The following is a 57,671-nucleotide window of genomic DNA, read 5'->3' as shown; positions in this document are numbered from 1 at the left end:
CTGTATTCAGACAGTGCTGATGCGGCTCCGGATACGGATGTGACGGCGATGACGCTTCAGTCGTTGGCGAAATATAAAGATCGGGAAGATGTTAAACCAGTCGTTGACCGGGCCGTGAACACCTTGGCTGAACTTCAGAATAGCAACGGCAGTTATGGCACCTTTGGTGCACCGGAAACCTCTGAGAGCACATCCCAGGTCATTCTAGCATTGACCTCGCTGGGCATTGATCCCGCCGCTGATCCCCGTTTTATCAAGGGTGATCATTGGATCTTATCCGATTTGATGAACTATTATGTCGACGGAGGCGGCTTTATGCATATAAAAGCCGGCGGTACCGGCAACGGTGGCGGCGAACCCGGCACGCTCAATGGGATGGCTTCTTATCAGGCCATGCAAGCGATGATTTCCTATAATCGCTTAAAAAGTGGGAAACCCTGGATTTTTGGGATTACCGATGGCTTTAACCCAGTCATTGACAAAGAAAAAAGCCTCGATGATATAAAAAAAGAATATGAACAGAGTTTTGGTACTACAAAATCAGGCGGAAGTGGTACGGTTGCAAAAGCGAGTGGTGGAACAACGGCCGCCGGATCTGCTACCGGCACGACGGCGACGGCTGCTTCAAAGGGTGGAACGTCTGCTGAGAATTTTACACCCTGGTCGTTTGATGGTACCTATACTCCAAACGCAAAAACTGCTGAGGCGGAAAATTCTGGGGCCATGATCATTGATCAAATCAATGGTCCGATGATTTTTGGCGGTGTTGTGATTCTACTGACCGGTATTGTGGGAGCAACCATGTATCTGGTTAAGAAAAAGAGAATGAAACGGGCATGAATACGGTTGATAACAAAATTAAAAATTCGCCATGGACACGGCTTTTTAAGAATCGCACCCTGATTTCATCACTATTAGTTTTTATCCTGATCCCCCTGACTATCTGGGTGGGGATTACCTATTTGGGGGATCGGAAATACTTATTTATTAGTTTGCTGATTATTTTTTACAGCTTTATTCCGTTTGGCTTGTCTTTTGAAAATAGAAAGCCGGAAGCTCGGGAACTGGTGTTGATTGCAGCAATGGCCGCCATTGCTGCCTGTGGGAATCTGGCCTTTTTTATGATTACCCCGTTCCAGGCTGGCGGTGCACTGATTATCATTGCTGGAATTTGTCTGGGTCCGGAACAGGGATTTCTAACCGGGGCCATGGCCCGGCTGGTGGTAAATATGTTTGCCGGTCAGGGACCCTGGACCCCCTGGCAGATGTTTTGCTGGGGCTTATTGGGATTTTTAGCGGGGCTCTGCTTTAATAAAGACCTGGAATTTGTTAAAAAGGAAAGCGATTTTAAAATCGTTTTGGGTCCGGTTATGGGTGTGCTTTTCGCAATTCTAATTGGCCTGCTGATGCACCTGTTTCTCAATGTAGGCGGGACCTTTATGGGGTGGCAGCTTTATGGATATGGCGCTATTGGTCTTTTAATTGGCATTCTGATTCAGCACAAGCGGCTACCTGTCGATCGGCTAACCATCGGGGTCTTTGGTTTTCTGACGACCTTCATCATTTATGGGGGAATCATGAACATCGCTGCATTGGTGATGTCAGTCGGTGTTTCTGGTTCCGGAATGGCCATGGATTGGAGCTCCATGAAGCTTTTATATATTTCCGGTGTACCCTATGATGCGGTTCACGCGCTGGGGACGGCGTTTTTTGGGGCGATGTTGGGTCCGGTGATGGTCGAGAAGCTGGAGCGGGTAAAAATAAAATTCGGTCTGTATCAATAACAATTGCCGGTACGACGTTGTTTGTTGATGGCATAGAAAATGACTAAAATGAGTCAGGAAGAATTGTTGAGGAGAAGAACATGAAGGAAGGTTTGCAAAAGAGGTGGCTGTTGCTACTGCTTATGTTTATTTTAATGGCAGTAACAACCTTGGGGTGCAGCAATATTAATGCAGCATTATCCAGTGATGCGGAGTCACAGGATGTCGTGGAATTAGCAGATGATACTGCGATCCCGGAGGATGGCGTAATTACTGCGGCCCAGTTTCGCTCCATCGCCGGTCAGGATCGAACGGTAACTTTTTCGGGCACCGGGGAAAATGGCATCAATTACGTTTGGTCGTTTAGTGGTAAGGATATCAAAAACCCGGTTGATCAGAACTTGAAAATTGAATTTAGCACCCAGGGTGACACCCTTAATCGAATTAAAGCAGGGGCCGGAAATGCGCCCTATGGCATTGGGATGAAAATAGCTGGGAGTAACGGGCTGATTACCGTTCCAACCTTAACCATCACCCTTGCGGAAAAATGGGACGCAGACAGTGCTGCGCTGTGTAAAGTCAATGCCGGAAGCGTTGCTAAGATGAGTAATGCCACCTTTGATCCCCAATCAGCTACGACTCGCTTATCCTTTAAGGTCATTGAGACTGGAGATGATTATTATGTTGTGGCTGGCAAAACCATTGCACCGATCCAGAATGCCAGTTCAGGTGAATCAGGAACAACAGGAGACGGTATGGCAGCAGCGGATGGTTCAAGCAGTAGCAGTTCGGCTGGCAATGTCTGTACCCTTTCAATTAATTGTTCGACCCTGCTCGATCATATGGACCGATTGCCTTCAGGAAAGGGTGCCTTTGTTCCGGCCAACGGCTGGATTCTTTACCCCTCGGAAGTGAGCTTTAACGCGGGAGAATCGGTTCACGATGTGCTTCAACGGGTCTGTCGGGACAATGGTATTCACATGGAATCCAGTTTTACACCGGCTTATAACTCCGCTTATGTTGAGGGTATCAACCAGCTTTATGAGTTTGACGGTGGGGAGCGTTCCGGATGGATGTATAATGTCAATGGTTGGTTCCCCAATTACGGGTGCAGTCAATACGCCGTCAAACAGGGTGATGTCATTAACTGGGTTTACACCTGCGATCTGGGCAGAGATGTTGGGGATAATAGCATGTGGTAGGATTTAAGAAGTGAATCTTGTCAGTTAAGTAGGAGCTATCAGCTTTGCGCCCGCTTTGGCGCAAAGCAATGGCCGCTCAATGTTTTTTGTTTCGTAATTGTTTATCAACAAATCATTAAGGAGGGTGTCAATGGAAGATGCTTTTTCGACCTATCATCCGATCATAAATTTTTTCTATTTTGTAGTCGTCCTGACCATCAGTGTGTTTTTTAATCACCCGGTGATTTTGGGCGTGTCGCTTATATCGGCAATCATCTATTCTATGGTGCTTCAAGGCTGGCAGAAGGTGCTGAAATTTAATTTCTTATTTATGCTGCCAATGTTAATTATTGTAGCGCTGATTAACCCGCTCTTTAATCATGCTGGGGTAACCATCTTGTTTTACTTGAAAAATGGCAATCCCATCACCTTGGAATCCATCATTTATGGCATTGTGATGTCGGTGATGCTGGTCCAGGTGATAATCTGGTTTTCCTGTTATAACATTATTATGACATCGGACAAGTTTATCTATCTGTTTGGGCGAATCATCCCGGCACTGTCGCTGATTTTTTCCATGGTTTTGCGGTTTGTACCAAAATTCAAGGCTCAGCTTAAGGTGATCAGTAATGGACAGAAATGCATTGGTCGGGATATTACCAACGGTAATATCTTAATGCGGGCCAGACATGGGGTAACCATTCTCTCGATTATGGTCACCTGGGCGCTGGAAAATGCCATTGAAACCGCGGACAGCATGAAGGCGAGAGGCTATGGGCTAAGCGGTAGAACGGCCTTTTCCCTCTATCGTTTTGATAAACGGGATAAGGGAATGCTGGCAATGATGCTGGGCTTGCTGCTGTTGTTTATTGTCGGGGTATCGATGGGTAACACCTTTGTTCAATATAATCCCGCTATTGTTATAAGTGGCATTAACCCGGTCACCTTTTTTAGTTTTTTTACTTATTTCATTTTTGGAGCCTTTTGTTTGATGCCAGTGGCAGTAGACGGTCTGTCTTACCTGAGATGGGAAAAAATGAAGGCGGTGATACCGGAAAAAGAGTTCCATATGGAAATGCAGGTGAGTGTGGAAGCACCATAAACACACAAAAATAAGAACGTGAATGACGTTGATCTTTACAGTAGATCTTTAAGAAGGAGGCATTGATGATTTTTATCAATCAATCAATTAAAGGATGACAGTATTAAGAATAAACAACCTGAGCTTTACCTACCCGGAGATGAATAAACCGGCCCTGAAAAATATGAATCTAGCCATTGAGGAGGGGGATTTTGTGGTGCTGTGCGGCAAAAGTGGCTGTGGTAAAAGCACCCTGCTCCGGCATTTTAAGTCGGTCCTGACCCCTTATGGGACACGCACCGGAGAAATCCTGTATCGGGAAAAACCCCTGGAAGAAGCCGATTTAAGAACCCAGAGTCAGGAAATTGGCTACGTGCTGCAAAGCCCGGAAAATCAGATTGTCACTGATAAGGTCTGGCATGAACTGGCCTTTGGTCTTGAAAGCCTGGGCTATGATACCCCGACCATTCGTCTGCGAGTCGCTGAAATGGCCTCCTACTTTGGCATCCAGGGCTGGTTTAAACGCAATGTCGTGGAATTGTCCGGGGGACAAAAGCAGCTACTGAATCTGGCCTCGATTATGGCCATGCATCCCGCGGTGCTGATTCTGGATGAACCAACCTCTCAGCTTGATCCTATTGCAGCTTCGGATTTTCTGGAAACGGTTAAAAAAATCAACCGCGAACTGGGAACCACCATTATTATGACCGAACATCGTCTGGAGGATGTTCTCCCGGTTGCCGATCAGGTGGTGGTCATGGATGAAGGCGAAATCATCGCCACGGGAACCCCCCGCCAAATCGGAAAAAAACTACGGACCCTTGGTCACGATATGTTTTTATCGATGCCGGCCCCGATGCAGATTTTTGCCGAGGTGGAATCGGATCTGGAATGCCCGATTACGGTGAGAGAAGGCCGCAAGTGGATGAGCGAACTGTTTTGCAATAATCCGGGTCTAAAAACAGTCATGCCGCTGGAAACCCCGGAGCCAGCATTAAGTGACCCGGTCGTGGAGCTTAAAGAGGTTTGGTTTCGCTATGATAAGAACTTGCCGGATGTGGTTAAAGACTTATCACTGCGGGTTCGAAAAGGCGAGTTTTACTGTCTGGTAGGCGGAAATGGCACCGGGAAAACAACCTCACTATCGCTGATTTCGGGGATCAACAAACCGTATCGGGGCAAGGTGCTACTTAATGGCCGAGATGTCAGAAAGCTAACCGATAAAGAATTGTTTCATGGCATGTTGGGGGTACTGCCACAAAGCCCCCAAAGTCTGTTTGTTAAAAAGACGGTGGAACGGGATTTATATGAAATGATTGGCGGAACCAGAGCGATAAAAGGTAGCACCTCTGACTGCGATCAGAACCAAAAAACAATGGTGGATAAGTTTGTTAAACTGATGCATCTTGAACATTTGTTGGATCAGCACCCTTACGACCTCAGCGGCGGCGAACAGCAACGGCTGGCCCTGGCCAAGATCATGCTACTGGAACCGCAGATTCTATTGCTCGATGAACCAACAAAAGGCCTGGATAACCACTTTAAGCGGGAACTGGGCGAGATTTTGAGAGCACTTCAAAAACAGGGGGTGACCATTATTATGGTTTCCCATGACATTGAATTTTGTGCCTTGTTCGGGGATGTTTGCGGCTTGTTTTTTGATGGCAGTATTGTCACCAGTAATTCACCGCGGGCTTTTTTTTCGGGCAACAGTTTTTATACCACCTCAGCAAACCGGATGTCCCGGCATATCTTTGAAAATGCAATTACAGTAAAGGATGTGATTACATGTTGTCAGATGAATTTCTAGATGACCGAGATGAGGTTGAAGAACAGGTCGAACCACCTGGCAAAAAAAATCTGAGCAAAAGAAGGCTGAGCAAACGGACATGGGCCGCCCTGATGATGATTCTGATGATGATTCCTCTGACGATCTGGTTTGGTATTTATTTTATGGAAGATCGTAAATATTATTTTATCAGCCTGTTTATTATTATCTATACCTGCATCCCTTTTTTGATGGTGTTTGAAGGACGTAAGCCCCAGGCTCGAGAGCTGATTATCATCGCCGTGCTGGCGGCTATCGGTGTCGCTGGACGGGCCGCCTTTTTCATGTTGCCACAGTTTAAACCGGTGGTGGCCATTGTCATCATTGCCGGGGTTTGTTTTGGTGCCGAATCCGGCTTTCTGGTGGGAGCCATGGTTTGTTTTGTGTCCAACTTCTTTTTTGGTCAAGGCCCCTGGACCCCCTGGCAGATGTTTGCCTTCGGTATTATTGGTTTTCTGGCGGGCATTCTGGTAAAGAAGGGTGCCATGAAAAAAAGCAAGGGTCAGCTCTGTCTGTATGGCTTTCTGGCAACCTTTTTTATCTATGGCGGAATTATGAATATGGCATCCTTGCTGATGTGGTCCAGCATTATTAACTGGAAAACGATTTTAGCCACTTATATCACTGGGGCACCCTTTGATTTGATTCATGCCAGTGCCACTGTGTTTTTCTTATTTGTTGCAGCTAACCCGATGATTGAAAAATTGGAACGGATCAAGAAAAAATATGGTCTGATTGATCCAAAATAGATTTTGTTTTAGTGAAAAAAGATCAAAAGTGACAGGGAGAGTTTCTTTTGATGATGACAGCGGATGCTGAGATGGAGAAATGACGAAATGGAAGAGTATAGTAAAGCAGTAGAAACGCGGCAAACCCAGGTATGGCATGTGAATCAGAGAGTAAAACAAGAGGGTCTCTTTGATTGCAGCGATGCGAAAAGTATAAAAAACAAACAGATGGAGGTCACGGAACCCTTTAGGGAGATTGGCACGGGTGCCTTTAAAGGAATCACAAAGGTGCGGCGGGTAGTTTTGTCAAACAGCGTCAAAATTATCGGCAATGAAGCCTTCCGGGGTTGCACCATGTTAAATCGGATTGAACTATCAAAACAAATCTGGCGCATTGGCAAGGGTGCCTTTTACGATTGTCTGCGACTAAGAACTATCGATATCCCCTGGCAGGTCAGGCGGATCGAAGAAAAGACCTTTAAGAAGTGCCGGTCTTTGAATGATCTTGTTTTGCATGACAATATTGAGTACATTGGGGAGAGTGCCTTTCTGGAATGTGAGGCATTAGCTGGAATTTCTATACCGGAAAAAGTGGAAGCGATCAATTTCAGAGCTTTTTGTGGATGCAAGAATTTGCAAGCGGTGAAGTTGCCGATGAATTTAAAAAGCATCGGTAGAGAAGCATTTTACAATTGTGGACTATTATCAATTGAGCTCAATGACCAGTTGGAGTCAATTGAAGAAAGTGCCTTTCTGAAATGTAAAGTTCTTGAGGAAATTGAAATCCCCAAAAGTGTAAAGCACATCGGGAAATGGGCCTTTCATGGCTGTCCAAAACTGGTAAAAGTAACTTTCCGTAGTGACCCGGAATATTTGGGTGAATGGCTTTTCAATCGAAAAAGTGTTAGAATATTCTGTAAAAAGGGATCTCGGGTCGATCAGTATTGTCAAAATTACGAGTATCAGACGGAGTATTTATAATAACGGTGTTTGTATAAATAATGATGAGGAGCAGGCGGGATGATCAGGACATTGGGAAAGAATCAGGTGAGAATTTATAAACAGGAAAAAATTGTCATCAACGAAAACTATGATGCGATTGGTTTTGGTGCATTTGAAAATAAGATGAGTTTAAAAAAATTGACCTTACCGGAAGGTTTGATTCGAATTGATAAAAATGCCTTTAAAGGTTGTACGGCCCTGAAAACCCTTCATGTTCCAGTAACGCTCAAAGAAATTGGGGAAGCAGCGTGGATGGGCTGCACCAATTTGTTGATGATCGAAATCCCGAATGGCATTCGGTCAATTCCGCCGAGAACGTTTAAAAATTGTCTGGCCCTGACTCAGATCACACTTTCGCCAAGTAGTTGCTTAACCGGTATTGGAGAAAGTGCCTTCGAATCCTGTCGGGAATTAAAAACCATTGCGATCCCCAATGGGGTCAGCCGGATTGAACGACGCACCTTTTATCGGACCAAGAATATGAAAAGCGTGGTATTCCCAGAAAATCTGACCTTTATTGGCAAAGAAGCATTCTATTTTTCCGGACTGGAAGGAAAACTGATGATCCCAGAGGGCGTGACAGAAATTGAAGAGAGTGCTTTTTTTAGGTGTAAAAACCTGACCGAGGTGTTCATTCCCGGTAGTGTCAAGCGGCTGGGAAAATGGACTTTTCATGGCTGCTCGCGGCTTAAATATCTGACTATTCTTCATAATATTGATGAAATCGGCGAATGGATTATTAATAAAAATGATACCATAATTCGCTGCATAAAGGGTTCCCGGGTGGATCACTATTGCCAATCCCAGGAGTTTCGAACAGAATACGTAAATAATGTTGCGAAAAAATAAAGGACTTCAATAACTAGAATTTAGACGATCAAATGCTTGGCTTGGGATGAAGCTCGCTAAAATATTCAATTGAAAAATTTCCCGTTCTATGATACACTTCCACTAATATAATAGGAAAGTGATGAGGAAAGGGGTGTAAGACCCCTACAGCCCCCGCTACTGTAATTGCTGACGACGTTTTTAATCCACTGTCTAACCGATGGGAAGGGAGAACTGAGGATGAAGCAAGAGTCAGGACACTCATAATCATAGAAATTCTTCGGTGGGAAGAAAAGAATTAAACCTTTTGTTTAGTATCCAGCCTCCACAGGAAGCTGGATTTATTTTTGCGAAAAAAGCAAAAAAATAAAGAAAAAGAAGGAAGAAAATGAAAAAGAAAAGTATGAGAAGGTTGTTGGTGATTTTTACCGTATTAGCGCTGATGGTATCCTTTACCGGCTGCCAGAGTGGCGAGTCATCCGCAGATGGTTCCGGCGTCTCACCCAAAAGCGGTGCTACCACCTATCCGGTGACAATAACCGATGATCTTGGAAACGCCGTCAAGATTGAAAAAGAACCCCAGAAAATTGTCTCACTGTCTCCCGCTGCAACCGAGATTTTATTCGCCATTGGTGTAGGGGATCAGGTGGTGGGTCGCACCGAGTATGATAATTATCCCGAACAGGCGCTAACCGTGCCGAGCATCGGTGACTACAATGCGCCCAATGTGGAAAAAATCATTGCTCTGTCACCCGATTTAGTACTGGCTTCAGATTTTGTTTCCGATGATGTCAGAAAACAACTGGAAGCCACGGGTGCAAAGGTCATCCTCTTTAGTCCGATCAGTATAGATGGGGTTATGAAAGATATTGTGATTGCGGGTGAAGTGGCAAACGCTAATGATGCGGCTGGGGATGTGGTTAAAAAAATGATGACGGATCGTCAGGTGATCGTTGATCGGGCCAAAACCGCTAAAACCCAGAAATCAGTCTTTATTGATGTGGGTGACTTCTTCAGTGCTGGTCCTAACTCGATGATGGATGCAATGCTTATTGATCTTAATGCCAAAAATATCGCTGCTGATGCAGCTACGCCATGGCCTCAGCTTAGTACTGAACAAATTATTGCGAGCAATCCGGATGTGTATATTTCCCTTTACAACACACCAGAACAGGTAAAGGCGACGCCCGGCTTTGACAAGGTTACCGCGATTAAAAATAACGAGATCGCATATTACGAATTTTTAACCCCGGAAAGCGATTTAATTCAACGACCGGGCCCCCGGATTGTACAGGGGCTGGCATTGTTGGCTAAGGATATTTATCCGGAAATATTTGCAAAATAAAGTGTCTGTTAAACCAAAATTGGTAGGGGTGAAATCTGTTCGCCCCTGAATTTTATCAGATGAAGAAGAGAGAATTCAGGAGTGAACAGATTAAATGGAGAAAATGGAGTCAGCATGAAAAAAAAACTGAAAAAATACGCGTTGCCATTGTCGATTGCAATCTGCATCGGCACGATTTATCTGTGCACCCTTACGGGGATTACGACCATTTCGTTTGGGGATACCAATAAAATTCTGTTAAATCAGATCTTTCATATTAATCTGGGGATGGAAAATATCAATGAGGGCGCAACGGCGATTATCTGGAATGTTCGCCTACCCCGGGTCATTCTCGCTTTTCTGACCGGTGGTGCTTTGGCACTGTGCGGGGCTGCCTATCAGGGAATCTTTAAAAATCCGATGGCCGACCCCTACATTTTAGGGGTATCCTCCGGGGCGGCATTGGGTGCCTCGATTGGTATTGTGATGAATTTCTCCAGTAATTTTTTAGGATCCAATGGGGTTGCTATCCTGGCTTTTGGCGGTTCTTTTTTAACCATCCTGTTGGTTTATAATATTTCCCGGGTCGGTCGTAAGGTGCCGGTGGCCACGCTTTTACTCAGTGGCATCGCCATTGGCCAATCACTGGGAGCCTTTATGTCATTACTGATGATCTTTAATAATGATAGCATGACGCAAATTATTTTTTGGGTGATGGGAAGTTTAAATGGTAAGGGTTGGGATCAGGTCCTGATTGTATTGCCCTATGTAGTGATTGGCTGCGTCATCATGTTAACCTCCGTCAGAGAGCTGGATATTATGCTGCTGGGCGAAGAAACGGCCACTCAATTGGGCGTTGATACCGAGGCGCTTAAGAAGAAAATCCTCTTTTCCTCATCCCTTATAACGGCAGCAGTGGTTGCGGCCACGGGGATTATCGGATTTGTTGGGCTGATTGTGCCCCATATTGTCCGCATGATCACCGGTCCCAAACACCGCACATTGGTACCCTTTTCAGTGCTCTTTGGCGGTGCTTTTCTCATTCTTTGCGACACCCTGGCCCGGTCGGTGACCTCTCAGGAAATTCCGGTGGGTGTAATCACCGCCGCCTTTGGCGGTCCTTTCTTTGTTTATCTGCTCCGCAAAAGAAAAAAAGGGGGGCTCTGAGATGGAACGGTTAATGCCAAGAATCATGCTCGATTTCAAGGATGTGGTATCCGGTTATGGCGAAAAAGATATCCTACAGGGATTTAGCGCGACCATCTGCCAGGGCGAGTTTGTCGGGCTGATTGGTCCTAACGGCACCGGCAAGTCAACCCTGTTAAAATGCTTGTCCGGACTGCTGCCGATTAAATCCGGGGTGATTACCCTGGAAGAAAAGAACAATACTAACTATACCCAACGGGAACGGGCCCAGATGATCGCCGTGGTGCCCCAGTCTTTTGATATCGACTACGATTTTACCGTGGAGGACATCGTTCTGATGGGGCGAAACCCCTATCTGAGTTATCGCACCAGAGAAACTCAGAATGATTATAATATTGTAACCGAGGCCATGCGGGCTACCAAGACCTTAAATTTTAGAAAACGGTTTTATAATAATCTTAGCGGTGGCGAAAAGCAACGAGTGATTATTGCCCGGGCCATCGCTCAGGAACCGGATATCATTCTTCTGGATGAACCCACCTCGGCTTTGGATATCCACCATCAGATTGAAGTGATGGAGCTGATCCGCAACCTGAATTTAAAAAAATCGATGACCGTGGTGGCAGTGCTTCACGACATCAATCTGGCGGCCCGATATTGCAACCGGCTTATTTTAATGAAAGACGGCCGGGTCATCATCGACGGAACACCGAAAGAAGTAATCACCGAAGCCAATCTCAAAAAAGTCTATGAAATGAAAATGTTTATTCAGGAGAATAAGCTTTTTTGTAAACCGGAGATTATCCCACTGCGGGTGATTAAGGAATCGGAAAACTATCGCAGTTTGAAAATTCACGTGATCTGTGGAGGCAATCAGGCTTCTCAGGTGTTAGAAGAACTGGAGGCCATGGGCCATCAGGTCACAGCCGGAGTGGTCAACCAGGGCAGTGATGACTGGACCATCTGTGATGTGCTGGGGATTCCGATGGTTGAAGAAAGTCCTTTTACCGCCATCAGCAGGGAAAAGCAGGAAGAAAACCTGGCGGTGATGGCAGAAAGTGACCTGATTTTGATTTCGGATCTGCCTTTTGGTCATGGTAATATTAATAACCTGATGGGTTTGGAAAACCTGCGGGGTGAGCTTTATTTCCATCGAAATTGTCTGAACAACGATTTTACCGAAGGCGAGCTGGTTAAACAGCTTGAGCTTATCAAAAAGAAGAAAACGGTCAACGAAATGAATAGTCATCAGGAGTTTATAAAAATGATCAAAGAACGGACCCTGATTAATGAAAAATAGCTTCGCAAATGGTTGGCTGGAAGCAGCCGCTGTGCGGTGAAGTTTTTAATATATGAGTCGGATTAAATATTTAATGTAGGGGCGATTATTAATCGCCCGCATACTGCACAATTACCGGTTCAATTTGCAAAATTCTTTAATTCAACGTATAGAGCAATTTTAATAACAATATAAGCGTGTGATACAAGTCATTAAAAAAAGGAGACAGAAATATGAATTATTTTATGCTGGCGGGAACCAGCAGCAATGTTGGCAAAACAACGGTTACCATGGGCATCATGGCGGCCTTTAAAAAGCGGGGTCTCCGGGTAAAGCCTTTTAAAACCGGTCCGGATTATATTGATCCGATGTTTCATCGCTTTGTTACTGGTGAACCTTCCATTAATCTGGACACCTGGATGCTGGACGAGGAAATCATCAGGGGGCTCTTTTTTAGACGGCTGGACGAAGAAAATGGTCTGGGGATTGCTGAAGGGGTCATGGGTCTCTATGACGGCCATAGTCTGGAGTCGGAGGTGGGCAGCAGTGCCTATCTGGCCAAAACCATTGGCGCACCGGTGATTTTGATCATTGATGGCCGGGGCATGGCTAAGAGCGCCGCAGCACTGGTAAAGGGTTATGTCGATTTTGACCCCGAAGCGAATATTGTGGGGGTCATCATCAATCGCATTTCATCAAAGTCTCATTACCTGTTGTTAAAAGAAATGATTGAAGCCTATAATGATGTGACCTGCCTGGGTTATTTTCCTAATAATCCGGACATTGTCATGGACAGTCGTCACCTCGGGCTGGTACCGGTGGAAGAGATTGCTGATTTCAGGGAAAAGGTGGACAAGGCCGGAGCGTTGGCCGAAGCCTATATTGATCTGGATAAATTATGGGAAATTAGCAAGCATGACCAACCGGTGAGTGCTTTTATCGATCCCTTTTTAGCTTATGCCGATAAATATCAGGGGTTGCGGATTGGCGTTCCCAAAGATCGGGCCTTTAATTTTTACTATGATGACAATTTTAAAGCCCTGGCAAACGCCGGAGTGGAAGTGGTTACTTTCAGTCCCTTAAATGATGCGCGTCTCCCAGAGCATCTCGATGGTTTATATATCGGTGGTGGCTTTCCGGAAATATTCGGCGCCGAGCTGGCCGCCAACACGTTGATGATTGCTGATATCAAGGATAAGCTGGAAGCCGGATTGCCCTGTTATGCGGAGTGCGGGGGGCTTATGTATCTGACCAATTCGATGACTCTAAACAGCGGTGAAACGAATCCGGCGGTGGGATTTTTCGATGCCGATTCCACAATGACCAAACGGTTGCAGCGGTTTGGATATGTTGATATTTCGGCCTATCTTGGTGGAAAAAGCATTGCGGTTCGCGGACATGAATTTCATCACAGCCTGGTTTCTAGTGATGAAGTCTTGCCGACGGCCTATGTAATCACCAAAAAAGGGAAAACCTGGACCTGTGGGTACCGCCAGAAAAATGTCCTGGCTGGTTATCCGCATATTCATTTTTACAGCAACCCGATGTTTTTAAGCAGTCTCCTAAATGTCGTTCTGGAGCACAAAGCGGGGCAGGCATGAGGCGGGTTAAGGTCGAAACCCCGGGCACCTGTGGCGAATATATTCAGGGCTGGTATGATGGCAGTCCCTGTCTGGTATCCAGCCCGATTGACCGCTATTCCCGGATTACGATTGCTGAAGGCCCGGGGAATCTTGAGGTGTTAAAGCCCAAAACCAGAAAACAGGTCGAAGCGGTTTTTCGGCGCTTTGCGATTCCAGAGCTGGAAAAAAAACATTTGCATTTTTCCATGGTTAGTGATATTCCCGTGGAAAAGGGAATGGCCAGCAGCACTGCCGATATTGCCGGAATGGCTGCCGGGCTTTGTGCTTATTTTGGTCTGGATCTGATCCCAAAGGAGATCGGTTCGCTTTGCACCGGTATTGAGCCATCAGACAATCTGATGTTTGAGCGCTTAAACCTTTTTAATCATCTCAGTGGCTCGGTACTAAAGGAATTTGATGGCACCGTGGAAGCAGATATCCTAATCATTGATTTTAACGGTGGCATTGATACGATGACCTTTAATGAAAGTCAGGATGATTATTCCTCAGACGACTTAGCCATCTTTGTCGAAATTGTCACTCAATTTGAAAAAGGGGTTCGCACCGAAAGCCTCAAGGAGATTGGCGCGGCCTGTACTAAAAGCGCTATTCTTAACCAGAAACGCTTAAAAAAGAATTATCTCGATGATTTGATTGGCCTATCTCGGGATTTTGGTGGTCTGGGAACCGTCATCGGTCATAGCGGCACAGTGATTGGCGTCATGTATGACAATGGTGATTTTCAAGAAGCTGAGTTTCTAAATGCATTCAAGCAGGTTGTTCCCGAATCGGCCTATGCCGAAATCTACCAAAACCGCCTGATCCCGGGCGGAATAAAAATAACCACCGAAGAGGTGTGATCATAGAGCTTTGAATAATAAAGAAATAAATCGACTTAAGAAAGTGAGAAAAAATGGAATACATTAACAACCCCCGAGAAATTGAAGAGCGTAGTTTTGAGATTATTACCGCTGAAATGGGCGATAAGGTTTTCCCGGAAGCCATTGCCCCGATGGTTAAACGGATCATCCATACCACCGCTGATTTTGAATATGCGGATTTACTGGAAATTTTAAACAACGGTTATGAAAGTGGCATCGAAGCACTGAAACAGGGCAAGAAAATTTATGCCGACACCCGGATGATTCAGGTCGGAGTTAATAAAAAAGCACTGGCTGACCACGGCATTGAAATTGTCAATTTTGTCCACGATGCCGATGTCGCCGCAGAAGCCAAAAAGCGCGGCGTCACCCGCTCCACGGTCAGCATGGAAAGAGCGTTGAAGGACGACAGTGTGGGCATCTTTGCCATCGGTAATGCGCCAACCGCCTTATATACCCTGATTGAACAGGTCAAGCTTGGCAATGCCAAACCAGCCCTGATTATCGGTGCGCCAATCGGTTTTGTCGGCGCGGCGGAATCCAAGGAAGCTTTGGATCAGATTGACAGTCCCATCATTCGGATCAACGGACGAAAAGGCGGCAGTCCGGTCGTGGCGGCGATTCTTAATGCCATGCTTTATCAACTGGGAAGAGAATGGTAAGAATGATGAGCGCTACAAAAAAAGGAAATTTTTATGGCATCGGAGTTGGCCCCGGCGATCCCGATCTGCTCACCGTTAAAGCGGCTAAGGTTTTAGATGCCTGTGATATGGTGATTACCCCGGTAAAAAAAGTGGGCAGCACCAGTGTTGCCTTTGAAATTGTCAAAAGTCATATCTCCGATTTGTCAAAAGTTCTGGAAATGAATTTTCCGATGATTTCCCTGTCTCAGGAACGGGAAGCCTTGCAAAAACAATGGAAAGAAAATGCCGATGAAATTGAAGTGCTGCTTAATCAGGGCAAGGACGTCGCCTTTATTACTCTGGGTGATCCGATGGTCTTTAGCACCTATTCTTATGTGATGGAATATCTACTAAAACGTAGTATTGAAGTGATCACCCTGTCAGGGGTGCCGTCATTTTGCAATCTCGGGGCGCAACTCAATATTCCCCTGACCCAGGGAGAAGAATCCTTGGGGATTGTGGCGATGACTCAGCCAGTAGAAGAAATCCGGGCGATTTTGGATGCCCACCAGAATATTGTGGTGATGAAAATTTCCGCCAATAATGCCTGGATGGCTGAGGAACTGGAAGCCCGCGGGCTGGAAAAAAGCTTTGTGCTGGTATCCAACATCGGTATGGACACCCAGCAAGTGGTCCGGGATATTGATGTCTTAAAAGGTAAGATCCCGTATTTATCGACCTTATTAATCAAAAAGAATTATCCCCTTCAGTAAGGGAGGTAAGCCATGTTAAATAAAACCATTGAAAAAAATGGCAAGACCCTGCGCTACGGCTATACCACCGGCTCTTGCGCCACCGCCGCCACCAAAGCGGCACTGTTAATGTTTTTAAATCAACAGAAATGGGAAACCATTGAAATCAGTACACCCAAGGGCTGGACCCTGGATCTGGTGCTGCACGATCAGACTTTTTCAGAAAACGAAGCCTCCTGCTCAGTGATCAAAGACTCTGGGGACGATCCGGATGTGACCAATGGCGTCAAGGTTTTTTCGAAAATCACCCCATCAGACCAGGCCGGAATTGAGTTTGCAGCCGGTATTGGTGTCGGTACGGTCACCTCAGTGGGACTCAGTATTCCTCCGGGTGAACCGGCCATTAATCCGACCCCAAGGGAGATGATTACCCGGGAGATTAAAACGGTTTTAGCTTCTGAAGCCGCACGTCAGATCACGGATTTACCGAAAGGTTGGCGGGTCGAGCTGTCCATTCCCCAGGGTGTGGAACTGGCCAAACGAACCTTTAATCCCAAGCTGGGGATTAAAGGCGGACTGTCGATTATCGGCACTTCCGGGATTGTTGAGCCGATGAGTGAAGATGCCCTTAAGGCGTCCCTGAAACTGGAACTCTCAGTGCTCCATGCCAAAGGCTTTAAAGAAATCATCTTTGTCCCCGGCAATTATGGGAAAGACTTTTCCGAGGAACTGGGACTTTCTGAGGAGGTACTGGTAAAAACCAGTAATTATATCGGTTTTATGCTGGATGAGGCTGAACGGATGGGTTTTGATAAGATTCTGCTGATTGGCCATCTGGGAAAACTGGTGAAGCTGGCTGGGGGGATTTTTAATACCCATAGCAGTGTTGCCGACGGACGGATGGAAATTCTAACCGCCCACGCCGGTTTGCTCGGCGCAACCCAGAAAACGATGGAAAAAATCATGACCTCTAAAACCACCGATGAAGCAACCGATTTAATTCTGAGCAAAAATTTGCCGGACTATTTTGATCATCTGGCCGAGGTCATAAAGAAAAAGGTCACCGATCGGGTTTATGGCACCATTGAAATGGAAGTGGTGTTGTTTTCCAAGATCCATGGCTTTTTAGGACAAAGCAAAGACGCAGAAGAGTTGAGGAAACGATTATGTACCCATTAAAAATTATTGGACTGGGACCGGGACATCCGGATTATATACTGCCGATCGCATTAAAAGAAATTGAAGCGGCAGAAGTGATTCTCTGTGGCACCCGCCATGCTGAAAGTTTTGATGCCAGTGGTAAAGAAATGCTTTTTATCGGCAAGGGAACCCCCCTAAGTGAGCTGATGGAAAAGGTTGCCCAGGTATACAAGACTAAGAAAACCGCGCTGGTTGTTTCCGGTGACTGCGGCTTTTATAGTCTGCTGACCTATGCCAAAAAAGTAGTACCGGAAAAGGACATTGTCTGCATCCCCGGGATTAGTTCGTTGCAGTATTTTTTTGCCAAACTGGCAATGTGTTGGGAAGATGCTAAGCTGATGAGCCTTCATGGCCGGGATCAGGATTTGGCGGCAGCTCTGGCAAAAAATAAAAAGCTGGGCATTCTTACTGACAAAAATAATAATACTGCGTTTATTGCCGGGATTCTTAAATCAGTCGGTTGTGAAAACAGCTTGCTTTATGTTGGTGAAGAGTTATCCTATCCTAATGAGAAAATAACCCGCTTAACCGTAACAGAAGCCCTGAGCTATCAGGAGGAAGGGCTGGCAGTCGTGGTGGTCATCAATGAGTAAGATAGCAGGATACAAGGACGAGGCCTATATTCGGGGTAAGGCACCGATGACTAAACGCGAAATCCGCATCCTCACCATTTCGTTGCTGGGGATAAACCCCGGCGATGTGGTCGTAGATATCGGCGCCGGCACCGGGGGTCTCACTATGGAAGCAGCTTATGCCGCCGACCATGGTAAGGTCTATGCTGTGGAAGCCAAAGAAACGGCGCTGGAACTGGTAAAAAAGAATAAAGAACATTTTAATGCCAACCATGTGGTCATTATCCCCGGTAAGGCGCCAGAAGTGCTGGCTGAAATTAAAGAGCCAGTGGATCGGGTCATCATCGGTGGTTCCGGCGGTAATATGGAAGGCCTGTTTCAGTGGTGTAAGGCCAATCTCCGGGCCAGTGGTCGGGTCATTGCCAATTTTGTCACCCTGGAGAACGCCGCCCAGGCCACCACCCTGATGAACCAGTATTTTGAAAATGTAGAACTGGTTCAAGTGGGCATCAGCCGGGGCGAAGGCATTGGTGGTTTAACGATGCTAAAGGCCGCCAACCCGATTTTTATTATCACTGGGGATGCTGAATTAAATTAACGACTCAAAGGTTCAAAATGCTATTGACAAGAAGTGCAACCTGGTGTAAAATAAACTTAATTAAATAGTGAACTTGTCCTATATTCAAGGGAAAAAGGTGTAAATCCTTTGCTGTAATCGCAGCTGTAAAACATGATGACCGTCTCATAACCACTGTTAAGAACTTAACGGGAAGGGAGATGGAAAGTTGATTGTTGAGCCAGAAGACCTGTTTGTAGTGATTTCTTAACAACCTCCGATTTAGAGGGCTGTAAGAGCATTATATTTAAATTTGTAAGTATGATTCTTTTATCCTTCTCCACTGGAGAAGGATTTTTTTTCGTCTTGTTGTCGACAACGATTGCAAGCGAACCCAGGAAGTGTGTGATTCTTGGGAGTTGGTTAATTTCTCCTAGCCAAAAGTAGAATCTCTTCGAATAGAAGGACATCTCCAAGTCAGTATTTAATTCCCTTCCTCGGGGATGGTGTGTGACATCCCCGAATTTACCTTGCTTTCATTAATTTACATTTTTGATAGAATATTATTCCTCATTTCTGCTTAGATTTTTCTGGCCAAAAATCTGAGTACCAATAAAAAAAGTGCATCCAGTTCTGGTTGTGCTTTTTTTATTTGCCTTTAAATAAAAAAATTTAAAAAATGCGTTTAAAATGGTATACTTGCATAAAAATAAGGATAATAATCAATAATCAGATAGGAAGGTCACAGATGAGAATTCACTATTTACAGCACGTACCCTTTGAAAATCCCGGCAGTATTCTAGTGTGGGCAAAAACCAATCAAAGTATTATTACCTCGACGCAATTGTATAACGATGAAGCACTGCCGGAGGTAAATGAATTTGACTGGCTGGTGGTGATGGGAGGTCCCATGAACATTTATGAAGAAGATCAATACCCCTGGCTGAGGGCCGAAAAAAATTTGATCAAAGCCGCCATAAAAGCTAACAAGGTGGTCCTTGGTATGTGTCTCGGCAGTCAGTTAATTGCTGATAGCATTGGCGGGAAGGTTGTTCAGAACAAACAAAAAGAAATCGGCTGGCTCCCGATCACGTTTTCTAAAGAAGCCAAAGTGTCACCGCTGTTTGCATTTTTTCCGGACAACCCGGTGGTTTTTCACTGGCATGGTGATACCTTTGTCGAGCTGCCTGAGGCGGCCACGGTCATTGCCGCAAGCACCGCCTGCAAAAATCAGGCCTTCATTTATAACAAAAGAGTTTTTGGCTTTCAGTTTCACCTGGAAAACACCCTGCCGATTATTAATGATCTGATTGCAAATTGCGGCGATGAAATGGTTCCGGATGATTATGTCCAGTTGCCAAAAGAGGTCTTAGCCCATCCGGAATACATCCGTCAGGATAATCAGTGGATGGCCGCCTTTCTGACCCAACTAAAACAGATGGTTGAGGTTGACGATCTTTAATAAAAATTTTTGGCAAAAACAAATGACTGGTGAAAGAATGGGTAAATACCAAGCAAATGGTTTGCAAACATTTAGTTTTGAAAGGAATGTATGATGAAAAAGATAACATTGATACTGACAGCCCTTGGCTTAGCGCTATTGCTGTCAGGCTGCTCGCTGATTCCGAGCATTTTTGGCAATAAATCGGAGTCGGTAAAAAACCAGGAAATTACCTTAGCCTTATCATTTGGCGAAAAAACCGGCACCTATAACGGCCAATTGGTAAAAGGTTTGCCTCAGGGAACTGGCGTGTTTACGGTTTCCAATGATGCTGAAGTTGCCTGGACCTATGACGGTACATGGGAACAAGGCCATTTTCAGGGAATGGGAGAAACCGTTTGGGAAGATGGGTTCACACAGGAAGGTAATTATCAGAATGATCTTTTAAATGGGCCGGGACAAGAGTATCTTGATAAGAAGCTCTTATATGATGGCAATTACACCGATAATCGTTATGATGGACAGGGCACGCTTTACAATTATTATGGCGATATAATTTACGAGGGTAATTTTGACATGGGCTATTACGACGAGACGACTGTCCAGAGAAAGGCCCGATTGGATCCGTTTAAAGCTCAGACCACAGAGTTATCTTATGCCGATGTAGTTGAAACGGCTAAAAATGAAACCGGAAATAAGGTCAAGATGACGGGACGGGTTTATCAGGTTTATGAAAACTTTGAAAATCAACACTACTTCTGTGATTTTATCATGGATTTAAACGATGATCCTAATCAAATGGTACAGGTCTATTATCGCTTAAACTCTGGAGAATCCCCCTTTGTTGAAGGCCAAATGGTAACCGTATGGGGAACTGTTGAATACCTTTATACCGACACCACTGATGATGGTCAGCAATACTCCATCCCCAATGTGGAAGCCTGGAGTGTGGAATAAATTTTAGCGATACAAAAAAACTCCCCGTCATGCAATGGGGAGTTTTAACGTTATCGATAAGAACAAATCTGACAGTCGAATTTCAGATCGATTTTGAAATTGGGCTACTTTGATTTATAATGGGAGTTAAGCGGCAACAAAGCGGCAACAAAGCATCAGTGTTTTACTTTGCCCACGGTCAGAAAAGGATAGGATGGTTCGGTATGTATAAAATACTAATTGTAGAAGACGATCAGATTATAGCAAAAGCACTAAAAAATCATTTGGATAAATGGGAACTTGAAACCCAAATCGTTGCGGATTTCCATCATATTATGGATGAGTTTGTGGCCTATGATCCGCAGCTTGTCCTTTTGGATATCTCCCTGCCATTTTTTAACGGCTACCATTGGTGCAGCGAAATCCGCAAGCTTTCTAAGGTGCCGATTATTTTTATTTCGTCGACCAGTGATAACATGAATATTGTTATGGCAATGAACATGGGCGGCGATGACTTTATTGCCAAGCCCTTTGATCTGGCGGTGGTGGTGGCAAAGATTCAAGCTCTGCTTAGGCGGACCTACTCCTTTCAGGGCCAAGTAAGCCTACTGGAACATAAGGGCGCGATTCTAAATCTTAATGATGCCAGCATTATCTATGTGGATCAAAAAGTGGAGCTAAGTAAAAATGAGTTTAAAACCCTTCAAATTTTACTGGAAAATAAGGGCAAGGTGGTCTCTCGGGATGTGATTATGAAACGGCTTTGGGACAGCGACTGCTTTGTGGACGATAACACCTTGACGGTAAATATTGCCAGGCTGCGCAAGAAATTGGAAACAGCCGGGCTGGCCGATTTTATTGCCACTAAAAAAGGCGTCGGCTATTTAATTGGGGATTAATCGAGGTGTAAAATGAAAATATTATTTGTATTGGGTGCTTACTTGAAAAGTCGGATTAAGGTAATGGTCGCCTTTGTCTTATTCATACTTGTCTTTGCCATGGTATATGCCCTGTATTATTTGCCGCTGGAGCCGATTGTTTATAGTACTGAACTGGTTATGGCTCTGGCCGTTGTTTTTGCCGGTCTGGATTTTGTGCAGTTTTATCAAAAGCATCAGCGCCTGACAGAGGCGATCAGTAGGGCCACCGCTGGGGTGGGGGAATTACCAAAGCCTCGGGATTTGCTGGAAGTAGACTATCAAACCCTGACCCGGGTATTGGCGGAGAATCGGGCTGAGCTGATCTCCCAGTTCGATAACCGGCAAACGGATATGATTGACTACTACACCTTATGGGCCCATCAGATTAAAACCCCTATCTCAGCAATGGGACTGTTACTTCAGACGGAGGAAGGTGATAGGGAACGCACCAGCACCTATGCCCAGGAACTTTTCAAAATTGAACAATACGTCGAGATGGTGCTCCAGTATTTAAGGCTTGAAAGTATGTCATCAGATTTGCTGTTGGTTGAGTATGATTTGGCAGACCTCATCAGACAGGCGGTGAAAAAATATAGCATTATTTTTATCAATAAAAAAATATCGTTGGAGTTGGAAGAAATGAATTGCCGTGTTCTAACCGACGAAAAATGGCTGATCTTTGTTCTGGAACAGATTATTTCAAACGCTCTGAAATACACCAATCAGGGGAAGATATCCATTTATTTGGATGAACATTCAGAAAAAAACCTAATTATTTCTGACACCGGTGTTGGAATCAGAGAAGAAGATATTAAACGGATTTTTGATCGGGGCTTTACCGGTTACAACGGCAGAATGGATAAAAAATCTACCGGCATCGGTCTTTACTTGAGTCAGCAAGTATTAAATAAGCTCTCCCACGTAATTACTGTAACCTCCCAGGTGGGAAAGGGCACCCGAGTCAGCATTGATCTGGCCACTAAGCGGTTTGAAGCCTTATAAGACAACCTTACAAAAGTGTAAGATTAGAAGTCGAAATGTAAGTCGAAGCGATGGCAGGGCAGCTGCGTTTCCTTTATACTTTAGTTGTCGATAAGAAAATTTCAAATCATAGAGGGAGAAAAATAATGCGATTACTCGAAGTAAAGAATTTAAAAAAGATCTATACCACCCGGTTTGGCGGGAATCAGGTACAGGCGCTGTCTAATGTTAGTTTCTCGGTTGAACAGGGCGAATACGTGGCCATCATGGGAGAATCCGGTTCAGGAAAAACAACCCTGCTCAATATTCTGGCATCGCTTGATAAACCCACCAGTGGGGAGGTGTTTCTGGACGGTAAAAATATTGTCACTATCAAAGACAGTGACATTTCGGCCTTTCGTCGGGATAATCTGGGTTTTGTCTTTCAGGACTTTAATCTTTTAGATACCTTTTCGATTCAGGATAATATCTTTTTGCCGCTGGTATTGGCTCAGAAAAAATTTGAAGAAATGAACAGCCGGATTAAGCCCCTTTCGCAGCGATTAGAAATCGAGGAACTGCTACAAAAATTCCCCTACGAGGTTTCCGGAGGGCAAAAACAGCGGGCCGCAGTGGCCCGGGCACTGATTACCGAGCCCAAACTGGTGCTCGCTGATGAACCCACCGGTGCCTTGGATTCCAAGGCGGCGATGAATCTGCTAAAGATCTTTTCAACCATCAATGACCTGGGTCAGACGATCCTGATGGTTACTCACTCAGTGGCAGCAGCCAGTCATGCCAACCGGGTGTTATTTATCAAAGATGGCGAAATATACAATCAGATCTATCGGGGTTCGATGAGTAACGACGACATGTATCAGAAAATATCCTTTACCTTGTCGATACTGGCAACCGGAGGTGAGAACCTTGAATAAGTTTTTTTATCCCAAGTTGGCGCTGGTCAATTTAAAGAAAAACGGGAACACCTACATCCCTTATATACTGACTTGTATCGGATCGATTATGGCTTTTTATACCATCGTTTCAATCCAAAGCAATAAGGGATTAGACGCAATGCAAGGTTCGGAAAGCTTGAAAATATTATTATTCCTCGGGATTATTGTTATTGGCATTTTTGCGGTGATCTTTCTCTTCTATACCAACAGTTTTTTGATTAAACGACGAAAAAAAGAACTGGGATTATACAGTATTCTGGGAATGGAAAAGAAGCATATTGCCAGAGTGTTATTCTATGAAACGCTATTTGTGACGGTAATCAGTTTGAGTTTAGGGCTCCTTGGTGGGGTCCTGATTGGGAAACTGATGTTTCTAATCCTTCTTAACCTTGCTCATATTAAAAGTCCACTTGCTTTTAAGATTGATCAGATGGGTTTGTTATATACGACGGTTGTATTTCTGGCTATTTTTGGCTTGACCCTATTAACTAATTTTTTGCAGGTAAAGCTTACCAACCCCATTGATTTATTAAGAGGTGGGGAGCATGGTGAAAAAGAACCAAAATCTTCATGGCTGATGACGCTCATCGGCGTGATTTCGCTGGGAATTGGCTATGCGATTGCTTTATCAGTGCAAGATCCCATTGAAGCGATACTGCTTTTCTTTGTGGCCGTTATTTTTGTCATCATCGGAACCTATGCTTTGTTTACAGCGGGGAGCGTCACACTGCTAAAATGCTTGAAGAAGAATAAAAAGTTCTATTACCAGTCCCGAAATTTTATTTCAGTTTCCGGGATGATTTATCGAATGAAACAAAATGCTGTCGGTCTGGCTAATATTTGTATTCTCAGCACCATGGTATTGGTCACGATCTCCACGACGGTATCCTTATACATCGGTCAGGAAAGTATGCGGCGGGATTACTATCCCATGGATGTGAGCTTTATTGGTGCGGCTGAAACCACCGATTTTTCGGAGATTGAAAAAATTGTTGTAGCCGAAAAGACCAGTGCCAAGGTGGAAACAACAAATGAACTGTCTTTTGATATGAGTACCTTTACGGCCTTTAAGGAGGGCAGCCATTTTCTGCCGGATATGGTAACGGATGAGAACTTGGATCTAACGTATTATAATACGATCAGTAAGATTACCACGGTACCGCTAGAAGATTACAACCGGATGACGAATCAAAACAAAACCCTGGCAGAAAATGAAGTAATGATTTTTTCAGCCGGTGAGAATTACCAGGAACAAACCGTGGTTTTTGGCGAAAATCTGTTTTTGGTGGTTGAACAGCTCGAATCAGTGCCGATGGACTTCAAAAAGAAATTGATTACCGGAAATAGCTATTATATCATTGTCAATGACGAACAGATGATGTCGACTATTTACACGGCCATGAATGCCAATAAAGACAATGCTGACAGTGAGTCACCAGCGATTCATCACGCCATGATGTTTAATCTCAGTGGCAGTGAAGATAATATTAACCATTTTTCAAAACAGGTGAGGGCTTCGGTTAGTCAGCTCAATCCGGATATTGAGATAAGAAATATTTATGAATCACTGGCAGAACTTTATGGAATATTTGGTGGTTTTTTATTCCTGGGTGTATTTCTGGGCTCCCTCTTTATGATGGCCACGGTGTTAATTATCTATTTTAAACAGATTTCTGAAGGTTATGAAGACAGCGAACGGTTTGTCATTATGCAGAAGGTGGGGATGGATAAAACCGAGGTTAAAAAAACTATTGGCAAGCAGATCTTAATGGTATTTTTTCTGCCCCTGGCCGGAGCCATCATCCACGTGGCTTTTGCCTTTCCGGTTATTACTAAAATGTTAGCCGCCTTCCGGCTGACCAATATACCCCTAATTCTTTTATGCACGCTTGTGGGGGTTGTTGTTTATGCTTTAGTGTATACTGGGGTTTATCTACTCACGGCCAGATCCTATTATAAGATGATTCATTAATAGTTACAACGATTGGTTAATAAGAATCCCTCCCAGTTCATTTAATTAAAAGATCAGTGTTGCCTATCGTAATAGGGGCAGTTAATGGGCCTTATTGAAGGTTTGTAAAAAAATAGAGGGAGGCATCAAAGCTACATGTAAAACTGCTTTTAGCCTTAATTCACTTAAAAAAAACTGTACATTTATCGTATCCATGTTATAATATAACCACAATTAAATAAAAATGTAAAAAATCATTTAGGATGAAAAATTTCATTGAGGGAATCTGGTTAGAATCCAGAACGATCCGGTCACTGTAATTAGTTATGTCTCCTTAAATTGGCCACTGGGCACGTTTTGTCTGGGAAGGCGAGGAGAATAAAAGCTATAAGTCAGGAAACCTACTAATATGATGTACTAAAGTGTCCTTCCAGGGAAAAGGGAAGTTAGTAACATTAACAAAAGTTGGTTCTTGGTGTGAATCATAGAATTGATGGATATGTGTAATGATAAAACCTTTTTTCCCATAGTATTGTGGGGAAAAGGTTTTTTTTCGGTAAATTATCATAAAATGGAGGTTAGCATGGAGAAAATGAAAAAAACCATGACCGTTGTGGGAATCGCGTTTTTAATGGTTGTTTTGGCTGCCCAGCCTGTAAACGCTATGCATATTATGGAAGGCTTTTTACCCATTGGTTGGGCTGTTTTCTGGTGGGTGCTAGCCCTGCCGTTTATCGCCTTCGGACTCTATCAGGTTGGGAAGATATTCAAAGACAAACCTGAGCAAAAAGTTCTTTTAGCCATAGCAACGGCTTTTACCTTTGCCTTATCAGCGTTTAAACTGCCTTCGGTAACGGGGAGTTCTTCTCATATGACAGGGATCGGCTTGGGCGCGATCCTCTTGGGACCCTTTGCCACTGTAGTAGTTGGTACCATTGCGCTTTTGTTTCAGGCGCTGCTGCTGGCTCATGGCGGGCTGACAACTTTGGGTGCCAACGCCTTTTCGATGGCAATTGTCGGATCTTTTGTGGCTTACGGGATTTACAAAGGGCTGTCAAAAATCAATGTTCCCAAAGCCTTAACCGTTTTTTTAGCCGCCTTTATTGCCGATCTGGCAACCTATGTAACCACCTCCATCCAGTTGGGACTAGCCTTTCCGGACCCGGTCGGGGGGATTGTAGCTTCCGTTGTTAAGTTCTTAAGTATTTTTGCGATTACCCAGATACCACTGGCAATTATCGAAGGCATTTTAACCGTACTGGTGGTTAACGCCATTTACCAATATAAAGAAAAGGGGATTATTTCAAATGAAACTCTCACCGATAACTAAGGTTGTTCTGATTTTATTAATTGGCGCACTGATTATTATCCCTCAGATTGCTTTGCCGGACGCTGAGTTTTCAGGCGCAGATGATGCTGCTGGAACAGCCATCACCGCAATCGATGAAAATTATGTGCCCTGGTTTGAAAGCTTGTTTGATCCCGGCGAGATGGAAGAAAACCTATTCCTCTTCCAACAGATTTTAGGTGTCGGCGGTCTGGGAATCTGCTTTTTCTACCTTTATAAAAAGTCGAAAAAAAATGAAAAAGCCGATAAATCAGTGTAAATAGTAAGATAAAGCAGTACCGACACTTGTTACATCATGTTGTGACCTAGGGGTCAGACCCTGTGCATCAAGGCGGACACGGCGGGAGCCTGTCCGAGCTTGCAGTATACATCAGATTAACAATTGGTCGGTACGGGAGTTTGTCACCAACCTGAAGTCCGGCGACTTATATAAATATTAACTGCATCTTAGAAGGAGACAACCATGATTGATCGTTTTGCCCATACCAATAAACTAAACAATGCCAATCCTACTGTGAAGGTAGTGGTTTCGTTAGTCATGCTCCTTTCGGTTTTCTTCATCAATGAACCCCTGTATATGGCAGGGGTTTTTGGTGTTATGGTGGGGTGTACCCTATTGTGGGCAAAAATTCCGGTGCGGATTTATCTGCATACCCTGATTTTTGACTCCCTCTTTATTATCCCCGGAGCCCTGGCGTTATTGTTTACCATCGCCAGCGGAAGTCGTGGTAGTGGTGATTATTTATTTGCATTTAACTTTTTTCAGTTTACCATCGGTATCACTGCCACCAATCTGGTGCTGGCCAGCCTGGTTTTCTGTCGAGCGATGGCAGGAGTTTCCTGTATGCTTTTTTTAATTTACACAACCCCGGTGATGCAGATCGCCGGAGTCATGAAAAAAGCCCATATCAGCAATACTTTTTTAGAAATATTTGTTTTAACCTACCGCTTCATCTTTGATTACTGGGATAAACTTAAAGTCATGGCAACTGCCCAGGAATTGCGGTTTGGCTATCGCAATTTTAAAGTTGCCATCCAATCCATTGCAATGATGTTAAGCAATTTGTTTCTCATGGCCATTCAGAGCTACGAGGAGATGACACAAACCCTGGAATTAAAGCAATATCAGGGAGATTTTCATGTAAGCTATCGGAAAGGTCTGAAAAATGATTAAAACTAATAATTTGACATATCAATATCCGGACGGCACTAAGGCCTTAAAAAGTGTCTCTATTGACGGAAGTAAAGGGAATTGCATCGCCCTGATCGGTGAAAACGGAGCTGGAAAATCGACCTTGATGTCGGCGCTGATTGGGTTGATCAAACCAACGGAAGGAACCGTTTTTTTTAAAGAAGAACCCTTATCCTATAAGAAAAAAAATCTCTATGAATTTCGCAAATCGATTGGGCTGGTGATTCAGGAATCGGATAAGCAGGTCTTTTATTCCGGCATATATGATGATGTGGCCTTTGCTCTGAGGAATATGGGCATGGCTAGTGCGGTCATCGATGAGCGGGTGAAGGCGGCGATGGAAGCCACCGGCATCACACTTTTGGCCGATCGGCCAGTGCATTATCTCAGTTATGGGCAAAAAAAACGGGTGGCGATGGCCGGGGTTTTAGCCGTCGAACCGGAGATCATCCTGATGGATGAACCCACCTTAGGGCTCGATCCTAAAAGCAAGGCTGGGGTCAAAGCGATCATCAAAGGGGCACTGGCTAAGGGCATCAAGATTATTTTATCCAGCCATGATATGGATTTTATTTATGAATTTTGTGATTACACCTATGTGCTCCATCATGGCGGCGTGCTGGTAGAAGGTGAAACCACTGCGGTTTTTAAAAATACTGAAGCCCTGGAAACCGCCAGTTTGGAACAGGCAACCATGACCCGGCTGGAACAGTGTCTGGGGATTAAAGGGTTTCGCAGCATTGCTGCCCTGGAAGAAGCAATCAGAAATCAGAAAAAGGAGGTTCAAGTGGATGAAACTGGTAGTAGCGGGAATTAATCATAAGGATACACCTTTGGAAATTCGGGAAAAAGGGGCTTTTCTTCATCGCACCTTGAATGAGGCCATCCAGACCCTTTTGAATGAAGCGGATATAGCCGAGGTGATAATTCTTTCAACTTGTAACCGCAGTGAGATCTACGTCTCGACCCGAGACCAGGATGCGGCTGGGGAAATTTTAACCGATTTTTATCTTCATGAAAAATCAGCGGAACTGGCACCCTATCTTTTTGTTAAAAAAGAGCGGGAAGCGATGGTCCATCTCTATGAGGTGGTTACCGGTTTGGACTCGATGATTTTGGGCGAAGATCAGATTTTGGGTCAGGTCAAGGATGCGTTGGAAAAATCCCAGGCCATCAAGGGCTGTGGTAAATACCTGACGAAAATGTTTCGGGAAGCGATAACCTTTACTAAAAAAGTGAAAACCGATTATAAAATATCCGAAACCCCCTTATCCTTAAGCTCAACCGCGGTAAAGCATATCAAACGGGCGTATCCCGAGGATTATGGCGATAAAAAAATACTCATCATCGGGTCCGGGAAAATGGGTGTGCTGGCACTGCGCTATATGAAGGCCGAAGGCTTTTGTAACCCCTACATGACTAACCGTACCTTTCATAATATGGATCAGTGCGAGGCCATTCATGAAAACGTCCAGATGATCCATTATGAAGACCGCTATCAAGTCATTCCCGACATGGATGTGATTATTACTGCCACCGCATCGCCTCATGTTGTTTTGAAGGCCGCGGAAATGAAATCGCTGCGTAAACCGCTAACCGTGATCGATTTAGCACTGCCCCGGGATGTCGAAGAAGCCGTTGGCAGCTTACCTCAGGTAAAACTGCTGACCATTGATGATTTTAAAAATATGATGGATGAAAAAATGGCTTATCGGGTCAAGATTGCAAAAAAAATAGCGGCCGAAATTCAGGATGAAATCGATGGTCTGTTGTCCTGGGTGACCCACGCCAAGGTCGATAATATGGTTCGTGATTTAAACGAAACCTCCCGGCAACTGGCTGAGGAAACCATTGAAACCCTCTGCGGCCGATTAACCTTAAGTGAAAAAGAAGCGGTTTATTTGGCTAAGGTGATCCGCTCCAAATTTCGGGAAATGGTGATGCCGCCGATTAAACAACTAAAGTCACTGGAGTGTGAAGAACAAATTATTGGCATTGAAAAAACCGTGACCTATCTGTTCCCGGGAATTCAAGACAAAAAAACACAGGAAGATCAACAAAATGATGACACCGCTATTATTTAACTTGGAAAGCAAAAAGGTTCTGGTTGTCGGCGGTGGCAAGGTTGCTGCCAGACGGATTGTCACCTTGTTGGAAAACGGCATGCAGGTTATCGCGGTGAGTCCTGTTTTTTTGGAGTCGATCATTAAAACTGAGAATGGTCAGCTAACCCGGATTGATTCCGGCTATCACAAAGAGCAGCTCATTGGTGTCGATTTGGTAGTAGCGGCAACTGACAATCATGAGCTCAATGGACAAATTAAAAGAGACTGTGCGTCCCAAAAAATATGGTGCAATCGGGTCGATGATCCGAAGGATTCGGATTTTATTTTTCCTTGCGTTATTCGCCGGGGTGATTTAACCCTGTCGGTCTGTACCGAAGGGGCCAGTCCTTCTTTAACGAAGCACATTATCGACGATCTGGCCGACCGCTACGATGAAAGCTATACCGAAAAAACAGCCTTACTGCGATTACTGCGACAGGCTGTTTTAGCGGGTGATGGTGCGCCGAATGAAAAAACTGAAAAACTTAAAGAATTGTCCCGATGTTCCAATGCAGAACTCAGGTCAAAACTAGGAAATAACTGACAATTGGAGATAAGAGAAATGAATATAAAAGTTGGAACAAGAGGCAGTACTCTGGCCCGAACCCAAAGCCAGTGGCTGATTGATGTCCTGGCCAAAGCCCATCCGCAAATAAACTTCGAGATGGTGATCATTAAAACAAAAGGCGATCTGGTTCAGGATAAACCGCTTGATAAAATCGGTGATAAGGGATTGTTTACCAAGGAGTTAGAAGATGCGCTGCTATCCGGCGACATCCATATGGCCATTCACAGCATGAAGGATATGCCCTCAAAACTGCCCGATGGCTTAGCTTTGACGGTTCCAACCGTTCGGGAAGATCCCCGGGATGTCCTGCTGACGCCCCATCAGATTTCTTCACTGGATGAGTTGCCAAAGGGTGCGGTCGTAGCAACCGGAAGCAAACGCCGGATCAGTCAACTACAAAAACTGCGGCCGGATGTAGAAATCGTTGGCATTCGCGGAAATATCGATACCCGGATTCGCAAAATGCAGGAACAGCAGTTAGATGGTATTATTCTGGCCGCGGCTGGTCTCAAGCGGATTGGTCGGCTTAATGATAGCACCTATCAGACGGTAGCCTTGCCGGAGAACACCTTTATTCCGGCACCGGCTCAGGGAATTCTGGCAGTCGAAGTCCGGGAAGATAATGAGACGGTCAAAGAATTGATGGCTGCCATTAGTGATCACAACACGATCATTCAGATGAGTGCCGAACGCAGTTTTTTAAAGGCCTTAAACGGCAGCTGTCATATTCCGGTTGGTGCATTTTGTGAAATAAAAGCAGACACCATTGTGCTTTATGGACTTTATGGTTTGGAAGATGGTAGCCATGTGGTCACAAAGTCGATTGAAGGCACACCCGAGGAGGCAGAAAAGTTGGGAAAACAATTAGCAGCAGCATGTTATACCGCAGTGCATAAAAAAGTTGGGAAGGTTTATCTGGCTGGTGGCGGATGCGGAGATCCTGGTCTCTTAACCGTTAAAGCCAAGGCTATTTTAACCAAAGCCGATGTGGTGGTTTATGATGCCCTGGTCAATGAAAGCTTTTTAAATGATGCCCGAGCAGATGCCGAAATTGTTTATGTCGGCAAACGAGCTGGCAATCATGCCATGCGCCAGGAAGATATCAATGCCTTACTTGTCCAAAAAGGCTTAGAAGGCAAACTGGTATTGCGCTTAAAAGGCGGAGATCCTTATGTCTTTGGCCGTGGCGGCGAAGAAGGGGAAGACCTCTATGATGCTGGCGTCCCGTTTGAAGTGATTCCCGGGATTACCTCGGTTATCGGTGGACTGGCTTATGCCGGGATTCCGATTACCCACCGGGACTGCGTGTCTTCGTTTCATGTCATCACCGGACATTTAAAATCCAACGCCTATGATGGCTCATCGGATCTGGATTGGCCGGTGCTCGGTAAGTTAAAAGGCACCATCGTCTTTTTGATGGGCGTCAAGAATCTGGAAAAGATTTGTGACGAACTGGTTAAAAATGGCATGAATCCCGAAATGCCGGTGGCTGTGGTTCATCGGGCATCGACCCCCTATCAGCGGGTCGTAACCGGAAACCTGACCACCATCTACGACATTGCAACGGCAGCAAAAATCACCGCCCCCAGCCTGATTGTGGTCGGGGAAGTCGTCAATAAAAGGCAAAAACTGCGGTTCTTTGATCAAAAACCATTGTTTGGAAAAAACATTATCGTCACAAGGTCCCGGGAACAAAGTTCCCAGATGGTTGAAAAAATCACTGAGTTGGGTGGTAATGCGATTGAATTTCCAACCATCAAAATTGTCCCCATCAACGAAGCGGCCTGTGATGAAAAGGTAAAGTGCCTTAAGGACTACAGTCACATTATTTTTACCAGCATCAACGGCGTGGAAATCTTTTTTGACTCCCTGGCCCGCTGTGGCAAAGACGCCCGCGCCTTTGCCAATCTGCATATCACCGCCATTGGTGAAGGAACTAAAAAGGCCCTCTTAGCCCGGGGCCTCCAGGCCGATTTTGTGCCGGATAAATATGTCGGCGAAGAATTAGTTAGCGGGTTGGCGCCGTTGCTTAATAAAGACAGCCGGGTGCTGATTCCCCGTTCCCAAAATGCTCGGATCTATGTGGTTGAAGAACTAGCTAAAATCTGTCCGGTCGACGAGGTGAAAAGCTACGAAACCATCCGCGAAGATCACGCCACTGTTGATCCACTGGAAATGTTAAAGAACAAAGAAATTGATTATATTACCTTTACCAGTTCCACTACCGCCGAGTTTTTTGTCGAAAAAATCGGCGCCGCGCACATCAACGCGATCAACTCGGCAAAAGCGGTGTCAATCGGCCCCCAAACCTCAAAGAAATGCCTGGAACTGGGCATCGCTGTGGACATCGAAGCCGAAACATATACCATCCAGGGAATGCTGGATGCGATTTTGAAGGATGCTCAGAAATAAGATTTGAGTAAAAAAGCCGAGGTAGTACCGACAATTGTTATATCATGTTGTCTGCATCAAGGCGGACACGGCAGAGCCTGTCCGAGCTTGCAGCAGACAACAGATTAACAATTGGTCGGTACGGGACATGCAAATAACTAGAAGTAAATAGGAGGTCAGCAAGATGTTGCCAACACGATTACGAAAAAATACAGCGGTCAGGAATTTAATCAGAGAAACCCAGCTGTCCATGAATGATGTGGTTTATCCACTGTTTATCGTCGACGGAACTGGCGTGCGCAAAGAAATCGGCTCCATGAAAGATCAGTACCATCTGTCTTTGGATATGCTGGAGGCCGAAACCCTGGCGCTAAAAGAACTGGGCATCCGTTATGTCATTTTGTTTGGGGTTCCCGATGAAAAGGATAACGAAGCCACTCCCGCCTTTGTGGATGATGGTTTGGTTCAGGAAGCCATTCGGGTGATCAAAAAGGTTGATCCAAAAATGTATGTGATCACCGATGTCTGTTTGTGTGAATATAAAAGTGATGGCCATTGCTGTTTCTTTGAAGAAAACGGTGAGATCCGACGAGCCCAGACCTTAGAGACCTTAAGCAGAACGGCGCTCAGTCATGTCCGCGCTGGAGCCGATATGGTCGCTCCTTCGGATATGATGGATGGTCGCATTGACCATATGCGAGAAACCCTGAATCTAGCCGGTTATGAGTCGATTCCGATTATGGCCTACTCGGCTAAATTTGCTTCCAGTTTTTACGGCCCCTTCCGGGATGCCGCAAACTCAGCACCAGCCTTTGGCGACCGTCGCAGCTATCAGATGGACCCGGCCAATTCCCGGGAAGCCTTAAAGGAAATGGTTCTGGATATCGCTGAAGGTGCCGATATTGTGATGGTTAAACCAGCCATGCCTTATCTGGATGTTATCGTCCAGAGCAAGGAACTTTCCTATTTACCGATGGCCGCCTATCAGGTCAGCGGCGAATATGCGATGATTAAAAATGCTGTCGATGCCGATCTGATGGATCGTCGGGCGATCTTTGAAAGCCTGCTTAGTATCAAACGGGCCGGAGCCGATATCATCATCACTTATTTTGCCAAAGAACTGCAGGCCATGCTGAAGGATTATCAATAACAGCAAATCATTTATAAGTCATGAATCTATTGTTTAAGACAAACGCAGTACCGACAATTGTTACATCATGTTGTATGCCTCAAGGCGAACAGTTGCGAGCCAGCGACTGATTACTCGACGATTAGTGAATTAGCAACTGTACGAATTGCGCGCATACAACAGATTAACAATTGGTCGGTACGGTAGGGAGCGAACACCTGAGTTTTACATGATAGTGAAATAATTATTATTGGAGATATTATGAATCGAGAAAAATCAGAACAATTATTTATTGAAGCAGAAAAATATATTCCCGGCGGCGTCAATAGTCCGGTGCGGGCGTTTAAATCGGTGGACATGCCACCGGTTTTTATTGACCATGGCAAAGGTGCCAAGATTTATGATGTCGACGGTAACGCGTACACCGACTATATCTGTTCCTGGGGGCCACTGATTTTAGGTCACGCCTCACCGGTTTACTTTGAAGGGATTCAGGAAGCACTGGAGAAAGGCACCAGTTTTGGGGCCCCAACCGCCATCGAGGTTGAAGTGGCTAAGTTGATCACCGAAGCCTATCCGTCTATGGAAATGGTGCGGATGGTCAGTTCCGGAACCGAAGCCACGATGAGTGCCCTGCGGGTCGCCAGAGGCTATACCGGACGAGATAAGATCATTAAATTTGAAGGCTGTTACCACGGTCATGCTGATGGACTGCTGGTTAAATCCGGGTCCGGCACGCTGACCTTTGGAGTCCCGACCAGCTCAGGGGTGACCCCGGGAACGGCCAAGGACACCTTAGTAGCAACCTATAACGACATTAACAGTGTCAAAGCGCTCTTTGCCGAAAACCCTGGCGAAATTGCCGCTGTCATCGTCGAACCGGTGGCTGGGAACATGGGCGTTGTACCACCCGATCTGGATTTTATGAAAGGTCTGCGAGAAATTACCACAGCCGAAGAAACGGTGCTGATTTTTGATGAAGTCATCACCGGATTCCGTTTGGCTTACGGTGGGGCCCAGGAAGTCCTGGAGATTAAACCGGATATGACCACCTTAGGGAAGATCATCGGCGGCGGAATGCCCGTCGGCGCTTATGGCGGACGTCGGGATATCATGGCAACCGTGGCCCCTCTAGGCGGCGTTTATCAGGCCGGAACCCTGTCCGGGAATCCGATTGCCATGAAAATGGGACTCAACACCCTGACTTATCTGCGGGATCATCCCGAAGTTTATACCGAAATGGAAGAAAACGCCAAGCTGTTAGAAGCCGGCTTTAAGGCCAACATTAAAAAAACCGGGGTCAAAGCCCAGATGGTCCGTTTCAAAGGCATGACCTGCTGCTTCTTTACCGATGTGCCCATCGATGGCTACGCTGCCGTGATGACCTCGGATACCAAAGCCTATACCAAATATTTCAAAGCGATGCTTAATGCCGGTAACCTGATGCCGCCAGCCCAATTCGAAGGCATTTTCCTCTCCTCCGCCCACACCAAAGCGGACCTCGAAAAAACCATCGCTGACCATTATCAGGCATTAAAAAAAATATAAGTAAAAAAATGCAAGCATTAATAAGCTTTGCTGTTAGACCAAATACTTTGTTTTTTTAGGCGCCTAGAAATAGACATAATTGATCCAGCCTAAAGCTGTTGATAAAAATGATGTAGTACCGACAATTGTTACATCATGTTGTACGCATCGGAGCGGACACGGCATTGCTGTCCGATTCCGCGGCGAACAACAGATTAACAATTGGTCGGCACGGTAACATTTGACAAACCTTGCCGGTACGAAAACAGTTTAGTATTTAGGATCGTCAGCAAAGCTACCCCAAGTTCTATAATAACAAATAACATAAAATAGGAGAATCACTTAATGGAAAAGAAAGCATTACTGGTCATCAGTTTTGGTACATCTTACCCTGAAACCCGAAAAAAAACCATTGCAGCAACCGAAAAGCATCTACAAAAGGCTTTCCCGGACCATGATTTTTATCGCGCCTTTACCTCCCGGATGATCATTAATAAACTTAAGAAACGCGATGGTGAAGCAGTTGATGTTCCCCAGGAAGTTTTAAAAAAACTCAAGGCAGCCGGTTATACCCATGTGCAGTGTCAAACCACCCACATCATCAACGGCCATGAGTATGATATCACTCTAAAAGAACTGAAGGCCTTTGAAAAAGATTTTAAGTCTCTGACCCTGGGTCGGCCACTGTTAACCACAGTGGAAGATTATGAAGAGACAGTGGACATCGTGATGAAACAAATGCCCAAACTCAAAAAAGGCGAAGCCCTGGTCTATATGGGCCATGGCAGCGACCACCATGCCAATTCAACCTATCCGTGCCTGGATTATATGTTTAAAATGAAGGGCTATGAGGATGTTTATGTGGGAACCGTAGAAGGTTTCCCGGAGCTGGAAAACATTGTGCCATTACTTCAGGAGAAGAAATACAAAAAGATTTATTTGGCGCCCTTTATGCTGGTGGCTGGTGATCACGCCATTAATGACATGGCCAGTGATGATGAAGACTCCTGGAAGGCGGTTCTTGAAGAAGAGCGGTTTAAAGTGGAGTGTATCCTCGAAGGTTTGGGTGAATACACCGGCATTCAGAACATGTTTTTAGATCATTTAAAAAAAGCACAGCCCGTTACAGAAATGTAGGGACATTATAAAGTTTAGGAGAAATATTTGATGAATACAGTGTATATGGTGGGTGCAGGCCCAGGAGATCCAGAGCTGATTACCGTTAAGGGTCAACGAATTGTTAATGAAGCAGATATTATTATTTATGCCGGTTCTTTAGTCAATAAAGCCATTATTGCCGGTCACAAAGCCGATGCCGAAATTTTTAATTCCGCATCGATGACCTTAGATGATGTCATCGCCGTGATTAAACGGGGAACCGAAGAAGGCAAGAAAATTGCCCGGGTTCATACCGGTGACCCCTCCATTTATGGCGCTATCCGTGAACAGATGGACCGACTTGACGAACTCGGAATTCCCTTTGATGTGATCCCTGGAGTCAGCTCCTTTGTCGCATCAGCAGCAGCTCTTAAAAAAGAGTTTACCCTGCCGGATGTATCCCAAACGGTTATTTTAACCCGCCTGGAAGGTCGAACCCCCGTTCCGGAAAAAGAAAAGCTGGAAGATCTGGCATCGCATCAGGCTTCCATGTGTATTTTTCTGTCGGTCCAAATGATTGATGATGTAGTGGCACGACTCATGAAACATTACGCCCCAACCACCCCAATTGCCATTATCCAACGGGCAACCTGGGAAGATCAGAAAATTGTCATGGGCACCCTGGAAACCATTGCTCAGAAAGTCAAAGATGAAAATATTACCAAAACTGCCCAAATTTTAGTAGGTGATTTCCTGGGCGATCAGTACAGCTTATCCAAGCTTTATGATCCCAGCTTTACCCATGAATACCGTCAAGGAGTTTTGTAAAACCGTGAAAACAGAAAAATGGGCCATAGTCACCCTGTCACAAGATGGCGTGGCCCTGGCAAAGCGGCTGGCAGAACATCTGGATGACCGCGAATGCCACATCTACACCAAGGAAAAATATGCCAACGAAACCACCAAAATCATCACCACGGATATTTCTACCTTTATGGGCAGCATTAGCGGGGCGTATCAGATCATCTGTTGCATTATGGCAACCGGCATTGTCGTCCGGGCGATAGCCCCCCATCTAAAGCATAAATCCTCTGATCCGGGAATTCTGGTGATGGATACCAAGGGGGCGTTTGTAATTAGTCTGCTGTCCGGTCATTTGGGTGGTGCCAATGATGCCGCTCGGCTGGTGGCTAAACGCCTTTCGGCCCAGGCGGTTATTACCACTGGCACCGATGTGAAAGGAACCATGGCTGTGGATGTGTTGGCCCAGAAAATTAAGTGTGCGATTGATGATTTTACGGCTGCCAAAGACGTAACAGCCTTGATCCTAAATGGTGACCCGATTGCTTTAGTTAATCGGGAAAACTGTGATTTGGATGCGGTTATCCTGCCTAAGAACATCGAAACGGTGGCAGATTTAACCGAGCTAACGAAATATCTGGGCGTTATTATTACGACTTTGGATACAAAAAAAGCAGAATTGCCAATTCCCAGTGTTAAGCTGGTTCCCCGAAAACTGGTGCTGGGCGTAGGCTGTCGTCGGGATACCCCGGGAGAACGGATCATCGCGGCGATCCAGGAGACCTTAGCGTCTCTGAATCTTAATGTCAAAGGGATTAAATCTCTGGCCACCATCGGCTTAAAAGCCGAAGAAGCGGGAATTATCGAAGCCTGTGCCTTTTTCGCGGCTAAAAAAGTCATTATCCCCAATGAAATGGTGCAAATGGTCCAAAGCCGTTTTGAAGGATCGGATTTCGTTTTCAAAACAACCGGTTTATATGCCGTTTCCGAACCCTGTGGTTTTGTCGCCTCCGGATTTGGAAAATGCCTGCGGGAAAAACAGAAACTGGGCGGAATCACTCTATCGGTGTGGCTGGATGAAAATTAGAAATAAGAAAATTTACAAACAATAATTGCTTTGCTGTCTGTTTCGCACAAACGGATAAGAAAGCAGCACTGCACTATTGTAATAAAAACCTTGCTAAAAAAAGGAGAAAAGATGAGCAAAATTTATGTCACAGGGATTGGTCCCGGACTGTATGAACATATGACCGAGGCGGCAAAAGCCAGCCTGGCTGATGCTGATATTATTGTCGGCTACAAAACCTACATCGATATTATTGCCGATTTAATTGGCGACAAGGAAGTCCTTTCTTCCGGAATGCGGCGCGAAATTGACCGTTGTGAAAAAGCCTTGGAACTGGCTGAACAGGGCAAAAAAATCTGCCTGGTTAGCAGCGGCGATGCCGGTGTTTTCGGGATGGCCGGCATTATGTTAGAAATCGTTGAGTCAAAAAATAGTGATGTGGAAGTTGAAATTATTCCCGGTATTTCAGCCGCCAATGCGGCCGCTTCAACCCTCGGTGCGCCGCTGATGCATGACTACGCCGTCATTAGTCTTAGCGACCTGCTCACTGATTGGGCAGTCATTGAAAAACGTTTGCACTGCGCCGGTGAAGGAGATTTTATTATTAGTCTCTATAATCCCAAAAGCAAAGGCCGTCCCCACAATATTGAAAGTGCCCAGAAAATTTTACTAGAATATAAAGCTCCGGAAACCCCAGTGGGAATTGTTCGTAATGCCAAACGTAAGGACGAGTCTTATGTGATTACAACCCTCAAAAAAATGCACGAAGCAGATATTGATATGTTTTCGATGGTTATCATCGGTAATTCCAAAACCTATGTGACTAGGGATCAACTAAAAATGATTACCCCGAGAGGTTATCAGCTTTGATACTGGTATTGGGAGGAACCCTCGACAGCCGCTTATTAACCAATCTTCTGCTTGAAGAAGGGAAGGAAGTCTGTTATTCGTCACTGACCAATATTGCCACCGATCAGATCTCTGAAAACCCCCTTCTGACCAAGATTTCAGGACAATTGGACGCCAGCACCCTGCGGGAAACGATTACCATTTACAATATTAATCTCTGTATTGACGCCACCCACCCCTATGCTCAGGAAATTTCTGAAAACGCCATTTGGGCTTGTGATGCCATGAATGTGGACTATATTCGGCTGGAAAGGCCGTCGAACATCGACGAAGGAAATGATAGTGTGGCCTACAATACCTATGAGGAAGCACGCGACTATTTAATCGGTGCGATGGGGAAAAGTGATAAGAATATTCTTTTAACCACGGGGAGTCGACAACTGGAAGCCTTTGAAGGCCTGCCCAAAAACCGAACCTATATCCGGGTATTGCCGACAGCCGGGGTTTTAGTAAAGTGCGAAAACCTGGGCTACAAGCCCCGACATATTCTGGCTCTACAGGGCCCATTCTCGGTTGAAATGAATGTCGCCACCATGAAAGAATACAAGATCGGCTTTGTCGTCACCAAAGATAGCGGCGATATTGGCGGCATCCGTGAAAAGGTTGAAGCGGCCCGACAAGTCAATGCCAAAATCCTATTTATCCGTCGCCCCGCCGTCGCCTATCCTCGGTCTGTCACCACCGTTGAAGACGCCGTTGTTTGTGCATTGAAAAATCATTAGAAAAAAAGCTCACGTCAGTATCTTAATCACCACAGAAAGTTAAGAAAAAAAGGAGAAAACATGGCAAAAAATATTATGTTTATGGGCACCGGGTCATCAGTAGGAAAAAGTTTGATCACTGCTGCCATGTGCCGGATACTCGATAACCACGGTTATCAGGTGGCACCCTATAAATCCCAGAATATGGCGCTTAATTCATTTATCACCAAAGACGGCAAGGAAATGGGTCGAGCCCAGGTAGTCCAGGCGGAGTGCGCCCGGATGGAACCTCAGGTTGAAATGAACCCGGTATTGCTTAAACCAAACTCCGATGTGGGTTGTCAGGTTATTCTGATGGGAAAAGCTGAGTTTAATATGGATGCCATGGATTATCATGCCCATAAACCCAAATTGGTCGAAATTGTCATTTCGGCTTATGACGCGTTGGCTGAGGGCAAAGATGTGATTGTGATCGAAGGCGCCGGCAGTCCCGCCGAAATCAATTTGCGGGATAACGATATTGTCAACATGGGACTGGCAGAATTGGTTGATACCCCGGTGGTACTGATTGGTGATATCGACAAGGGTGGTGTTTTTGCATCGATTTATGGTACAATTATGTTGTTGCAACCCGAAGAACGGGCCCGAATTAAAGGCTTTATCATCAATAAATTCCGCGGTGATGTGGAGTTGCTAAAGCCCGGCATCAAAATGATTGAAGAATTGGTTAATGTCCCCTGTTTGGGTGTTATCCCTTACAAGCGCTTTGTCATTGATGATGAAGATAGTGTCAGCGAACGGTTTGATAATAATTCCGAAGGCCTGATCACGATTGGGGTGGTCTATCTGCCGCATCTGTCAAATTTTACCGATTGCACCGCTTTTGAAATGCATCCTGATGTGAAGGTGGAATACTATCGTAACCAGCGCGATCTGCAGCTGGCTAACCCGGACCTATTAGTGATTCCCGGTAGCAAAAATACCATTGATGACACCTGTCATGTGATCAACAGTAAAATGGGTGATGAAATCCATCGGCTCCACGATTGCGGGGTACCGATTGTGGGAATCTGCGGCGGTTATCAGCTACTGGGTAAAGAAATCCGTGATCCTTTCTCGGTAGAGTCAACCAAAGGTAGTATTGATGGACTGGGACTTTTAAATATTGTCACCACCATTGAAGAAGAGAAACGAACGGTGCGAACAACCGGCAAGGTTTTAGGTAACTTCATGGGAATGGCGTTGGCTGACATGGATGTGGAAGGCTACGAAATCCACATGGGCACCAGCGAAGCACTGGATCAGGCTAAGCCTTTTGCAATACTTGCTGATGGCACCGTCGATGGGGTGATTGCCGAAGATGGCACGGTGATGGGAACCTACCTTCATGGGATCTTTGATAACGATGGATTAAGGGAAAAAATCATTGAAGCCCTGCGCGTGAAAAAGAATTTAGAAGCCGGTCCCACTGCCTTTGATTTTAAGGCCTTTAAAGAAGAACAATATGATCTTCTGGCAGAGACGGTAGAAGCGAGTTTAGATATGAAAAAAATAATGGAAATCATTGGAGAAATTAAAAAGTGAATCTAATTGAAGGACTTCCCCTGGGTTTAGGGGGAGGCTTTTGGTTTTTACTGATACTCTTTGGCGTGTTGCTGGATTGGCTAATCGGGGATCCCCCCTGGTTGCCGCATCCGATTATCGCCATGGGGAAAACCATTGGCTTTTTAAATAAAAAACTGAATCATGGCAAGCACAAAAGAGCAAAAGGATTTTTACTGCTATTTTTCGTTCTGGGTCTGACGGGCGCGATTGTCTTTGGCCTGCAGTGGGTGCTTTACAGCATTAATATTTATCTGTATATCATCTTTAACCTGTACTTGATTGTTACGTCTCTGGCGGCAAAAACACTGGCCATTGAAGTGCGTAAAGTGATGAGCGCCTTAATGGGTGGTGATATTGAAGTTTCCCGAACTCAAGTGGGTTATCTTGTCGGACGGGATACCTCACAACTCAAAGAAACGGAAATCATCCGGGCAACGGTTGAGACCACTGCCGAAAATACCATTGATGGGGTTTTAGCACCGATTTTCTATCTGTTGCTGGGAGCCCTGATTCCAGTGCCCTGGCTTAATCCGGTGATGCTGGTAATGCTCTACAAGGCGACCAATACGCTGGATTCGATGGTTGGATATATCCAGGAGCCATATAAGGATTTTGGCTATGCTTCAGCAAAATTTGACGATCTCATCAATTTTATTCCAGCCAGAGTCGGCAGCATCTTTATGCTCGTTGCCGGGATGTTTTTAGGATATACTTTTAATGACGGCTGTCGCATTTTCAAGCGGGATCGTCACAACCACAAGAGCCCTAACTCGGCCCATCCGGAATCGGTGGTGGCAGGGCTTTTAGGTATACAACTCGGCGGAACCAACCAGTATTTTGGTGAAACGCTGGAAAAGCCCACCATTGGGGATGCTAAATCGCCGCTGGAAATATTGGATATTCGGGAAACCATCACCATTATGTATGGCAGCGAGGTGGTCCTGATGGTTTTGGCCACCTTAATGGCGGTGATTATTTATTCGTTTTAGCAAACTGAAAAATCATTGAATTTGCACTAAGTGAATTTGCAATCACTGCATTTAAATAGAAAAATTTAAATAAGAGAATGTTAATAATTGGAGAGTCGACATGAATAAACACGGCGGATATCAGGGCGAAAACAAAGAAATGCTGGATTTTAGTGTTAATATTAATCCCTTGGGAATTCCCGCGGGAATCCGAGAAAAGTTGATTGCCGGGATTGACGAGTTAGTGAAATACCCGGAGATCTCTGGCGTTTCGGCGATCGAGAAGATTGCCAATGATCTGGCGGTGCTACCGGAAAATATCATTCTCGGTAACGGTGCGATTGAGCTGATCTACCTTTTTGCCAGAAGCATGGGGCCGGGAAAGGCGCTGATTGTTCAGCCAACCTTTAATGAATATGAACGGGCCTTAAAGCTTTATGGCTGGGAGGTGGTTCATCATGTCGTAACAGAGCAAGATGGTTTTATCATCAACCCGGAAGCATTAACGGCGGTCATTAAAAACGAAAAGCCCCAGGCGGTTTTTTTATGCAATCCCAATAACCCCACCGGTCGGGTTCATAGCAATGGTTTTATCAGAGAAATGTTAGAGCATTCGGCTCCGGAAATTAATTGGTTTCTGGATGAATCCTTCATGGATTTTTCTGAAGAAAGTGGCAGCCTGTTATTGGTTAAAGAAGCGAAACCGTCGGTCTTTATTTTAAAATCGTTGACGAAGTTCTATGCTCTGCCGGGACTTCGGATTGGTTATGGGGTCGGTGTTGCCCCAATGATTAAAAAAATGGAGCACTTTAAAGAACCCTGGACCATTAATGCCCTGGGGCTGATTGCAGCCACGGCTGTTTATGATGAAAAAGACTATGCCGCAAAGACTAAAACTTATATAAAGGGAGAAGCTCAGCGGGTATTTGAAGCTTTAAGTCAAATCAAAACACTGAAGGTTTATAAAAGCGATACCGATTTTCATCTCTGTCGACTGTTTACGGGAACTGCGGCGGAGCTGCAGATGGCCCTGGAAAAAGAGGGTATGTCGCTTAGAACCTGCGAAGATTTTATCGGTTTAGACAAATCATATTTTCGGATTGCGATAAAAAAAGAAGCAGATAATACAAAGCTTTTGACTTTTCTTAAAAACTGGAGGAATTAATTATGGGTCAGTTAATATTTATAACCGGCGGTGCCCGTAGCGGTAAAAGTACTTATGCCGAAAATTTAGCCCGGGAATCGGGCAAACCGGTCGCTTATATTGCCACTGCGATCGCCTTTGATGATGGCATGAAGGACCGCATTGCCAAACATCAGGCGCAGCGGCCAGATCATTGGGGAACCATCGAACAATATAAGGATTTTCAGACAATGACCGACAATCCCGTTTTTTTGCAAGCCGAGATTGTTCTTTTTGACTGTCTGACCGTGATGACTACCAATAATATGTTAGATTTTCCGGTTGATTATGACACTTGCGCGATGGAAAAGGTGGGCGAAATCGAAGGTGCTATTAAGATTGAAGTGGAAAAACTACTGGATGTTTGTCAGGATAAAACCCTGATTGTAGTCTCGAATGAGGTGGGTTTGGGTCTGGTGCCGGCCTACAAGCTGGGTAGTTATTTCCGTGATATTGCCGGCCGGATGAATCAACTGGTGGCCGGACGGGCTGATGAAGCCTATCTACTGGTTGCTGGCTTACCGTTGAAATTAAAATAAAAAACAGCAAAAGCCCATTTTTGGCGGCAATTACGGTTGCAGCTAAAAAGGGCTTTTGTTTTATCTGAAATAACAGGGGGTTAATAAAGATGGATCAAAAATTTTTACGAGCGGAGCTGTTAGGCTTGGTCGATGAGAAATACCGTAAATTTTCCAGCGGCTTGACGCCGGGAACCAATAATATTCTGGGGGTGCGCTTGCCAGCACTTAGGAAGATCGGCAAAAGAATTGCCAAAGCAGACTGGCGAAGCTATTTGGAAACAGCTCAGGTTGACAGCTTTGAGGAAACCCTGCTACAGGGAATGGTGATCGGGTATGCGGATGTGGAATTGCCAGAACGGCTGATGCTAATAAAAGACTTCATCCCAAAGATTGACAACTGGTCAATCTGCGACAGCTTCTGCACGGGTCTGAAATTCACAAAAAAGCATAAAGAGGAGGTATGGCTTTTCTTACAACCATACCTCAAGTCAAAAGAAGTTTACGAGATCCGTTTCGGGGTGGTGATGTTTATTACCTATTTTGTCGAAGACCGCTATCTGGAGCCGATGTTTCTAAACTTTAATGCCATTGACTGCGACAACTACTATGTAAAGATGGCCGTTGCCTGGGCGATTACCAGCTGTTTTACGGTTCTTCCGGAAATGACCATGATTTATCTCAAAGCTAATGATCTGGATGACTTTACCTACAATAAAGCCTTGCAGAAAATCACTGAATCGCGGCAGGTAAATCCTGACATAAAGGTACGGATTCGCTGTATGAAACGGAATAAGAAATAATTTTCGATCAATACTCAGATATCTAAACCGGCATTATATCCGGCGGTTGTGGCAGTGTAGAGGGTTCCCTGGCTGGTGGTGCAATCACCGATGCAGAAAACGGTATCAACAAGATTGGCAAATTTGGATACTTCCAGCAGGTTTGGTTTAACACCCAGGGAAAGAATCAGGGTATCAAAATCCACTTCTTTTTGACCATCGCTCCCTTCAACTAGAACGGCATGATCCACAGCCTTAATCAGTTGATGGCTCGCAAGGATGGTCACATTTTCTTTTTTAAGCAGCTGCAGCATAGCAGTCATCGGAATTGGTGAAGGGTCAAGCATTTTCTTTTCGCTGACCATTTCGACAATCGTGACATTTTTACCTTTCCGGGCCAGGTCCAAAGCGGTTTCACATCCAGTTAAGCCACCGCCAGCGATGACCACATTATGACCGACTTCAACCGATCCGGATTCGACATCACCGACCCAAACAACATCGCTGCCATCTAAACCGGGAATGGCGGGGATATTGCTTTCGGCACCGACGGCAATAATCAGGGCATCCGGGGACTCGGCCATGATGTTTTCAGGGGTTGCCGCGGTGGATAGTCGCAGCGAAACATTGGGGTGTTGGCTGGTCATGCGGATCGTCCAGGCCAGATAATTTTTAAGATCAGCCTTGAAATTCGGAGCAACCGCCAGCCGCAGGGTACCCCCGAGACAATCGCTTTTTTCAAAAAGAATGACCTCATGGCCACGGTCGCCGGCGGTTCTGGCCGCTTCCATGCCAGCTGGACCACCTCCGATGATGACCACCTTTTTCTTTTGATCCGCCAGTTTATTGATATCTTTTAATTCACATTCCCGGCCAGCCTGGGGGTTAACGGCACAGGCAACTCGGAGTGGTTCCATACCATGGGTACGATTCAGACACAGTACACAGCGGATGCAGGGACGGATTTTCGCTTCATTTCCGGTGCGGGCTTTGTTGACGCTGCTGGGATCGGCAATAACGGTACGGATCATCGCACACATGTCGGCTTCGTTGTTTTCAATGATTTCGGCAGCCAGATCCAGATCAATGGAACCAACGGTGGTGATCGGAATATGAATTCCCGCCGCTTTTTTAATACTGGCGGCATAGTGGGCATTATAACCACGTTTTAGATAGGTAGGCTGGGTGGTGATCGGAACCATTTCGTCATCCAGTAGCATCCCGGCGGAAACGTGAACCAGATCGATTTTGTCCTGAATAATTTTTATAAAAGCGATGGTTTCGTCCAATTCGACGCCGCCGGGAACCAGTTCAGCGGCACTCAGGCGAAATTCAATGGCCAGCTTATGGCCAACCTTACTGCGAATGGCATCGAATAACTCACAGGCAAAGCGGGCCCGGTTTTCGATACTGCCACCATATTGATCGGTGCGGTGGTTAAACAGGGGCGAGAAAAAATTGCTGACGAGAATACCATGGCCACCGTGGATCAGGACCATATCCATACCCGCTTTCATGGCCCGCTCAGCGGCATTTGCAAATAAGGTTATCCAGTTTTTTATTTCTTCCTGGGACATTATGTCGATGGGCGATTTGCCTTCCTCGGGCAGATCATGACCCATGGCAAATCCCGCCAGTTCAATGGAGGCTTTGGCGCCATAACGATGGACCGTGTCGGCCAGAACCGCTAAACCGGGAACCACATTGTTGTCGCCGATGTTCACGCAGAAACCGTTCATGTGTCCAAAGGGCGGAGTGACCATCGAAATACCAACAGTGACAATTCCGGCACCACCTTTGGCCAGAGCCCGGGTCCATTCGATCAGCTCCGGGGTTACCAGTCCTTCCGGGGAAGCCAACCGCGGCGCCGCTGGAGCGGTTTCAATTCGATTTTTAACAAGCATATTACCAATTTTAATCGGGGTGAACATCTTTGCGTATTTAGAATTCATTTCAAACCTGCTTTCTTTTGTAAATCGTTTACTTAGATTAATTCTATCAGGAATATGAGCTAAAACAATGTCAATTCAGCAAAAAATAGTGAGTATTTTATTTGCAAAATGACAACAGATTGATTTGCATTTTAAGTATTGAATACATATAATATAAACGAAAAGAAGCGATTTATAATTTTAAAAAGCAGGTTAGCGATGAAAGAAAAGAAAAACGCGAAAGACTCAAATCGAATTCGGGTGAAAAGTCATCCAGATGAACAGAAAACGACTCACATGATCAGAACCTTATGCATGCAAAAACGGCGTTTCGAACGAAAAAAAGCAAAATTGATGACGGCTCTTTTATCATGCGGAGGCCTGCAGCATATCATTGATATCGCTTATGAGGTATTGGGAAATCCGATGTTTGTCAGCGATATGGGCTACAATGTGGTGGCTTTTAATAAAAATGCCGAGGTTGGTGATCCATCCTGGCCTTCCACCGCGCCGGAAGAAGAATTTGATGCTTATGAACGGATCAAAAAACTCAATGACAGTGGTGTGTTTGAACGGCTTTATTCCAGCGAGAGCCCCTGCATTGAAGAATTTGATTATTCGCCAACCCGCTGGATGGCACATAAAATTGCAATCAATGATAAGAATATTGGACATATCGCCGTGGTTGAGGCCAAAAAAGCGTTTGAACCGATGGATTTTGGGCTACTTGAATTGCTGTGCAGTGTGGTAGCCAGTGAGCTGCAAAAGGAACCCATTCAGAGCAGTCAATTATATAGTGAGGTTGAGCATTTTCTGATCGGCATCCTTGAAGAAAGAATTTTTAGCGCAGAAATAATTCAAAAGCAGGGGAAAAAGCTGGGACTGTATGCAAAAGAGCATTTATGCCTGGTTACAGTCAGTTCGGAATTAAAAACAGAAAAGGGAATGTCGTTAAGCTATGTTAAAAGCATTATCAATCGTATCTTAGGAACTGAAAAATCAATTCTTTATCAGAATAAAATCACTGTATTGTTGACAAGTGATAAAAAAGAAGCGGTTTCTGACGGTGCCAAAAGTAAGCTGATTGAATTTTTAAACAGTAATCAGATGAAAGCTGGTGTCAGCCCTTATTTTCAGGATTTGGCAGGGCTTAAAAGCCACTACAACCAGTCCGTCAAAGCATTGGAATTAGGAATAGCGATGAATCCGGAGGAATCCCTTTATTATTATGAGGCATATGCCTGCTATCATTTATTTGAAATAGTGGCTGGTCAAACCGGCTTAAAAGACTTCTGCAATACGGCATTAACTGATTTGATGGGTTATGATCAGCAATACAAAACAAATTATTGTCATAATCTGTGTATTCATCTTCAGCATGACGGCAATGTGACAAAGACTGCCCGATATTTTAAAATTCACCGAAACTCAATGAAATATCGCATCAAAAAAATCGAAGAAATTATGGCAGTGTCACTGACAGATAGTGAAATAAAATTCTCATTGATGATGTCGTTTAAATTGCTGGCTTATTTAGGCGATGAAAAATTACTGAAGGCTTAAGCAATATATGAACATTTAAAGCGATCAGACTAAGTCCGAATAATCTAAAGCGATGGTGCCTACCAATTTATTAAATCATACAATGCGAAAGTCAAAGGGATCGATGTGGATCAAAGAGACCTATCTAAAACAGCCGATCGGCTCCAGTTGGCGACCGCGGTTACCGATACTAAGTGAATCCGATGGTCTAGCCTGTTTAACTGGCAAGACGCTTTTAGGGACTAAAAAAAGTCCGCAGTGTCATATGGCTGCGGACTTTTTTTATGTGAGAGAAGACTTATAAATTTGCTTTTAGACAGCCTTACTCATACCGCAGTGCATCAATCGGATCCAGCTTGGCGGCCTTATTGGCCGGATAAAAACCAAAGAAGACGCCGATGGCCATCGAGAAACACAGGGCAATAATCATCGGACCAAAGGGTGGTGTTGACGGGAATTTCATTAGTGTGCTACCCAGTATCCCTAAGCCGGAGCCGAGCCCGACGCCGATCAGTCCGCCAATTAGGCAGATGATAATCGCTTCAATAATAAACTGACTGCGAATGGCTGAATTACGCGCCCCCAAAGCCTTACGGATGCCAATTTCCTTGGTTCGTTCGGTGACCGACACCAACATAATGTTCATGACGCCAATCCCGCCGACTAACAGCGAAATACCCGCAATAACCGAGATCCCCAGAGATAAGGTTCCAAGCATTCCCGTCGCTTCACTGGCCATGGCTTCCAGACTTTCAGCCTGAATGGTGAAATCAGATGACTTTGCCAGGGTTTTGATAAAATAGTCTTTGCTGATTTGAGAAAAGGCTGCGGAGTCGGTCCCGGAGGTTGCCATAATGGTAAAATTGGTGTATCCGGAAACATTGGCCGTTTCGCTGTTTAAAGCCATAGCGGTTGAAATAGGAATAAAACACTCAATGCGAGTTTCGTCACCCATATTAAACAGCGGGTTATCAATCACCAGTTTTTCATAAACGCCAATGACGGTATAGGTCTCATTGGTATTTTGGGTATCAACCTGAATTTCCATCCCTAGGGCATCACCATGAATACCAACCAGACTATTGCGAACGGTTGTATCAATAATGATGACATGGCGGTCGCCTTGCACATCGCGGGGGCTGATAAAGCGCCCCTGAACCAGTTTGACATTATTAACCATGCTATAGTCAGGGCTGACCCCAGTGAGGGTGACATTTCGGTGAATATAGCCTTTGCTAAGCTCACCAGCGCCCAGCGAACTGGAGGTACTGATGGCTTTAACCTCATCAGAATAGGCCGCTTTGAAGTTTTCCAATTCGTCCATGGTCACATAGTCGTCTTCTTGAAAGGTGGAGGCCACCTCATAGTTTTTGGCGGTTACATAAACCATAATATTTTTTCCGCCGATTTTATCCATCGTTTTGGTGACGGAGCCAGTCATCGCCGAACCCAGCGTGGAGATTGCCATAACTGAGGAAATCCCGATGATAATTCCCAGCATTGTTAAAAGAGCTCGCATCTTGTTGGCCCGCAGTCCCTCCAGGGCCAGCCGGATATTTTCAAACAGATTCATAGTAACCCTCCAATTGATATTGATCATTCTTGCGGTTATCGACAATGGAACCATCTCGAAGTCGGATGGTTCGTTCTGTTTCTTCGGCCAATTCGACGTTATGGGTAATTAAAATAATCGTTTTTCCCTGTTCCTGATGGAGCCGGTGAAAAATATCCATAACCAGGCGACCGGTATGAGTGTCCAGGGCTCCGGTCGGTTCATCGGCGAGGATGATGGCCGGATCGTTGGCCATCGCCCGGGCAATGGCCACGCGCTGTTTTTGTCCGCCGGATAATTCATTGGGCCGATGATGGGCTCGACCACTCATTTCCACCAGCTGAAGGAGTTCAGAGGCCCGTCGTGATCGTTCGCTCCGCGGCACTCCACCGTAAAGCATCGGCAGAGCCACGTTTTTTAAAGCCGTCGAACGGGGAATGAGATTAAAGGTCTGGAAAACAAAGCCGATTTTCTTGTTGCGGATTTTTGAAAGCCCATCGTCGCGAACATTTTCCATTGGCAGATGATCCAGATAATAGTGCCCTTTAGTGGGGCGGTCCAAGGCTCCAAGAATATTCATCAAGGTGGATTTACCGGAACCGGAAGCGCCGACAATCGATAAAAACTCACCTTCATAAACATCCAAATCAATACCGTGGAGAATTTCCAGTTCATTGGGGGTACCCAGATAATAAGATTTGACAATCCCCTGCATTTCAATAATTTTATTTCGCATCATTACACCGTCAATTCTTCAGTCACTGTCGTACCGGGCTGCACCGTAGTAACGGCCATACCGGGCTGGACCGTTTGGGGCTGGCTAATAATGGCGAGTCCATCGCTAAGTAGATCACCGGCGATTTCAATTAAAGAATCAGTTTCCAGACCCGTGGTGATGGGAATCGATTCGACTGTGAAAGAGCCTTGTTCGACAGGATTTTCTTTGGCAACATAGACGCAGGATTGACCGGAATCATTCATCACCAGAGCTTCAAAGGGAACACAGAAAACATCGGGACGTTCTTCGCTGATTATGCTTAAGCGGGTAGTCATTCCGATTTTTAATCCGGTGGTATCGGATGGAAGGTCAATTTCAACTTCAAATTCAGCCTTTGTTGCTGTTGAACTGGTGGCGGTTTCGGTTTTAATTGCTGTTGGCGCAATTTTAGTCAGGTTGCCGGGGAAAACGGTATCCCCAGTAGCATCCGATTTTACCAGCACCGGCATATTTTTGTGGATGTGATTTAAATCAGCTTCTTTAATCTTGCCTCGCACTTTAAGGTCGTTGGTGTCCTCAATGGTAAAAAGCTCACCATTGGCGGGGTTCCCTTTAACGGCGTTCATGGCGGTGATGGTTCCACTGGCTGTGGCCTTGACATAGCTGTAACTGTCACCTTCTTTGTTGTAGAGCTGACATAACCAATCATCTTTATCGACCCATTGACCAACCGAAACATAGAGTTTTTCGATTTTATCATTGCTGGTATCGCTGACTTTGACCTTGGTATAGCTTTCAATGACACCAGTGGCGGAAATGGTGTTTTGCAGGGTTGCTTTTGAAAGTGGGGTGGTTTTGACAGCAACCGCCGGGGTGGGTTGGGAATTGCCATAAACATAGGCACCTCCGCCGACCAATAGGGCTACCCCGATCACAACACATAAAATAATTCCTTTTTTCTTCATAACGTCTCCTCTTAACTCATTTTGGTACGAGATTAAAAAATAAATACTTGCGACTTTATTTAATTTTGTTGATTGTTTCTCCTAATTTTTGATGGCAGCGTATTTACTGATAGGATAGTTTAAGTATAAGCGTTAATTATGAAGATCAGGTTACTCAAATTCTTAAGAATTTTTGACAATAAAAAAGACCCCGAATTGGGGTCATCAATTGTTTTATCGTTACTGATGAATCGGCAGAATCAGTTCAACCTTGAACAGCTGGTTGAGTTGATAGTAGTCGATCCGTCCCTGATGGCGGGTGATTATTTTTCGGCAGGAGTCCAGGCTGGAACCTTCGTTCTCAATGACATTTTTGCCAGCAGCATCGGGATTATTTATGGTTTTATTGCGCAAAATAATGCAGAGTTCGTTTTTATTAAGGATCAGGCCAAAATCGACCGGTTTGTCGGGGTCGGCATACTTAATAATATTGGAAGTCAGATAGTCAAAAATGCGTTGGAGCTGTTCCAGATCAACCCACAGGGAGAAATCCCGTTCGATGCAATTTTCCTCGACAACATCGTATCCGGCTTCTTTTAAAGCCTGGCTGGAAGTGTTCAGAAGTTGATGAATCAGGGGTTTTCCGTTATAGACCTTGAACTGGTAGTAGCCCTTGCCATTATCGGTAAAGGCATGCTCAAAAAGATCGTCAATAAAACGGATGACCTGATACGCCTTTTTAAGAGCAATCTTAAGATAGGCTTCTTTTTTGGAAAAGTCACGTTCATCAGGGTTTTGAATCCGCTCAAGATAGCCGATGATACCAGTTAAGGGGGCATGTATTTCGTTTGAAACAGAGGTGATAATATGATGATTTTCCATCTTAGCAAGCGATTCAGCCTTGTTTTTAGCCTCATATAAATCATGAATCAGATTCACGTTATTGGCAATATCAGTGAGTTCGTTATGGTCCTGAAGTGGAATATAGGATTCAAAATTCTCAGCGGCGATCCGTTCGGATCCTTTTTGCAACGTTTTAAGGTAGCTTAATTTTTTGCGAATTAAATGGGACATGATAATAAAAACCAATAAATTGGGGACAAGTGTAAACAGAATGATAAAAAGCGGATGATAGCCCAAACGGGGTAACAATGCGAGGTTAAAATAAAAGCCCCAAACAAGTGCAACAACTAAAGTCAAACTCAAATATTTTATTAAGACCGAGACCAATTCCTCATCGGGTCGATTCTTACTGTTTTTTATTTTGATCGGGTCGGGTTTATCGTTTTTCAATTGACTATTCCTTTCAGCATGTTTTATTATACAATCATTGTAAACTGGAATGCGATTATAATCAACAAGAGCTTTAAATTAAAGCTGCCTTAAGTAAAATCAGCCTGGCGCTGTTCCGATTGAAGTAATTTGTAGGGGTTTGTCAGAAAATGGTTTAATTCCCGGTGGTTTTGGGATATAATAAAATGATATTATTATGAGGAGAAATTCAAATGAGTTTATACGATGCGTGGAAAAATTACATCGAAGAGAATTGTAGCACCCAGGAAGAACAAAATACCTTTTGGGAAAAATATTGTGCTGAGGAAAAGGTTCTGTATCAGAAGATTCTGGGCGAGAAAATTACAACCATTTCCGGTAAGGTAGAAGACCTGATTAAAGAAAGCAAGATGGTTCCGCCCCAATACATGGGTTTTCTCGATGGCATTAGCGACAGTCTAACGGCCCCTATTGATCTTGAGACCATTGACTTGGATTCAGAAGTCAAGCTGGAGATCGATTTTGCCAAACTTTATAAAAATATGCTGGCAGTTCCGGCAGAATGGCTTTATACTTTGGCGGAATGGGATAACTTTTTCACGGTGGAGCAGCGAGTTGAGCTGGAAAAAGAATACAAGCGATCAAAAACCGTGGTCAATGAGGTAAAGGTTGGTCGAAACGATCCCTGCCCTTGTGGCTCCGGGAAAAAATATAAAAAGTGTTGTGGACTATAAAAAAAAGAGCGAAAGCTCTTTTTTTAGTGGTTGATAACTTCATGAATATAGAAAACAGTAATCATTGAGAGGGCAATGTCCGGCGAAAATTTACTTAAAAAGGTTGACATTCGTTCCGGACTGAGATCACCCCGAATACTCAAAAAGACAAGATAAAAAGTAATGAAATTGTAACGTAGCAAACTGCTGTTGGCAGGGGTAAAAAAGGTTCCGATGATTTTAGGATTATCCAACAGATTGAGGTTTTCATCCAAAAGCCGGTTTAGTTCTTTAAGAATGGCCTGAATGAAAAAATCAATGGAATAGTTTTCCAGTCGTGGGACACCCACGCTTTTGCCGGTGATTTCCAGCATCGCAAGGCTGAGGGGCTGGTTTCTAAACGAGGTTTTCTGCAACAAGTTTTCCAGGGTTCTTAAAACATCGTTTTTCCCGGCGTCAGGTGATAGGCAAAGCAGCGCCAGCATTTTTTGCAACTGTTTCTGGTTTGATAGCGGTTGACCCAAGGTATTGATGAACTTCCTGAAAAAGGTGTTGCTTTTTTTTGTGTTCAGGTAAAAGTATCGGCCGTCGACTAGGCCAAAAACCTTTAAGGCATCCAGATAACCTAATTGGATATTCAGCTCGATTTGCCTGGAATCGAAGTCGAGGACGCCGCCAAGATATTCGGAGTTATTAACAGTAATGATTTTTGCTTGTTTATCCCGTACCCATTTACGCATTCCCGGAGCAGGGAATTCCACCGAAATAATCTGGTTGAAATGCTGTTCCAGCATAAAATTTATCGGGACATTATCAAAAAACCCCCCATCAAGATAGGTTTTACCATCAATTTCCAGCTTCTGAAAAATGGGTAGGGCAGCACTCGCCAGCAAATAGTCAATCAACTGACCGTTGGGAATGTCCTCTATCATTAGCTGACGTGGCTTCAGGCTGGTAATATCAACTGTTACCAGTCCGAACCGGATCGTTGAGCGGCGGATGGTGTCTTCACAGATCATTCGGGTAAGATTGTGTCGGAGCGGCGAAATATCCAAACCGTCTGAAAAAAGAGCGGCTAAAAAACCGGTTCTGAACACATCAAAACTTTCCTTTGACCACTTATCCACATAGGTATTGGTCATTTCTTTATTTAAATCAAGAACCTGGTTAATGGTCAGATTGGACCAGAATTCCATGGCAATTTCATAGTCATCCTGGGCAATCATAGCGGCGTTTAGCGCCCCGACCGAGGTTCCGATCACAGCCCCCAGGGAGTAATCAGATTCTCTGAGCGCCTTCCAGACGCCCATTTCAAAGGCGCCCTTGGCACCGCCACCACTAAGAACCAGGCCATACGGTTGTTGCGACATTTGATGTTCACCTCTTTGTTAATAAGAAATGTGTTGCTAAAGAATCGTTTGATTAGTAGTACATGCCGTCCATCAGACCACCCAGCATTCCCATGCCGCCGACTCCAATGCAGGTAATGCAGGCAAAAACCATCAGTACGGTAAAGGCCATCCCAATGATTGAACAAATCAGACCGGCCATTGCCATACCAGTGGGCAGACCCTGGAGCTTTCGTTCCTTCATGGCAATCATCCCAAAAATAAGACCGACGGCGCCGGTAAACAAACCACTACCGATAAAAGTGATAACACTGACAATTGAGATGATCCCCAGCGTCAGAGCAAGGATTGATTTAGAATCATAGGTTTCTGCAACCACTTCCGGATGACGTTCATCGTAGGGAGTCCGATTACGAACGATAAAGATGAAAATCGGTCCCAGGAAAGGGAAAATAATACTGAGGACCAGATAAAGGACCCGGTGATCCTTGTCATAAATACTGTAAAGCCAGAATTGAGCGGCATAATAGTAGAAGCTCAGTGCCAGTGATAACAAGATGCTCACAAAGGCGCCCAGATAAGGGATGAATCCAAGAACCATCATGACAATACTTAAGGCCAGACCCATTAGCGGAAGAAAGAGTTTGGCATAGGGAATGTGCCAGGTGCCGATAGAAACATCATCATTGATCAATTCACCCATCAGATAACTGCTGGCGAAAGGAATCCAGGCCAACCAGGGGTTATCCAAATTTCGGTTTTTAGCCATGGTATAAAGACCAAGTGAATTAAAAACGTAGCAAATTATGCCAACAACGAGACTGATCGCTAAAATAATACCGAGAACTGACATAATAACGGGCATGATCGCCCAAAAACTGTCAGGATGGGAAGAAATACCGCCCATATAACCATCATAAATATCCATAATAATACCTCCTAATAAGTTCGGATATACTGATTATACCCTAAAGTACGGTAAATATCTAATTTTTCAAGTGTTTTTGATAAAGGGTCTGGGGAATTTTAATGATAAAAAGTAATCCAAATGCAATAACAATCAGGCTGATAAACTGTGAGGTTGAGAGAAAACCGATGATGCCTCTGGGATCGGAGCGGAAAAACTCATTGATGAAACGAAAGATACCGGCAGCGATTAAATAAAAACCGGTTGTAAAACCAGGATTTCTGCTTTTCCACAATACCACCATCAGAACTAAAGTGAGTATAAAAAGAAAGGCCGATTCAGACAACTGGGCCGGAAACAGACCGATTCCGGAGGGTGGATAGGCGCCAACGGGATAATGGACAGCCAAGGGACCATCATAGGGAATACCATAACAGCAGCCATTGAAGAAGCAGCCAATCCGGCCGAAGGCCTGAGCCAGTGCTAGCGATGGCACTGCAATATCAAAAAACTTGATGGCGTCAAGTCGATAGACGCGAGTGTAAAGAAAACCGCCCAGGATTCCGCCGATCAGTCCGCCATAGAAGACGGCACCACCGGTGGCGAGTCGAATCAGGGCGGTCTCCGGGCTGGCGATCAGATTGGGCAAATCGACAATGATATACAGTAGCTTGGCCCCGATGATCCCACCGATGATGCCAAAAAGTCCGAAAAACATGGCATCCATCGTTGAGATATGATATTTTTTAGCAGTTGGAATGGCCAGTAGAAAGCCGCATCCGGTTCCAATTAAAAACAGGACCCCAAAGGTCGGGATGGTATATTGAAAGATATGAATAAGGGGGTACATAAAACTCCTTTCATTGGGAAGGGTGGGATAAAAATAATTAAATTTGATTCTCAGGTAAAAAAAATAGACGATGGCAGTCGTCTATTTTTTTGCTTGAATCAGCCAAACATCGCTGCGGTGCCCAATAGTCCGACACAGGCCACACAGGCGATCAGTACAAGTGCACAGAGGGCGAGGCCAATGATATTAAGGATCAAACCGGCAGTCGCCATGCCGTTTGGGGTAAACCCTTCCAATTCGCCGGCTTTGCGGATCTGGATGGCAAAGATTAAACCGATAATCGCACAGATAATACCAATAATGGTAAAATAACTAAACCAGATACTAACCAAGGATACGATTCCCAATACAAGGGAAGCAGTCGCCTTATTATTATACTGTTCCATGTAAGCCTCCTAAAGTAAAATTATTTCTCTCTTTAGAATACGCTTGTTGGGAAAAAATGTCAAGATTTATGAATCGCTTTTAACTT

General features: G+C 44.9%; 56 protein-coding genes and 3 riboswitches (2 of these 59 cut by a window edge). Of the genes, 46 read left to right on the top strand and 10 right to left on the bottom strand.

Annotation, left to right across the window (positions count from 1 at the left end; genetic code table 11):
* The 43 genes from DOZ58_RS09695 to DOZ58_RS09485 all read left to right on the top strand — a co-directional run.
* On the top strand, window positions 1-840 hold the final stretch of the coding sequence (locus tag DOZ58_RS09695) for an Ig-like domain-containing protein (RefSeq protein ID WP_111888097.1). It extends 2,970 nt beyond the left edge of the window; 840 of the gene's 3,810 nt are visible here — the last part of the coding sequence; the start codon falls outside the window, past its left edge; the stop codon is at window positions 838-840.
* Window positions 837-1,784 carry an ECF transporter S component gene (locus tag DOZ58_RS09690; protein ID WP_111888096.1) on the top strand — a complete coding sequence of 316 codons (948 nt, stop codon included), beginning with the start codon at window positions 837-839 and terminating at the stop codon, window positions 1,782-1,784. The genes DOZ58_RS09695 and DOZ58_RS09690 overlap by 4 nt, the downstream gene beginning before the upstream one ends.
* Before the next feature lie 80 nt (window positions 1,785-1,864).
* Window positions 1,865-2,965 carry a DUF4430 domain-containing protein gene (locus tag DOZ58_RS09685; RefSeq protein ID WP_111888095.1) on the top strand — a complete coding sequence of 367 codons (1,101 nt, stop codon included), beginning with the start codon at window positions 1,865-1,867 and terminating at the stop codon, window positions 2,963-2,965.
* 130 nt (window positions 2,966-3,095) lie between these two features.
* Window positions 3,096-4,046 carry an energy-coupling factor transporter transmembrane component T gene (locus DOZ58_RS09680; protein WP_111888094.1) on the top strand — a complete coding sequence of 317 codons (951 nt, stop codon included), beginning with the start codon at window positions 3,096-3,098 and terminating at the stop codon, window positions 4,044-4,046.
* 94 nt (window positions 4,047-4,140) lie between these two features.
* Window positions 4,141-5,835, top strand: a complete 1,695-nt coding sequence (locus DOZ58_RS09675) for an ABC transporter ATP-binding protein (protein ID WP_111888093.1) — start codon at window positions 4,141-4,143, stop codon at window positions 5,833-5,835.
* Window positions 5,814-6,602 (top strand): ECF transporter S component, encoded by a 789-nt coding sequence (locus tag DOZ58_RS18915; protein ID WP_111888092.1) that lies wholly within the window; start codon window positions 5,814-5,816, stop codon window positions 6,600-6,602. Before DOZ58_RS09675 ends, DOZ58_RS18915 begins: the two co-directional genes overlap by 22 nt.
* An 87-nt stretch (window positions 6,603-6,689) precedes the next feature.
* Window positions 6,690-7,562 (top strand): leucine-rich repeat domain-containing protein, encoded by an 873-nt coding sequence (locus DOZ58_RS09665; RefSeq protein WP_111888091.1) that lies wholly within the window; start codon window positions 6,690-6,692, stop codon window positions 7,560-7,562.
* 39 nt (window positions 7,563-7,601) lie between these two features.
* Complete coding sequence (locus tag DOZ58_RS09660) at window positions 7,602-8,432, top strand: leucine-rich repeat domain-containing protein (protein WP_111888090.1); 831 nt, start codon at window positions 7,602-7,604, stop codon at window positions 8,430-8,432.
* Between the two features lie 72 nt (window positions 8,433-8,504).
* Window positions 8,505-8,695: riboswitch (cobalamin riboswitch) on the top strand.
* 104 nt (window positions 8,696-8,799) lie between these two features.
* On the top strand, window positions 8,800-9,756 hold the full coding sequence (locus DOZ58_RS09655) for an ABC transporter substrate-binding protein (protein WP_242988465.1): 957 nt from the start codon (window positions 8,800-8,802) through the stop codon (window positions 9,754-9,756).
* A 114-nt stretch (window positions 9,757-9,870) separates the two neighbouring features.
* Window positions 9,871-10,902, top strand: a complete 1,032-nt coding sequence (locus tag DOZ58_RS09650) for an iron ABC transporter permease (RefSeq protein WP_111888089.1) — start codon at window positions 9,871-9,873, stop codon at window positions 10,900-10,902.
* 1 nt (window position 10,903) lies between these two features.
* Entirely contained in the window at window positions 10,904-12,181 is a 1,278-nt protein-coding gene (locus tag DOZ58_RS09645) for a heme ABC transporter ATP-binding protein (protein ID WP_111888088.1), read from the top strand.
* A 212-nt stretch (window positions 12,182-12,393) separates the two neighbouring features.
* On the top strand, window positions 12,394-13,761 hold the full coding sequence (locus DOZ58_RS09640; protein WP_242988464.1) for a cobyrinate a,c-diamide synthase: 1,368 nt from the start codon (window positions 12,394-12,396) through the stop codon (window positions 13,759-13,761).
* Window positions 13,758-14,642, top strand: coding sequence for a GHMP kinase (locus DOZ58_RS09635; protein WP_111888087.1), 885 nt, complete (start codon window positions 13,758-13,760; stop codon window positions 14,640-14,642). The genes DOZ58_RS09640 and DOZ58_RS09635 overlap by 4 nt, the downstream gene beginning before the upstream one ends.
* 53 nt (window positions 14,643-14,695) lie before the next feature.
* Window positions 14,696-15,325, top strand: a complete 630-nt coding sequence (locus tag DOZ58_RS09630; protein WP_111888086.1) for a precorrin-8X methylmutase — start codon at window positions 14,696-14,698, stop codon at window positions 15,323-15,325.
* Complete coding sequence (gene cobI / locus DOZ58_RS09625) at window positions 15,319-16,059, top strand: precorrin-2 C(20)-methyltransferase (RefSeq protein WP_111888085.1); 741 nt, start codon at window positions 15,319-15,321, stop codon at window positions 16,057-16,059. Before DOZ58_RS09630 ends, cobI begins: the two co-directional genes overlap by 7 nt.
* 12 nt (window positions 16,060-16,071) lie before the next feature.
* Window positions 16,072-17,217: a cobalt-precorrin-5B (C(1))-methyltransferase CbiD gene (cbiD, locus tag DOZ58_RS09620; protein ID WP_111888084.1), complete on the top strand. Its 1,146-nt coding sequence runs from the start codon at window positions 16,072-16,074 to the stop codon at window positions 17,215-17,217.
* Window positions 17,205-17,831 (top strand): precorrin-6y C5,15-methyltransferase (decarboxylating) subunit CbiE, encoded by a 627-nt coding sequence (gene cbiE, locus DOZ58_RS09615; RefSeq protein WP_111888083.1) that lies wholly within the window; start codon window positions 17,205-17,207, stop codon window positions 17,829-17,831. The genes cbiD and cbiE overlap by 13 nt, the downstream gene beginning before the upstream one ends.
* Complete coding sequence (gene cbiT, locus DOZ58_RS09610) at window positions 17,824-18,408, top strand: precorrin-6Y C5,15-methyltransferase (decarboxylating) subunit CbiT (RefSeq protein ID WP_111888082.1); 585 nt, start codon at window positions 17,824-17,826, stop codon at window positions 18,406-18,408. Before cbiE ends, cbiT begins: the two co-directional genes overlap by 8 nt.
* Window positions 18,409-18,453: 45 nt before the next feature.
* Window positions 18,454-18,639, top strand: a riboswitch (cobalamin riboswitch).
* A gap of 475 nt (window positions 18,640-19,114) precedes the next feature.
* Window positions 19,115-19,828, top strand: a complete 714-nt coding sequence (locus DOZ58_RS09605) for a type 1 glutamine amidotransferase (protein WP_111888081.1) — start codon at window positions 19,115-19,117, stop codon at window positions 19,826-19,828.
* A 90-nt stretch (window positions 19,829-19,918) separates the two neighbouring features.
* On the top strand, window positions 19,919-20,764 hold the full coding sequence (locus DOZ58_RS09600; protein ID WP_111888080.1) for a hypothetical protein: 846 nt from the start codon (window positions 19,919-19,921) through the stop codon (window positions 20,762-20,764).
* A gap of 203 nt (window positions 20,765-20,967) precedes the next feature.
* On the top strand, window positions 20,968-21,642 hold the full coding sequence (locus DOZ58_RS09595) for a response regulator transcription factor (RefSeq protein WP_111888079.1): 675 nt from the start codon (window positions 20,968-20,970) through the stop codon (window positions 21,640-21,642).
* A 12-nt stretch (window positions 21,643-21,654) separates the two neighbouring features.
* Entirely contained in the window at window positions 21,655-22,665 is a 1,011-nt protein-coding gene (locus tag DOZ58_RS09590; protein ID WP_111888078.1) for a sensor histidine kinase, read from the top strand.
* Window positions 22,666-22,790: 125 nt separating this feature from the next.
* Window positions 22,791-23,558, top strand: coding sequence for an ABC transporter ATP-binding protein (locus DOZ58_RS09585; protein WP_111888077.1), 768 nt, complete (start codon window positions 22,791-22,793; stop codon window positions 23,556-23,558).
* The gene (locus tag DOZ58_RS09580) at window positions 23,551-25,551 is read left to right on the top strand and encodes an FtsX-like permease family protein (protein ID WP_111888076.1); all 2,001 of its coding nucleotides are present in this window, start codon (window positions 23,551-23,553) and stop codon (window positions 25,549-25,551) included. The genes DOZ58_RS09585 and DOZ58_RS09580 overlap by 8 nt, the downstream gene beginning before the upstream one ends.
* Window positions 25,552-25,772: 221 nt before the next feature.
* A riboswitch (cobalamin riboswitch) is annotated at window positions 25,773-25,954 on the top strand.
* 168 nt (window positions 25,955-26,122) lie between these two features.
* Entirely contained in the window at window positions 26,123-26,860 is a 738-nt protein-coding gene (locus DOZ58_RS09575; RefSeq protein WP_111889732.1) for an energy-coupling factor ABC transporter permease, read from the top strand.
* Window positions 26,838-27,137 carry an energy-coupling factor ABC transporter substrate-binding protein gene (locus DOZ58_RS09570; RefSeq protein ID WP_111888075.1) on the top strand — a complete coding sequence of 100 codons (300 nt, stop codon included), beginning with the start codon at window positions 26,838-26,840 and terminating at the stop codon, window positions 27,135-27,137. Before DOZ58_RS09575 ends, DOZ58_RS09570 begins: the two co-directional genes overlap by 23 nt.
* 204 nt (window positions 27,138-27,341) lie before the next feature.
* Window positions 27,342-28,052, top strand: coding sequence for a cobalt ECF transporter T component CbiQ (gene cbiQ / locus DOZ58_RS09565; protein WP_111888074.1), 711 nt, complete (start codon window positions 27,342-27,344; stop codon window positions 28,050-28,052).
* A complete protein-coding gene (locus DOZ58_RS09560; RefSeq protein WP_111888073.1) occupies window positions 28,045-28,887 on the top strand; it encodes an energy-coupling factor ABC transporter ATP-binding protein in 843 nt (280 codons plus the stop codon). The genes cbiQ and DOZ58_RS09560 overlap by 8 nt, the downstream gene beginning before the upstream one ends.
* Entirely contained in the window at window positions 28,862-30,154 is a 1,293-nt protein-coding gene (gene hemA, locus DOZ58_RS09555; protein WP_111888072.1) for a glutamyl-tRNA reductase, read from the top strand. Before DOZ58_RS09560 ends, hemA begins: the two co-directional genes overlap by 26 nt.
* A complete protein-coding gene (locus tag DOZ58_RS09550; RefSeq protein ID WP_111888071.1) occupies window positions 30,132-30,719 on the top strand; it encodes a bifunctional precorrin-2 dehydrogenase/sirohydrochlorin ferrochelatase in 588 nt (195 codons plus the stop codon). Before hemA ends, DOZ58_RS09550 begins: the two co-directional genes overlap by 23 nt.
* Window positions 30,720-30,737: 18 nt before the next feature.
* The gene (gene hemC, locus DOZ58_RS09545; RefSeq protein WP_111888070.1) at window positions 30,738-33,155 is read left to right on the top strand and encodes a hydroxymethylbilane synthase; all 2,418 of its coding nucleotides are present in this window, start codon (window positions 30,738-30,740) and stop codon (window positions 33,153-33,155) included.
* A gap of 163 nt (window positions 33,156-33,318) precedes the next feature.
* The gene (hemB, locus tag DOZ58_RS09540; RefSeq protein WP_111888069.1) at window positions 33,319-34,284 is read left to right on the top strand and encodes a porphobilinogen synthase; all 966 of its coding nucleotides are present in this window, start codon (window positions 33,319-33,321) and stop codon (window positions 34,282-34,284) included.
* A 240-nt stretch (window positions 34,285-34,524) separates the two neighbouring features.
* On the top strand, window positions 34,525-35,811 hold the full coding sequence (gene hemL, locus DOZ58_RS09535) for a glutamate-1-semialdehyde 2,1-aminomutase (protein ID WP_111888068.1): 1,287 nt from the start codon (window positions 34,525-34,527) through the stop codon (window positions 35,809-35,811).
* Between the two features lie 324 nt (window positions 35,812-36,135).
* Window positions 36,136-36,927: a sirohydrochlorin cobaltochelatase gene (locus DOZ58_RS09530; RefSeq protein WP_111888067.1), complete on the top strand. Its 792-nt coding sequence runs from the start codon at window positions 36,136-36,138 to the stop codon at window positions 36,925-36,927.
* A 27-nt stretch (window positions 36,928-36,954) separates the two neighbouring features.
* Window positions 36,955-37,716 (top strand): precorrin-4 C(11)-methyltransferase, encoded by a 762-nt coding sequence (gene cobM, locus DOZ58_RS09525; RefSeq protein WP_204355386.1) that lies wholly within the window; start codon window positions 36,955-36,957, stop codon window positions 37,714-37,716.
* A 4-nt stretch (window positions 37,717-37,720) separates the two neighbouring features.
* Window positions 37,721-38,776, top strand: a complete 1,056-nt coding sequence (locus tag DOZ58_RS09520) for a cobalt-precorrin 5A hydrolase (RefSeq protein ID WP_111888065.1) — start codon at window positions 37,721-37,723, stop codon at window positions 38,774-38,776.
* Between the two features lie 111 nt (window positions 38,777-38,887).
* Entirely contained in the window at window positions 38,888-39,625 is a 738-nt protein-coding gene (cobJ, locus tag DOZ58_RS09515; protein WP_111888064.1) for a precorrin-3B C(17)-methyltransferase, read from the top strand.
* Window positions 39,622-40,386 carry a precorrin-6A reductase gene (gene cobK / locus DOZ58_RS09510; RefSeq protein ID WP_111888063.1) on the top strand — a complete coding sequence of 255 codons (765 nt, stop codon included), beginning with the start codon at window positions 39,622-39,624 and terminating at the stop codon, window positions 40,384-40,386. The genes cobJ and cobK overlap by 4 nt, the downstream gene beginning before the upstream one ends.
* A gap of 60 nt (window positions 40,387-40,446) precedes the next feature.
* Window positions 40,447-41,949, top strand: a complete 1,503-nt coding sequence (locus DOZ58_RS09505; RefSeq protein WP_111888062.1) for a cobyric acid synthase — start codon at window positions 40,447-40,449, stop codon at window positions 41,947-41,949.
* Window positions 41,946-42,959, top strand: a complete 1,014-nt coding sequence (gene cbiB, locus DOZ58_RS09500) for an adenosylcobinamide-phosphate synthase CbiB (protein ID WP_242988463.1) — start codon at window positions 41,946-41,948, stop codon at window positions 42,957-42,959. Before DOZ58_RS09505 ends, cbiB begins: the two co-directional genes overlap by 4 nt.
* A gap of 100 nt (window positions 42,960-43,059) precedes the next feature.
* Window positions 43,060-44,103, top strand: a complete 1,044-nt coding sequence (locus tag DOZ58_RS09495) for a histidinol-phosphate transaminase (RefSeq protein WP_111888061.1) — start codon at window positions 43,060-43,062, stop codon at window positions 44,101-44,103.
* A gap of 2 nt (window positions 44,104-44,105) precedes the next feature.
* A complete protein-coding gene (gene cobU / locus DOZ58_RS09490; RefSeq protein ID WP_111888060.1) occupies window positions 44,106-44,660 on the top strand; it encodes a bifunctional adenosylcobinamide kinase/adenosylcobinamide-phosphate guanylyltransferase in 555 nt (184 codons plus the stop codon).
* Window positions 44,661-44,749: 89 nt separating this feature from the next.
* The gene (locus DOZ58_RS09485; RefSeq protein WP_111888059.1) at window positions 44,750-45,442 is read left to right on the top strand and encodes a DNA alkylation repair protein; all 693 of its coding nucleotides are present in this window, start codon (window positions 44,750-44,752) and stop codon (window positions 45,440-45,442) included.
* A gap of 14 nt (window positions 45,443-45,456) precedes the next feature.
* On the opposite strand, the gene DOZ58_RS09480 is transcribed toward DOZ58_RS09485, so the two are convergent.
* Window positions 45,457-47,373, bottom strand: coding sequence for an FAD-dependent oxidoreductase (locus DOZ58_RS09480; protein WP_111888058.1), 1,917 nt, complete (start codon window positions 47,371-47,373; stop codon window positions 45,457-45,459).
* A gap of 198 nt (window positions 47,374-47,571) precedes the next feature.
* Here DOZ58_RS09480 and DOZ58_RS09475 point away from each other — a divergent pair, with 198 nt between their 5' ends.
* Complete coding sequence (locus tag DOZ58_RS09475; RefSeq protein WP_111888057.1) at window positions 47,572-48,915, top strand: CdaR family transcriptional regulator; 1,344 nt, start codon at window positions 47,572-47,574, stop codon at window positions 48,913-48,915.
* 82 nt (window positions 48,916-48,997) lie between these two features.
* On the top strand, window positions 48,998-49,198 hold the full coding sequence (locus DOZ58_RS18685) for a hypothetical protein (protein WP_204355385.1): 201 nt from the start codon (window positions 48,998-49,000) through the stop codon (window positions 49,196-49,198).
* An 18-nt stretch (window positions 49,199-49,216) separates the two neighbouring features.
* Here DOZ58_RS18685 and DOZ58_RS09470 read toward each other — a convergent pair whose 3' ends face one another.
* The 4 genes from DOZ58_RS09470 to DOZ58_RS09455 all read right to left on the bottom strand — a co-directional run bounded on the left by DOZ58_RS09470 (window position 49,217) and on the right by DOZ58_RS09455 (window position 53,401).
* A complete protein-coding gene (locus DOZ58_RS09470; RefSeq protein WP_162624490.1) occupies window positions 49,217-50,467 on the bottom strand; it encodes an ABC transporter permease in 1,251 nt (416 codons plus the stop codon).
* Window positions 50,454-51,185 carry an ABC transporter ATP-binding protein gene (locus DOZ58_RS09465; RefSeq protein ID WP_111888055.1) on the bottom strand — a complete coding sequence of 244 codons (732 nt, stop codon included), beginning with the start codon at window positions 51,183-51,185 and terminating at the stop codon, window positions 50,454-50,456. Before DOZ58_RS09465 ends, DOZ58_RS09470 begins: the two co-directional genes overlap by 14 nt.
* Window positions 51,185-52,129, bottom strand: a complete 945-nt coding sequence (locus DOZ58_RS09460) for an efflux RND transporter periplasmic adaptor subunit (protein ID WP_111888054.1) — start codon at window positions 52,127-52,129, stop codon at window positions 51,185-51,187. Before DOZ58_RS09460 ends, DOZ58_RS09465 begins: the two co-directional genes overlap by 1 nt.
* Before the next feature lie 219 nt (window positions 52,130-52,348).
* Window positions 52,349-53,401: a HAMP domain-containing sensor histidine kinase gene (locus DOZ58_RS09455; RefSeq protein WP_111888053.1), complete on the bottom strand. Its 1,053-nt coding sequence runs from the start codon at window positions 53,399-53,401 to the stop codon at window positions 52,349-52,351.
* 212 nt (window positions 53,402-53,613) lie between these two features.
* Between DOZ58_RS09455 and DOZ58_RS09450 the strand changes: the two genes are divergently transcribed.
* The gene (locus DOZ58_RS09450; protein ID WP_111888052.1) at window positions 53,614-54,114 is read left to right on the top strand and encodes an SEC-C metal-binding domain-containing protein; all 501 of its coding nucleotides are present in this window, start codon (window positions 53,614-53,616) and stop codon (window positions 54,112-54,114) included.
* Between the two features lie 23 nt (window positions 54,115-54,137).
* Here the strand turns inward: DOZ58_RS09450 and DOZ58_RS09445 are convergent, their stop codons facing one another.
* From DOZ58_RS09445 to murC, 5 genes are all read right to left on the bottom strand, one after another.
* Window positions 54,138-55,463 (bottom strand): patatin-like phospholipase family protein, encoded by a 1,326-nt coding sequence (locus tag DOZ58_RS09445; RefSeq protein WP_111888051.1) that lies wholly within the window; start codon window positions 55,461-55,463, stop codon window positions 54,138-54,140.
* Window positions 55,464-55,515: 52 nt separating this feature from the next.
* The gene (locus DOZ58_RS18910; protein ID WP_242988462.1) at window positions 55,516-56,370 is read right to left on the bottom strand and encodes a DUF4190 domain-containing protein; all 855 of its coding nucleotides are present in this window, start codon (window positions 56,368-56,370) and stop codon (window positions 55,516-55,518) included.
* Window positions 56,371-56,428: 58 nt separating this feature from the next.
* Window positions 56,429-57,199 carry a prolipoprotein diacylglyceryl transferase gene (locus DOZ58_RS09435; RefSeq protein ID WP_111888050.1) on the bottom strand — a complete coding sequence of 257 codons (771 nt, stop codon included), beginning with the start codon at window positions 57,197-57,199 and terminating at the stop codon, window positions 56,429-56,431.
* 98 nt (window positions 57,200-57,297) lie between these two features.
* Window positions 57,298-57,585 (bottom strand): hypothetical protein, encoded by a 288-nt coding sequence (locus tag DOZ58_RS09430; protein ID WP_111888049.1) that lies wholly within the window; start codon window positions 57,583-57,585, stop codon window positions 57,298-57,300.
* Window positions 57,586-57,644: 59 nt separating this feature from the next.
* A protein-coding gene (gene murC, locus DOZ58_RS09425; protein WP_111888048.1) for a UDP-N-acetylmuramate--L-alanine ligase crosses the window boundary here: on the bottom strand, window positions 57,645-57,671 show its final stretch. It continues 1,392 nt past the right edge of the window; the window shows 27 of its 1,419 coding nt (coding positions 1,393-1,419); its start codon lies beyond the right edge, outside the window — the gene reads right to left on this strand; its stop codon occupies window positions 57,645-57,647.

The organism is Acetobacterium sp. KB-1 (assembly GCF_003260995.1).
In the GTDB taxonomy this organism is placed as follows: Bacteria; Bacillota; Clostridia; order Eubacteriales; family Eubacteriaceae; genus Acetobacterium; species Acetobacterium carbinolicum.
Note: the sequence above shows the minus strand (reverse complement) of the source record. Positions and strands in the feature narration are given on the sequence as shown.

Excerpts from the sequence above, each read along its gene's own strand:
- DOZ58_RS09690 (WP_111888096.1), top strand. The coding sequence starts at position 837 with ATGAATACGGTTGATAACAAAATTAAAAATTCGCCATGGACACGGCTT.
- DOZ58_RS09685 (WP_111888095.1), top strand. The coding sequence starts at position 1,865 with ATGAAGGAAGGTTTGCAAAAGAGGTGGCTGTTGCTACTGCTTATGTTT.
- DOZ58_RS09680 (WP_111888094.1), top strand. The coding sequence starts at position 3,096 with ATGGAAGATGCTTTTTCGACCTATCATCCGATCATAAATTTTTTCTAT.
- DOZ58_RS09675 (WP_111888093.1), top strand. The coding sequence starts at position 4,141 with ATGACAGTATTAAGAATAAACAACCTGAGCTTTACCTACCCGGAGATG.
- DOZ58_RS18915 (WP_111888092.1), top strand. The coding sequence starts at position 5,814 with ATGTTGTCAGATGAATTTCTAGATGACCGAGATGAGGTTGAAGAACAG.
- DOZ58_RS09665 (WP_111888091.1), top strand. The coding sequence starts at position 6,690 with ATGGAAGAGTATAGTAAAGCAGTAGAAACGCGGCAAACCCAGGTATGG.
- DOZ58_RS09660 (WP_111888090.1), top strand. The coding sequence starts at position 7,602 with ATGATCAGGACATTGGGAAAGAATCAGGTGAGAATTTATAAACAGGAA.
- DOZ58_RS09655 (WP_242988465.1), top strand. The coding sequence starts at position 8,800 with ATGAAAAAGAAAAGTATGAGAAGGTTGTTGGTGATTTTTACCGTATTA.
- DOZ58_RS09650 (WP_111888089.1), top strand. The coding sequence starts at position 9,871 with ATGAAAAAAAAACTGAAAAAATACGCGTTGCCATTGTCGATTGCAATC.
- DOZ58_RS09645 (WP_111888088.1), top strand. The coding sequence starts at position 10,904 with ATGGAACGGTTAATGCCAAGAATCATGCTCGATTTCAAGGATGTGGTA.
- DOZ58_RS09640 (WP_242988464.1), top strand. The coding sequence starts at position 12,394 with ATGAATTATTTTATGCTGGCGGGAACCAGCAGCAATGTTGGCAAAACA.
- DOZ58_RS09635 (WP_111888087.1), top strand. The coding sequence starts at position 13,758 with ATGAGGCGGGTTAAGGTCGAAACCCCGGGCACCTGTGGCGAATATATT.
- DOZ58_RS09630 (WP_111888086.1), top strand. The coding sequence starts at position 14,696 with ATGGAATACATTAACAACCCCCGAGAAATTGAAGAGCGTAGTTTTGAG.
- cobI (WP_111888085.1), top strand. The coding sequence starts at position 15,319 with ATGGTAAGAATGATGAGCGCTACAAAAAAAGGAAATTTTTATGGCATC.
- cbiD (WP_111888084.1), top strand. The coding sequence starts at position 16,072 with ATGTTAAATAAAACCATTGAAAAAAATGGCAAGACCCTGCGCTACGGC.
- cbiE (WP_111888083.1), top strand. The coding sequence starts at position 17,205 with ATGTACCCATTAAAAATTATTGGACTGGGACCGGGACATCCGGATTAT.
- cbiT (WP_111888082.1), top strand. The coding sequence starts at position 17,824 with ATGAGTAAGATAGCAGGATACAAGGACGAGGCCTATATTCGGGGTAAG.
- DOZ58_RS09605 (WP_111888081.1), top strand. The coding sequence starts at position 19,115 with ATGAGAATTCACTATTTACAGCACGTACCCTTTGAAAATCCCGGCAGT.
- DOZ58_RS09600 (WP_111888080.1), top strand. The coding sequence starts at position 19,919 with ATGATGAAAAAGATAACATTGATACTGACAGCCCTTGGCTTAGCGCTA.
- DOZ58_RS09595 (WP_111888079.1), top strand. The coding sequence starts at position 20,968 with ATGTATAAAATACTAATTGTAGAAGACGATCAGATTATAGCAAAAGCA.
- DOZ58_RS09590 (WP_111888078.1), top strand. The coding sequence starts at position 21,655 with ATGAAAATATTATTTGTATTGGGTGCTTACTTGAAAAGTCGGATTAAG.
- DOZ58_RS09585 (WP_111888077.1), top strand. The coding sequence starts at position 22,791 with ATGCGATTACTCGAAGTAAAGAATTTAAAAAAGATCTATACCACCCGG.
- DOZ58_RS09575 (WP_111889732.1), top strand. The coding sequence starts at position 26,123 with ATGAAAAAAACCATGACCGTTGTGGGAATCGCGTTTTTAATGGTTGTT.
- DOZ58_RS09570 (WP_111888075.1), top strand. The coding sequence starts at position 26,838 with ATGAAACTCTCACCGATAACTAAGGTTGTTCTGATTTTATTAATTGGC.
- cbiQ (WP_111888074.1), top strand. The coding sequence starts at position 27,342 with ATGATTGATCGTTTTGCCCATACCAATAAACTAAACAATGCCAATCCT.
- DOZ58_RS09560 (WP_111888073.1), top strand. The coding sequence starts at position 28,045 with ATGATTAAAACTAATAATTTGACATATCAATATCCGGACGGCACTAAG.
- hemA (WP_111888072.1), top strand. The coding sequence starts at position 28,862 with ATGAAACTGGTAGTAGCGGGAATTAATCATAAGGATACACCTTTGGAA.
- DOZ58_RS09550 (WP_111888071.1), top strand. The coding sequence starts at position 30,132 with ATGATGACACCGCTATTATTTAACTTGGAAAGCAAAAAGGTTCTGGTT.
- hemC (WP_111888070.1), top strand. The coding sequence starts at position 30,738 with ATGAATATAAAAGTTGGAACAAGAGGCAGTACTCTGGCCCGAACCCAA.
- hemB (WP_111888069.1), top strand. The coding sequence starts at position 33,319 with ATGTTGCCAACACGATTACGAAAAAATACAGCGGTCAGGAATTTAATC.
- hemL (WP_111888068.1), top strand. The coding sequence starts at position 34,525 with ATGAATCGAGAAAAATCAGAACAATTATTTATTGAAGCAGAAAAATAT.
- DOZ58_RS09530 (WP_111888067.1), top strand. The coding sequence starts at position 36,136 with ATGGAAAAGAAAGCATTACTGGTCATCAGTTTTGGTACATCTTACCCT.
- cobJ (WP_111888064.1), top strand. The coding sequence starts at position 38,888 with ATGAGCAAAATTTATGTCACAGGGATTGGTCCCGGACTGTATGAACAT.
- DOZ58_RS09505 (WP_111888062.1), top strand. The coding sequence starts at position 40,447 with ATGGCAAAAAATATTATGTTTATGGGCACCGGGTCATCAGTAGGAAAA.
- DOZ58_RS09495 (WP_111888061.1), top strand. The coding sequence starts at position 43,060 with ATGAATAAACACGGCGGATATCAGGGCGAAAACAAAGAAATGCTGGAT.
- cobU (WP_111888060.1), top strand. The coding sequence starts at position 44,106 with ATGGGTCAGTTAATATTTATAACCGGCGGTGCCCGTAGCGGTAAAAGT.
- DOZ58_RS09485 (WP_111888059.1), top strand. The coding sequence starts at position 44,750 with ATGGATCAAAAATTTTTACGAGCGGAGCTGTTAGGCTTGGTCGATGAG.
- DOZ58_RS09480 (WP_111888058.1), bottom strand. The coding sequence starts at position 47,373 with ATGAATTCTAAATACGCAAAGATGTTCACCCCGATTAAAATTGGTAAT.
- DOZ58_RS09475 (WP_111888057.1), top strand. The coding sequence starts at position 47,572 with ATGAAAGAAAAGAAAAACGCGAAAGACTCAAATCGAATTCGGGTGAAA.
- DOZ58_RS18685 (WP_204355385.1), top strand. The coding sequence starts at position 48,998 with ATGCGAAAGTCAAAGGGATCGATGTGGATCAAAGAGACCTATCTAAAA.
- DOZ58_RS09470 (WP_162624490.1), bottom strand. The coding sequence starts at position 50,467 with ATGAATCTGTTTGAAAATATCCGGCTGGCCCTGGAGGGACTGCGGGCC.
- DOZ58_RS09465 (WP_111888055.1), bottom strand. The coding sequence starts at position 51,185 with ATGATGCGAAATAAAATTATTGAAATGCAGGGGATTGTCAAATCTTAT.
- DOZ58_RS09460 (WP_111888054.1), bottom strand. The coding sequence starts at position 52,129 with ATGAAGAAAAAAGGAATTATTTTATGTGTTGTGATCGGGGTAGCCCTA.
- DOZ58_RS09450 (WP_111888052.1), top strand. The coding sequence starts at position 53,614 with ATGAGTTTATACGATGCGTGGAAAAATTACATCGAAGAGAATTGTAGC.
- DOZ58_RS09445 (WP_111888051.1), bottom strand. The coding sequence starts at position 55,463 with ATGTCGCAACAACCGTATGGCCTGGTTCTTAGTGGTGGCGGTGCCAAG.
- DOZ58_RS18910 (WP_242988462.1), bottom strand. The coding sequence starts at position 56,370 with ATGGATATTTATGATGGTTATATGGGCGGTATTTCTTCCCATCCTGAC.
- DOZ58_RS09435 (WP_111888050.1), bottom strand. The coding sequence starts at position 57,199 with ATGTACCCCCTTATTCATATCTTTCAATATACCATCCCGACCTTTGGG.
- DOZ58_RS09430 (WP_111888049.1), bottom strand. The coding sequence starts at position 57,585 with ATGGAACAGTATAATAATAAGGCGACTGCTTCCCTTGTATTGGGAATC.